The organism is Holdemanella porci, from assembly GCF_009696075.1.
GTDB lineage: Bacteria > Bacillota_I > Bacilli_A > Erysipelotrichales > Erysipelotrichaceae > Holdemanella > Holdemanella porci.
On the sequence record NZ_VUMR01000007.1, the window covers coordinates 1 to 52,177 of the forward strand.

The 52,177-nt window shown below is 34.3% G+C and carries 56 protein-coding genes, 2 pseudogenes and 1 riboswitch; of the genes and pseudogenes, 33 read left to right on the forward strand and 25 right to left on the reverse strand.

Translation table 11 applies throughout. The annotated features are described in order from the left end of the window. Nucleotides 1-224 precede the first annotated feature (224 nt). On the forward strand, nucleotides 225-1,256 hold the full coding sequence (locus FYJ55_RS02320; RefSeq protein ID WP_154555467.1) for a tyrosine-type recombinase/integrase: 1,032 nt from the start codon (nucleotides 225-227) through the stop codon (nucleotides 1,254-1,256). 230 nt (nucleotides 1,257-1,486) lie between these two features. On the opposite strand, the gene FYJ55_RS10950 is transcribed toward FYJ55_RS02320, so the two are convergent. From FYJ55_RS10950 to FYJ55_RS11450, 6 genes and pseudogenes are all read right to left on the reverse strand, one after another. Continuing rightward, a complete protein-coding gene (locus FYJ55_RS10950; RefSeq protein ID WP_229771042.1) occupies nucleotides 1,487-1,723 on the reverse strand; it encodes a hypothetical protein in 237 nt (78 codons plus the stop codon). 15 nt (nucleotides 1,724-1,738) lie between these two features. Then, a pseudogene (locus tag FYJ55_RS11395) lies at nucleotides 1,739-1,936 on the reverse strand (helix-turn-helix domain-containing protein); the annotation flags it as partial. Between the two features lie 244 nt (nucleotides 1,937-2,180). Continuing rightward, nucleotides 2,181-3,518: an ATP-binding protein gene (locus FYJ55_RS02335; protein WP_154555469.1), complete on the reverse strand. Its 1,338-nt coding sequence runs from the start codon at nucleotides 3,516-3,518 to the stop codon at nucleotides 2,181-2,183. Between the two features lie 346 nt (nucleotides 3,519-3,864). Beyond that, a complete protein-coding gene (locus tag FYJ55_RS10760) occupies nucleotides 3,865-4,788 on the reverse strand; it encodes a dockerin type I domain-containing protein (RefSeq protein WP_195836639.1) in 924 nt (307 codons plus the stop codon). 39 nt (nucleotides 4,789-4,827) lie between these two features. Then, nucleotides 4,828-5,430, reverse strand: a complete 603-nt coding sequence (locus tag FYJ55_RS02345; RefSeq protein WP_154555470.1) for a TetR/AcrR family transcriptional regulator — start codon at nucleotides 5,428-5,430, stop codon at nucleotides 4,828-4,830. A gap of 169 nt (nucleotides 5,431-5,599) precedes the next feature. Then, nucleotides 5,600-5,719 (reverse strand): annotated as a pseudogene (locus tag FYJ55_RS11450) (TnpV protein); the annotation flags it as partial. 493 nt (nucleotides 5,720-6,212) lie between these two features. Between FYJ55_RS11450 and FYJ55_RS02355 the strand changes: the two are divergent. From FYJ55_RS02355 to istB, 4 genes are all read left to right on the forward strand, one after another. Next, nucleotides 6,213-8,354, forward strand: a complete 2,142-nt coding sequence (locus tag FYJ55_RS02355) for a sensor domain-containing diguanylate cyclase (protein ID WP_154555471.1) — start codon at nucleotides 6,213-6,215, stop codon at nucleotides 8,352-8,354. An 805-nt stretch (nucleotides 8,355-9,159) separates the two neighbouring features. Beyond that, complete coding sequence (istA, locus tag FYJ55_RS02360; RefSeq protein ID WP_229771043.1) at nucleotides 9,160-10,239, forward strand: IS21 family transposase; 1,080 nt, start codon at nucleotides 9,160-9,162, stop codon at nucleotides 10,237-10,239. Then, a complete protein-coding gene (locus tag FYJ55_RS10960; protein ID WP_229771044.1) occupies nucleotides 10,236-10,610 on the forward strand; it encodes a Mu transposase domain-containing protein in 375 nt (124 codons plus the stop codon). Before istA ends, FYJ55_RS10960 begins: the two co-directional genes overlap by 4 nt. A gap of 119 nt (nucleotides 10,611-10,729) precedes the next feature. Further along, the gene (gene istB / locus FYJ55_RS02365; protein WP_154555472.1) at nucleotides 10,730-11,479 is read left to right on the forward strand and encodes an IS21-like element helper ATPase IstB; all 750 of its coding nucleotides are present in this window, start codon (nucleotides 10,730-10,732) and stop codon (nucleotides 11,477-11,479) included. A 361-nt stretch (nucleotides 11,480-11,840) separates the two neighbouring features. On the opposite strand, the gene cytX is transcribed toward istB, so the two are convergent. From cytX to FYJ55_RS02405, 8 genes are all read right to left on the reverse strand, one after another. Beyond that, nucleotides 11,841-13,004, reverse strand: coding sequence for a putative hydroxymethylpyrimidine transporter CytX (cytX, locus tag FYJ55_RS02370; RefSeq protein WP_154555473.1), 1,164 nt, complete (start codon nucleotides 13,002-13,004; stop codon nucleotides 11,841-11,843). After that, the gene (gene thiD, locus FYJ55_RS02375) at nucleotides 13,001-13,810 is read right to left on the reverse strand and encodes a bifunctional hydroxymethylpyrimidine kinase/phosphomethylpyrimidine kinase (protein WP_154555474.1); all 810 of its coding nucleotides are present in this window, start codon (nucleotides 13,808-13,810) and stop codon (nucleotides 13,001-13,003) included. The genes cytX and thiD overlap by 4 nt, the downstream gene beginning before the upstream one ends. Nucleotides 13,811-13,926: 116 nt before the next feature. After that, nucleotides 13,927-14,026, reverse strand: a riboswitch (TPP riboswitch). A gap of 147 nt (nucleotides 14,027-14,173) precedes the next feature. Then, nucleotides 14,174-14,422 (reverse strand): hypothetical protein, encoded by a 249-nt coding sequence (locus FYJ55_RS02380; RefSeq protein ID WP_154555475.1) that lies wholly within the window; start codon nucleotides 14,420-14,422, stop codon nucleotides 14,174-14,176. Nucleotides 14,423-14,488: 66 nt separating this feature from the next. Next, on the reverse strand, nucleotides 14,489-14,665 hold the full coding sequence (locus tag FYJ55_RS02385) for a hypothetical protein (protein ID WP_154555476.1): 177 nt from the start codon (nucleotides 14,663-14,665) through the stop codon (nucleotides 14,489-14,491). Then, the gene (locus tag FYJ55_RS02390) at nucleotides 14,628-15,263 is read right to left on the reverse strand and encodes an erythromycin esterase family protein (RefSeq protein ID WP_154555477.1); all 636 of its coding nucleotides are present in this window, start codon (nucleotides 15,261-15,263) and stop codon (nucleotides 14,628-14,630) included. Before FYJ55_RS02390 ends, FYJ55_RS02385 begins: the two co-directional genes overlap by 38 nt. Nucleotides 15,264-15,269: 6 nt before the next feature. Then, nucleotides 15,270-15,629, reverse strand: a complete 360-nt coding sequence (locus FYJ55_RS02395) for a helix-turn-helix domain-containing protein (RefSeq protein WP_154555512.1) — start codon at nucleotides 15,627-15,629, stop codon at nucleotides 15,270-15,272. Between the two features lie 103 nt (nucleotides 15,630-15,732). Beyond that, the gene (locus tag FYJ55_RS02400) at nucleotides 15,733-15,954 is read right to left on the reverse strand and encodes a helix-turn-helix domain-containing protein (protein WP_154555478.1); all 222 of its coding nucleotides are present in this window, start codon (nucleotides 15,952-15,954) and stop codon (nucleotides 15,733-15,735) included. Between the two features lie 2 nt (nucleotides 15,955-15,956). After that, complete coding sequence (locus FYJ55_RS02405; RefSeq protein WP_154555479.1) at nucleotides 15,957-16,553, reverse strand: hypothetical protein; 597 nt, start codon at nucleotides 16,551-16,553, stop codon at nucleotides 15,957-15,959. 158 nt (nucleotides 16,554-16,711) lie between these two features. On the opposite strand from FYJ55_RS02405, the gene FYJ55_RS02410 reads away from it, so the two are divergent. The 3 genes from FYJ55_RS02410 to FYJ55_RS02420 are packed head-to-tail and all read left to right on the forward strand — an operon-like array spanning nucleotide 16,712 to nucleotide 18,361. Next, a complete protein-coding gene (locus FYJ55_RS02410; RefSeq protein WP_229771045.1) occupies nucleotides 16,712-16,885 on the forward strand; it encodes a hypothetical protein in 174 nt (57 codons plus the stop codon). A gap of 20 nt (nucleotides 16,886-16,905) precedes the next feature. Further along, nucleotides 16,906-17,709 (forward strand): gluconate 5-dehydrogenase, encoded by an 804-nt coding sequence (locus tag FYJ55_RS02415; RefSeq protein WP_229771046.1) that lies wholly within the window; start codon nucleotides 16,906-16,908, stop codon nucleotides 17,707-17,709. 19 nt (nucleotides 17,710-17,728) lie between these two features. Further along, on the forward strand, nucleotides 17,729-18,361 hold the full coding sequence (locus FYJ55_RS02420; RefSeq protein WP_154555480.1) for an RpiB/LacA/LacB family sugar-phosphate isomerase: 633 nt from the start codon (nucleotides 17,729-17,731) through the stop codon (nucleotides 18,359-18,361). A gap of 125 nt (nucleotides 18,362-18,486) precedes the next feature. On the opposite strand, the gene FYJ55_RS02425 is transcribed toward FYJ55_RS02420, so the two are convergent. Next, the gene (locus tag FYJ55_RS02425) at nucleotides 18,487-19,218 is read right to left on the reverse strand and encodes a TMEM164 family acyltransferase (RefSeq protein ID WP_154555481.1); all 732 of its coding nucleotides are present in this window, start codon (nucleotides 19,216-19,218) and stop codon (nucleotides 18,487-18,489) included. A 178-nt stretch (nucleotides 19,219-19,396) separates the two neighbouring features. Between FYJ55_RS02425 and nudC the strand changes: the two genes are divergently transcribed. The 3 genes from nudC (at nucleotide 19,397) to FYJ55_RS02440 (ending at nucleotide 21,659) form a co-directional block, all read left to right on the forward strand. After that, a complete protein-coding gene (nudC, locus tag FYJ55_RS02430) occupies nucleotides 19,397-20,245 on the forward strand; it encodes an NAD(+) diphosphatase (protein WP_154555482.1) in 849 nt (282 codons plus the stop codon). A gap of 89 nt (nucleotides 20,246-20,334) precedes the next feature. Further along, on the forward strand, nucleotides 20,335-20,892 hold the full coding sequence (efp, locus tag FYJ55_RS02435; protein WP_003865385.1) for an elongation factor P: 558 nt from the start codon (nucleotides 20,335-20,337) through the stop codon (nucleotides 20,890-20,892). A gap of 20 nt (nucleotides 20,893-20,912) precedes the next feature. Beyond that, nucleotides 20,913-21,659: an SDR family NAD(P)-dependent oxidoreductase gene (locus FYJ55_RS02440; protein ID WP_154555483.1), complete on the forward strand. Its 747-nt coding sequence runs from the start codon at nucleotides 20,913-20,915 to the stop codon at nucleotides 21,657-21,659. A 162-nt stretch (nucleotides 21,660-21,821) separates the two neighbouring features. Here FYJ55_RS02440 and FYJ55_RS02450 read toward each other — a convergent pair whose 3' ends face one another. Next, the gene (locus tag FYJ55_RS02450) at nucleotides 21,822-23,075 is read right to left on the reverse strand and encodes a methionine gamma-lyase family protein (protein ID WP_154555485.1); all 1,254 of its coding nucleotides are present in this window, start codon (nucleotides 23,073-23,075) and stop codon (nucleotides 21,822-21,824) included. 88 nt (nucleotides 23,076-23,163) lie between these two features. On the opposite strand from FYJ55_RS02450, the gene FYJ55_RS02455 reads away from it, so the two are divergent. Further along, a complete protein-coding gene (locus tag FYJ55_RS02455) occupies nucleotides 23,164-24,108 on the forward strand; it encodes a type I phosphomannose isomerase catalytic subunit (protein WP_154555486.1) in 945 nt (314 codons plus the stop codon). Between the two features lie 19 nt (nucleotides 24,109-24,127). On the opposite strand, the gene FYJ55_RS02460 is transcribed toward FYJ55_RS02455, so the two are convergent. The 5 genes from FYJ55_RS02460 to FYJ55_RS02480 form a co-directional block, all read right to left on the reverse strand. Then, nucleotides 24,128-25,435 (reverse strand): ATP-binding protein, encoded by a 1,308-nt coding sequence (locus tag FYJ55_RS02460; RefSeq protein WP_154555487.1) that lies wholly within the window; start codon nucleotides 25,433-25,435, stop codon nucleotides 24,128-24,130. Between the two features lie 212 nt (nucleotides 25,436-25,647). Beyond that, entirely contained in the window at nucleotides 25,648-27,696 is a 2,049-nt protein-coding gene (locus FYJ55_RS02465; RefSeq protein WP_154555488.1) for a sensor histidine kinase, read from the reverse strand. Continuing rightward, nucleotides 27,693-28,394, reverse strand: coding sequence for a response regulator transcription factor (locus FYJ55_RS02470; protein ID WP_117572863.1), 702 nt, complete (start codon nucleotides 28,392-28,394; stop codon nucleotides 27,693-27,695). The genes FYJ55_RS02465 and FYJ55_RS02470 overlap by 4 nt, the downstream gene beginning before the upstream one ends. Before the next feature lie 68 nt (nucleotides 28,395-28,462). Next, nucleotides 28,463-28,996, reverse strand: coding sequence for a VTT domain-containing protein (locus FYJ55_RS02475; protein WP_229771047.1), 534 nt, complete (start codon nucleotides 28,994-28,996; stop codon nucleotides 28,463-28,465). 248 nt (nucleotides 28,997-29,244) lie between these two features. Continuing rightward, nucleotides 29,245-30,570, reverse strand: coding sequence for an MATE family efflux transporter (locus tag FYJ55_RS02480; protein ID WP_154555490.1), 1,326 nt, complete (start codon nucleotides 30,568-30,570; stop codon nucleotides 29,245-29,247). Nucleotides 30,571-30,645: 75 nt separating this feature from the next. Between FYJ55_RS02480 and FYJ55_RS02485 the strand changes: the two genes are divergently transcribed. After that, complete coding sequence (locus tag FYJ55_RS02485; protein ID WP_154555491.1) at nucleotides 30,646-31,782, forward strand: ATP-binding protein; 1,137 nt, start codon at nucleotides 30,646-30,648, stop codon at nucleotides 31,780-31,782. A 97-nt stretch (nucleotides 31,783-31,879) separates the two neighbouring features. Beyond that, nucleotides 31,880-33,334: a S10 family peptidase gene (locus tag FYJ55_RS02490; protein ID WP_195836640.1), complete on the forward strand. Its 1,455-nt coding sequence runs from the start codon at nucleotides 31,880-31,882 to the stop codon at nucleotides 33,332-33,334. A 209-nt stretch (nucleotides 33,335-33,543) separates the two neighbouring features. On the opposite strand, the gene FYJ55_RS02495 is transcribed toward FYJ55_RS02490, so the two are convergent. After that, nucleotides 33,544-34,722, reverse strand: coding sequence for a pyridoxal phosphate-dependent aminotransferase (locus tag FYJ55_RS02495; protein ID WP_154555493.1), 1,179 nt, complete (start codon nucleotides 34,720-34,722; stop codon nucleotides 33,544-33,546). Between the two features lie 76 nt (nucleotides 34,723-34,798). Here FYJ55_RS02495 and FYJ55_RS02500 point away from each other — a divergent pair, with 76 nt between their 5' ends. After that, the gene (locus FYJ55_RS02500) at nucleotides 34,799-35,932 is read left to right on the forward strand and encodes a DUF362 domain-containing protein (RefSeq protein WP_154555494.1); all 1,134 of its coding nucleotides are present in this window, start codon (nucleotides 34,799-34,801) and stop codon (nucleotides 35,930-35,932) included. Between the two features lie 8 nt (nucleotides 35,933-35,940). On the opposite strand, the gene FYJ55_RS02505 is transcribed toward FYJ55_RS02500, so the two are convergent. Together FYJ55_RS02505 and FYJ55_RS02510 are read right to left on the reverse strand one after the other, a co-directional pair. Next, nucleotides 35,941-36,456 carry an ECF transporter S component gene (locus FYJ55_RS02505; protein ID WP_154555495.1) on the reverse strand — a complete coding sequence of 172 codons (516 nt, stop codon included), beginning with the start codon at nucleotides 36,454-36,456 and terminating at the stop codon, nucleotides 35,941-35,943. A 22-nt stretch (nucleotides 36,457-36,478) separates the two neighbouring features. Continuing rightward, nucleotides 36,479-37,663 (reverse strand): MalY/PatB family protein, encoded by a 1,185-nt coding sequence (locus tag FYJ55_RS02510; RefSeq protein ID WP_154555496.1) that lies wholly within the window; start codon nucleotides 37,661-37,663, stop codon nucleotides 36,479-36,481. Between the two features lie 39 nt (nucleotides 37,664-37,702). Here FYJ55_RS02510 and FYJ55_RS02515 point away from each other — a divergent pair, with 39 nt between their 5' ends. The 3 genes from FYJ55_RS02515 (at nucleotide 37,703) to FYJ55_RS02525 (ending at nucleotide 39,822) form a co-directional block, all read left to right on the forward strand. Continuing rightward, entirely contained in the window at nucleotides 37,703-38,161 is a 459-nt protein-coding gene (locus FYJ55_RS02515; RefSeq protein WP_229771048.1) for a hypothetical protein, read from the forward strand. A gap of 66 nt (nucleotides 38,162-38,227) precedes the next feature. Beyond that, the gene (locus FYJ55_RS02520; protein ID WP_154555497.1) at nucleotides 38,228-39,493 is read left to right on the forward strand and encodes an amidohydrolase; all 1,266 of its coding nucleotides are present in this window, start codon (nucleotides 38,228-38,230) and stop codon (nucleotides 39,491-39,493) included. Next, nucleotides 39,490-39,822, forward strand: coding sequence for an arsenate reductase family protein (locus FYJ55_RS02525; RefSeq protein WP_154555498.1), 333 nt, complete (start codon nucleotides 39,490-39,492; stop codon nucleotides 39,820-39,822). The genes FYJ55_RS02520 and FYJ55_RS02525 overlap by 4 nt, the downstream gene beginning before the upstream one ends. Here FYJ55_RS02525 and FYJ55_RS02530 read toward each other — a convergent pair. After that, nucleotides 39,819-40,358 carry a DNA-3-methyladenine glycosylase I gene (locus FYJ55_RS02530; RefSeq protein WP_154555499.1) on the reverse strand — a complete coding sequence of 180 codons (540 nt, stop codon included), beginning with the start codon at nucleotides 40,356-40,358 and terminating at the stop codon, nucleotides 39,819-39,821. The genes FYJ55_RS02525 and FYJ55_RS02530 overlap by 4 nt on opposite strands. Nucleotides 40,359-40,447: 89 nt before the next feature. Between FYJ55_RS02530 and moaA the strand changes: the two genes are divergently transcribed. The 15 genes from moaA to FYJ55_RS02600 are packed head-to-tail and all read left to right on the forward strand — an operon-like array spanning nucleotide 40,448 to nucleotide 52,035. Next, nucleotides 40,448-41,392 carry a GTP 3',8-cyclase MoaA gene (gene moaA / locus FYJ55_RS02535; protein ID WP_154555500.1) on the forward strand — a complete coding sequence of 315 codons (945 nt, stop codon included), beginning with the start codon at nucleotides 40,448-40,450 and terminating at the stop codon, nucleotides 41,390-41,392. Between the two features lies 1 nt (nucleotide 41,393). Continuing rightward, on the forward strand, nucleotides 41,394-41,870 hold the full coding sequence (moaC, locus tag FYJ55_RS02540; RefSeq protein ID WP_195836641.1) for a cyclic pyranopterin monophosphate synthase MoaC: 477 nt from the start codon (nucleotides 41,394-41,396) through the stop codon (nucleotides 41,868-41,870). Continuing rightward, nucleotides 41,858-42,793: an MOSC domain-containing protein gene (locus tag FYJ55_RS02545; protein WP_154555502.1), complete on the forward strand. Its 936-nt coding sequence runs from the start codon at nucleotides 41,858-41,860 to the stop codon at nucleotides 42,791-42,793. The genes moaC and FYJ55_RS02545 overlap by 13 nt, the downstream gene beginning before the upstream one ends. Beyond that, complete coding sequence (modB, locus tag FYJ55_RS02550; protein WP_279141831.1) at nucleotides 42,774-43,469, forward strand: molybdate ABC transporter permease subunit; 696 nt, start codon at nucleotides 42,774-42,776, stop codon at nucleotides 43,467-43,469. The genes FYJ55_RS02545 and modB overlap by 20 nt, the downstream gene beginning before the upstream one ends. Continuing rightward, nucleotides 43,470-44,102 (forward strand): sulfate/molybdate ABC transporter ATP-binding protein, encoded by a 633-nt coding sequence (locus tag FYJ55_RS02555; protein WP_154555503.1) that lies wholly within the window; start codon nucleotides 43,470-43,472, stop codon nucleotides 44,100-44,102. After that, on the forward strand, nucleotides 44,099-44,875 hold the full coding sequence (modA, locus tag FYJ55_RS02560) for a molybdate ABC transporter substrate-binding protein (protein WP_154555504.1): 777 nt from the start codon (nucleotides 44,099-44,101) through the stop codon (nucleotides 44,873-44,875). Before FYJ55_RS02555 ends, modA begins: the two co-directional genes overlap by 4 nt. Before the next feature lies 1 nt (nucleotide 44,876). After that, complete coding sequence (locus FYJ55_RS02565) at nucleotides 44,877-45,890, forward strand: molybdopterin-binding protein (RefSeq protein ID WP_154555505.1); 1,014 nt, start codon at nucleotides 44,877-44,879, stop codon at nucleotides 45,888-45,890. After that, nucleotides 45,887-46,219 (forward strand): winged helix-turn-helix domain-containing protein, encoded by a 333-nt coding sequence (locus FYJ55_RS02570; RefSeq protein ID WP_154555506.1) that lies wholly within the window; start codon nucleotides 45,887-45,889, stop codon nucleotides 46,217-46,219. The genes FYJ55_RS02565 and FYJ55_RS02570 overlap by 4 nt, the downstream gene beginning before the upstream one ends. Next, nucleotides 46,212-46,433, forward strand: a complete 222-nt coding sequence (locus FYJ55_RS02575) for a DUF3343 domain-containing protein (RefSeq protein WP_154555507.1) — start codon at nucleotides 46,212-46,214, stop codon at nucleotides 46,431-46,433. Before FYJ55_RS02570 ends, FYJ55_RS02575 begins: the two co-directional genes overlap by 8 nt. Next, complete coding sequence (gene selD, locus FYJ55_RS02580) at nucleotides 46,433-47,461, forward strand: selenide, water dikinase SelD (protein WP_154555508.1); 1,029 nt, start codon at nucleotides 46,433-46,435, stop codon at nucleotides 47,459-47,461. The genes FYJ55_RS02575 and selD overlap by 1 nt, the downstream gene beginning before the upstream one ends. Beyond that, complete coding sequence (yedF, locus tag FYJ55_RS02585) at nucleotides 47,458-48,051, forward strand: sulfurtransferase-like selenium metabolism protein YedF (protein WP_154555509.1); 594 nt, start codon at nucleotides 47,458-47,460, stop codon at nucleotides 48,049-48,051. Before selD ends, yedF begins: the two co-directional genes overlap by 4 nt. Nucleotides 48,052-48,056: 5 nt before the next feature. Continuing rightward, nucleotides 48,057-48,848, forward strand: coding sequence for a selenium-dependent molybdenum cofactor biosynthesis protein YqeB (gene yqeB / locus FYJ55_RS10765; RefSeq protein WP_195836642.1), 792 nt, complete (start codon nucleotides 48,057-48,059; stop codon nucleotides 48,846-48,848). After that, nucleotides 48,835-49,926, forward strand: a complete 1,092-nt coding sequence (locus FYJ55_RS10770; protein ID WP_195836643.1) for an aminotransferase class V-fold PLP-dependent enzyme — start codon at nucleotides 48,835-48,837, stop codon at nucleotides 49,924-49,926. The genes yqeB and FYJ55_RS10770 overlap by 14 nt, the downstream gene beginning before the upstream one ends. Beyond that, complete coding sequence (gene yqeC / locus FYJ55_RS02595; protein WP_154555510.1) at nucleotides 49,916-51,283, forward strand: selenium cofactor biosynthesis protein YqeC; 1,368 nt, start codon at nucleotides 49,916-49,918, stop codon at nucleotides 51,281-51,283. Before FYJ55_RS10770 ends, yqeC begins: the two co-directional genes overlap by 11 nt. 2 nt (nucleotides 51,284-51,285) lie before the next feature. Next, nucleotides 51,286-52,035 carry a M15 family metallopeptidase gene (locus tag FYJ55_RS02600; RefSeq protein WP_154555511.1) on the forward strand — a complete coding sequence of 250 codons (750 nt, stop codon included), beginning with the start codon at nucleotides 51,286-51,288 and terminating at the stop codon, nucleotides 52,033-52,035. Nucleotides 52,036-52,177: the final 142 nt, after the last annotated feature.

Consider the following 52,177-nt stretch of genomic DNA (forward strand, 5'->3'; position numbering starts at 1 on the left):
TATAATACAACACGAATTCACTCACATTGTGAATATGAATCTCCACAAAATTTTGAAAAACAATATTTGAAACATAAACATTAAAAAAACAGATATTTAAGTTGTCTTAAATCTTGACATAGTACCAAAACTGCATATTATATCCATTTATTACCCGATAGATTAAAAAATTCAAAAGCTATTGATTGGGAAAAGATGGAATCGATTATTCCAGAGGTATCGCAATGAAAAAGAAAGAACTAAAATATTTTAAAACAATTCGAGATTACTTTGAAATTTTTTTGCCGAATCAAAAAGGAGCAAGCTACCATACTATCAAGAATTATAAGATTTGTATGAATCAATTCTTAGATTTCGCTAAAGATTATTTGGGTATCAAACTCAGAGACTTTGATTTTAATGATACGACTATTGAACTTGTTGAATCATTTCTTGAATATGGAGAAAACGAATATCACTGGTCAGCTCAAACAAGAAATTTAAAATTAGCTGCAATAAGATCATTCTACAAGTATTCAGCTAATCACGATATAACGTTAATTGATATTTACCTAAAACTTATGACAATTCCAATAAAATCAGTAACTAAAGGAACTGTTATTGATTTCTTCAGTGAGAAAGAATTAGAACTTCTTCTTAACCAACCTAACCAATCAAATATTAAAGATAGAAGAAACCTCGCAATGATGATTACTTTATACGACACAGGAGCTCGAATACAGGAATTATTAAACATAAGAATAAAAGATATCTCGTTAGAATCATCTCCACATATTGCTATCTACGGAAAAGGAAAAAAAATGCGCATAGTTCCAATAATGGATAAAACCGTCAAACATCTTAAAAGATATTTGGACGATTATGATTTAAATAGCGACGATTATGTCTTTTTTACACTTCATCATGGAGAACGAACAAAAATGAATCCTGATACAGTCCAAAAATTAATCGATCGATATTGTATCATGGCCAATAATGTTGATTCAAAATTTCCAAGGCATATATATTGCCATATGTTTCGCCATTCTAGAGCCATGCATCTTTATCGTAATGGTATGCCTCTTCCTTTGGTATCTGAATGGTTAGGTCATGCACAAATTAATACCACTAGAGAATTTTATGCCAACGCTGATACCGAAATGAAGCGGAAGGCTATCAATGCAGCTTTACCTGTGATTAATATCATAGATAGTAGCACTAATAATTATGACTTTGATGATGAAGAACTTTTAAAGAAACTATACTCACTTAAATAAAAAATTATCCCGAATTTTACTTGATTTTCTATAGTGAAAACCTGTTTTTCGGGATAATACATAATTCGGGATAAGTTCAACGGGAGGGGCAATAATCTTTGTATTATTCCTCTACCCTATTAAAGGCTATTGATTGATTATGATATAGCTGTAAAACATTGAATGGCTACTAAAATTATTTTTTAGTTGGATAATTAATTGTTCACTCAATATATTCATCGTTGCTAATCTTACCACTTTTTAGATTGGCTTTTTTGTATCCATGCTTCTAAAAAATCATCAAAAAGATTTGTGTTCAAATCAATTAAATAATGCTTTTCATTATCTATTGTTTCTTTTTTTATAATGAAATCGGTTGTTCTGTGCCAATCGAGTAATGTAAAAACAAAATCAAGTGCTCCGGTATGATCGTCCATACTTAAATACATAGAATTGATATGTAGCGCCTTACTTATTTTTTCTAACATGGCTTTACGTGGAACTCTGGTTCCGTTCTCATATTGCGAAATACGAATTCTTCCATTTTCATCTGCTGAAAGCCCGGATTTTTCGGCTAGTTCGGTTTGTGTTAAACCTCGAAATTGACGGACAAATCTTATTCTCTTTCTGTCAAGATATTGACCTTCTTCGTTTGTTAAATAGTCTAATGTTAGGGCTTCTGGTGCATATGACTTTGGAATCGTTTTTAATAAAGTTAGTAGTGTTCTTTAATAGATAGATTAAATTTCCTTCATATTCTTTATCATCGAGTGCATCATCAAAAATAGAACCTTTTTCTAAACCATTCCATCTAGTGCAAAATATGCGGGAATTGTACACTATATGTTGATCGGCCATGCACTTTTACCCGCACCTTTTTTGATTCCACATGAACAGGCATCAATTGGTTTTATTTTTAAGTGTTCTTTTTGATTCGTTTTTCACTTAGCTTATTTTAGTTAGATATTTCTTTAAAAGAAAAGCACAGAAATAAGGAAAAGTATATATGTTATTAGATAATCCAATATTACCCGATATGAATTTAATACCAAATTGAATGTCAGGATAGTGATTACTGGCAATCAAAGTACGTAAAGATCTTGCAGTTCCATTTGTTGCTTTTACTTCTACTGGAATTAGATTCTCTTTGTTTCGAACAAAAAAATCTTGTTCCAAAGTTGAATTGTCTTTTTTATAGTAGTACAGATCATACCCTGCTTTCACTAGGGCTTCTCCCACTACGTTTTCATAAAGAGCACCTTTATATACACCTAAATTTTTGTTTACTCGTAGGTTTTCTTGGGCTTCATCATCTAACATAGAGACTAATAAACCGGAGTCTGCAAAGTATATCTTATACTTTGATTCGTCGTAGTTTCCTTTTAGAGGAAGTTCCGGGAATTGCATACAGTAACAAATATTTATGATACCGGCATCTTTTAACCACTCAATACATCCACGATAATCTCTAAATCTAGCATTGGATGCAACTTTTGTGATTTGGAATTTTTTATTGTCTTTTGCTAATTGGACAGGAATATGATTAAATACATTTGTGATTCGTGTTTGGTCCATTCCAACAGCATATTTTCTTATATCTTCTTTATAATCGGCAACAAGTTGTTTCTGAATGTCAATAGAGCCCTCAAATGTTCCTTTTTCGATATATTCTCGAACAACTGCTGGCATACCACCTAAGATACAGAAGTCCAAAAACAACGAAGAATAGATAGACATTTCAATTTCATTAAATGATTTTAATTGAACCATATGCTCTAACATTTCCTGAATAGTCGATTCATCGTAACCTTTAGCCCATAGAAATTCTTCAAAATCCAAAGAAAACATTTCGTAATCTGTTTTATATCCAACACTATTGCTTTCGATACTTTGGTAGTTAATACCTAAAAGAGAGCCACTACATATTACATCAAAACGTCCATCTATTTTGAAAAATTTGAGTGATGTAGCAATATCTGGAAAATCTTGCAACTCATCAAAAATAATAAGTGTATCATTTTCGATAAATTGTTTAGATGGATCAATCCTAGATATATTTTTAATGATATCTTGCGCTTTATAGCCGTCTGTAGTAATCATTTTATAATTTGGTTCTTCTACAAAGTTGATATAAATAATACTTTTATAATTTAAATGACCAAATCGTGTGATGGATTCTGTCTTGCCAACTTGTCTTGAGCCTTTAATAATCAATGGTTTCTTATTTGGATCTGTTTTCCAATTTAACAAATAATTATCTATTTTTCGTTTCAAATATGTCATCGTATATCAGCTCCTTTACTTATAAGTATAAATAAAATTAATGAGTCAAACAACAGAAAATCACAAAAAAATAGGATGTTTATAAATTGTTTGCACATTTTAATAGGATGTTTATCAGGGGTTATCACAAAACAAGTAGTATTGTAGATAGATGATATGTTAATAAAGAATTATCTGACTTATTCGAAATGATACTAATAAATAGGAAAACAAAATAAATTCTAGTTTGTCTATTTAATCCTCAATAAATCCTGTATTTTCAAGGCTTTTCGCCTGTGTAATTCTCAAACCTTATGTATTTTCCCTTGTTTTTTCCCTTATGAGCGAAAACAAGGGAAACTTTTTGCTATTCGCCGCCGTCATAGGTGACGGTGTACTGCGACTGCTCCATCGGCGTGACGAGTTCGCAGTATATCTGGAGCTGAATCGGCACACCGTTGCTGGTTGCAATTATACAAGATTCCGGCGTCATGCCGTTCACGGTGACAGCCGGCGCTGTATTCAGACCTTTGTTGTCCAGATCCATCGTGAACTGATAGACTGTGTCAGCCTCGAACGTTTCGGTTTCACTTATTTCCTCCCTTTCGGTGCCCCCTTCTTCATTATCAAATATTTTTCCCCATTTAACAGACAGAATATCGTCTGCGCTGAAATCGACGTCCGGGATTGTGGATTCGAAGGTGTAGGTGCAGTTGTCTGGCGTTTTGCCCACCTCGAAGCCGTCGACCGTGATGGCGAGGCTGCCCGTTTCGCTGGCGGATAAAGGCTTATACGTTGCAGCCACATTTACCGGGTCTTTAGACATGGTAAATGTGGTCGTTGCACTGTTTGCGTCTGCAAGGGTAACATTGCTGCCACTCCCTACAATCCACTTATCAAATACCATTGCGTCAGGAGGCGAATCTGCGGTCAGGGTAACCCTTGTACCCTCTGCTGCTTCGCTGATTTCAGTGCCGCATGCGGTTGCTTTACCATTTGTTACGGTGATGGCGCTTGCTAGTAATTCAAGATAGCTTTGAAGATTTGCCAAATCGCTGTAGTTTACCACGCCGTCTCCATTAAAATCTGCGACAACGAGTTGTTTATCGGTGAAACTTTCAAGACCTTCAAGATAATTTTGAAGGTAGATGGCGTCTTTTTTCGTAACTGTTCCGTCTAAGTTTATATCGCCTATGATGGTATCGGGCGGCACATCCGCAAAAGCCGTCACCGGGCAGAGTGCCAGCACCATGCACAGGCACAGCAGAATACTGAAAATCATTTTTTTCATAATTTTTTCCTCCTTAGAGTGAATTAAAAATTTGATTTATTATGTAAAAGTACCCGACCTTGCTTTCAGGTTGTATTTCATTATAAAAAGTTCAAGGGCTTCCTTTAGCACGGCTATCTGTGATTTCAAGTAGAATTCATCCTCAAACAGTGCGTAGTGTACACAGGCTCTTATCAGAATGAAAATCAGCGGTGTCAGCTTTTCGTGGGGAATCCCCAGCTTTGGCTCTAAGCTCTTTGCGTATTCCGTATATCGTTCATCGACACCCTTAAAGAACTTCTGACCGTATTCCCTGTATTTGGGATGAGTGTAGATTTGATACATCAGCCTGTATTTCTTGCCGTGCTTTTTTGCTGTCCAATACGGTATCTCGTCTATAAACCGCCAAAGGTCATCTACGTCGGTGGGGGCTTTCGCCATAAAATCATCTTCCACCTTGCTCATACAGTATTCGGTGGACTTAACGATAAGGTCGTCGAGATTGTCAAAATACTGATACAGTGTCGCAACACTGCAATCGCAGGTCTTTGCAATCGTTTTTACACCGACAGAGGTGAATCCGTTTTCCGCATAGCAGTCAAAGCACGCTTCCATAATCTCGATTTCCTTTGCTCTGCGGGCTTCTTCATTCACAGTGCGCATACTCTTTCCCTCCCTTCCGCCGAAGTCTATTTTTGTAACTTTATCATAACCTCATTCACCGCATCCGTATATCTGCCCTGTGCAACCCGTTTGTTGCGGCAGGAAAGCAGAGCATTTAAAATATACTTCCGTTCTTCAGCTGTGAGGTAAAGGTAATATTTCTGCTTTCTCATACGAAGATTACCTCCGTATTTACAGTTTCTGTAACCGTTGACCACAGTGCGTTCATTCTGCCGACCCATTCCATTTGGTTTTCAGCTTTCGGTGTTTCGGTAATCCCCTCATGCTCCGCCCGTTGCTTCTATCATGGCGAGAGATTCTTTATTAGAACCTTTTAAATCTGAAATTACTTCAGGAAGGGGGCGCCTGTGGTTTGTGAAATATCAAATACAATTGTTGTCTTAAAACACTATTTATCGCATTATTTTATAAAATATGATCCGTTAACTTTTTAATCCTGGAAGAAAACTAACGGATTTTTTGTGCTTTTTGACGTACAAATGATGGTGTACCCTTTTAAATAACATAACGTGTACTACTTCGTTATTTAACAGGGTAGATGTCAATTGCACAATGAATATAAGAATTTACTGGTAGGAAGTTTTAATTTGCTTATTATTCATATATACTTTATTCAGAAAGATAAGTCGGAAGTTGCAGAATTGATAAATTTACCTTTCGAAGAAAAAACAGTAACCTTGTATAAGAATAAAAAAACAAGCATTATCCATCAATTCAAATATAAGGTAAAAAAGAGTATCAACCGACGAGGAGAAAAATAGATGAATATTACAAGTCTTGAAATTGCACAGGCAACAATGGATATGTTCTTTTGTTTGTTCTGTCTAATAATCTTTGTTTCAATTAAAGCAAATAATCCAAAACAGAAGAGTATGAGCATGTTCGTTCGATTATTTCTTATTGCTACAGTTCTGTTTTTTGGAGAGACTTTGGCCTATATTTTTAGAGGTAACCTGGGTCCTTTTAATATTTTAGTAACTAGAATTGCGAATCTTATGGTATTTGCTATGAACATAGCAATGGCAAATACCTATGTTAGGTATGTTAGTTCTGTTTTTGTTGAAAAAGGTGCTGAAGTAAGTGGCAATAGTGTTAAATGTGCCAATATCTTTTCGTGCATTAATATTATCATTGTTGTGGTTAATTTGTTTTATCCATGGATGTATTATTTCGATGAGGCAAATTATTATCACAGGAATAATTTCTGGTATGTATATACACTAATATCACTTGTCGTCATATTTATAGGAGCAGGTATAGCGTTTAAGTATAGAAAGTATTTGGAAAAACGAAGCTTCATTTCAATGATGCTGTTTTCGTTTATTCCAATAATTGCAACAGTTATACAGTCCTTTATTTATGGATTTTCTATAACCAATTTAGGACTGGGAATAGGTTCATTCGTAATGTTTGCTGCATATATGTATGATTGGTCTCATAATGGGGATGAACATACGAATATGATTAATAACAGCAGATTTGATGCTGTTATTATGCTTATCATAATGCTACTTAGTATGAGTGTTTCCATCATAGCATGTGTGAATGTGATTCAACAGGTAACTAAGGAAAACTCTGAAATACAGAGCAGGACAATTGCACAGATGGTTTCAGCAAAGATTGAGAAAGAATTTATTAAGCCAATTACTGTTTCTCAGACGATTAGCAGTGATATTGATATAAGAACCTACCTAGAGGGGAAAACCAGAGAAGAGGCGGAGAGTGTCAAAGACGATATGACTAATCGTTTGGTATCCATTGGTAATGAATTTGATTATAAAATGGTATTTGTTGTTTCGGATAAAACAAGAGCATATTATACATATAATGGAATAAGTAGATATCTTGATGTTGAAAATGACAGCCATGATATATGGTATAAGGATTACTTGGATTCAGGGAAAAGATATATAGTTAATGTTGATACTGATGAAGATAATAACGGGAGTCTTACGGTGTTTATTAATTACGGTATTTTTGACACGAATGGAGACATTTTGGGGGTATGTGGTGTCGGAGTTGATATGAATGACCTTGTAGACATACTTGCCAGGTTCGAGGAAGAATACAATATCAAAGTAGATTTAGTTAATCATGATGGACTTATACAGGTTGATACGGATGTAAGTTCTATAGAAACAAGCTACTTGGATAATTCATATTTTGGCAATATATCAGATGATGATTTTTATTATCGGTTATCGGAGAATGGCTGTTATATGACCAAGTATCTCGAAGGATTTGATGGGTACATAGTAATAAGAGATAAGAATCCTGTTAAATTGGATGTAAATAAAATTATACTTCCAATTGTTTTAATCTTTGTTGCAGGCGTATTAATAATGGCAACTTCATTTGTTATTATTAGTATGAGAGAGAAGAAGGCAAAGGATGCATACAACAGAAGATATGAAGCATCTATAAAGGACAATCTTACAGGCTTATATAATAGACGAGGGTTTGAAGATGACTGTGAAATAATCAAGAAAAATAATAACTTAATAGAATACGTTCTTATTATGATGGATTTGAATGGTTTAAAAGAAGTTAATGATAATATTGGTCATGAAGCAGGGGATGAGTTAATTATTGGCGCTTCGAAGTGTATGGATAATGCATTCTCAGGTCTTGGTAGGACGTATCGTGTAGGTGGCGATGAGTTTGTTGCATTACTGAGAGGAACGAGAGAAGAAGCACAGGATGCAGTTAAGACATTTGATTATTTAACTGAAAACTTCCAGGGAAATCTTATTTCTGAACTTAGTGTGTCTAAGGGAGTAGTTGTTTGTTCAGAACATATAGAACTTAATTTTGAAGAAATTAAGGCAATGGCTGATAAGTTGATGTATGCAGATAAGGATGAATATTATAGGCGAACAGGAAAAGATAGAAGACGAGTTTGATTTATAAATTTGAATTTGTGGAGGAACAAACATGACAAAGAATACGATGATTTTCATTTTTTAAACATGATATACCTACTTATTTGGTATGCAACAAACAAAATAAGAAACACTAAAGTTGATAAAGAACTAGACAATGGGTTTGAATTTTACAATAGTTTAAACACTATTGATAAAGAAAATTATTGGAAAGAAGATACTATAATTTTAAATCTTTTCTTTGTACTTTTCATAATATCGATGGATATTTCCGTTATTCTTCTTTTAAATGAAAATAATCTTTGGATATTTTCATTAGTTGCAGGATTAATTATTTCATCAGTTGTTGCAATAATATTGAGTATTAATCTTAAGAAGAAATACAAATAAGTGAATAAATTATAATTTATACATTGGAATATAATGGACTATTAAGAGCGTTCATGTTTATGTGGGCGCTTTTTTCAATGCCTGGAATGATTAAATAATACATAAATTTAATATTCTAACATGAAGAGTGTTGAATAAAGGTATAGGTTATTGGTGAAAGGACTATATATTGATAGCGCCGGAATGTTTAAGGCAATTTGCCTTAATGATCTGGGGTAGGGGAGGATGAAATCATGGATCAAAAGATGTTGGATAAGTTTAAGAGCAGTAAACTGGATCAAATTAACAAACAGATTGAATATAACGGATGGGCAAGCCCATCCAATACGGTAAAATAAGTCCAGTTGATACGGTGACGAAGTCCATTGAATCCGTTGTATAAGTCCACACCTATATTGTAGATATAAACTATCATCCTCCTGTTGCAAGATAAAAAATGGTAAGTAAGTATACTTATCTAGTCTTGCGATTAGGAGGTGTTTTTTATGCGAGATTTAAAAAAGTTTTGGAAATGAGATCACAAAACTATAGTCAGCGACAGATTTCTGTATCTCTTAAAATTTCAAGAGATACAATAAGAAAAATTTTTAATGTAGCTGATGACAAAAAAGTGTGTTGGTCATCTGTTAAAGATCTCAGTGAATCAGATGTCCAAAATTTATTATTTGAACAGGAGATGAAAATCAATTTATCCATTAAGCAACCTGATTTTGATTACATTCATAAGGAACTGTTAAAGCCAGGAACCACAATCAAACTGCTATGGGAAGAATATGTTGATGATTGTCGGTCAATCAAGAGTCCATTTTACCAGTATAGCTACTTTTGCGAACGATATCGTGATTACGTTAAAAAGCATAATCTTACGATGCATATCAACCATAAACCGGGTGATAAAATGATGGTTGATTGGAATGGCACCCGTATGTATGTGTATGATCGTTACACAGGAGAAGCAATCTCTGCATATTTATTCGAGGCAACATTACCATTTAGTATGTACAGTTATGTTCAAGCATGCCCAAGCATGAAAATCAATGATTGGGTCGATTGCCATATCCAGGCTTACCGTTATTTTGGCGGAGTTGCAAGGCTTCTGATTCCAGACATTCTAAAAGTAGGAATTATCCAAAACAAGAAATATGAGTATCCAATATTAAACAAATCATATCAGGAAATGGCAGACTATTATGATACAACTATTATTCCAACAAGAGTGCGTAAGCCTAAAGATAAGGCAGCTATTGAAGGCGTGGTTGGAGATTGTACAGTAGCCATTGTCGGTAAACTTAGAAACAGGAAATTCTTTTCGCTTGAGGACCTAAACAAAGCAATTGTCAAAGAATTGGACAATTTCAATAACAGACCTTTTCAGAAAAAGGAAGGTTCCAGAAAAAGCGTATATTTAGACGAAGAATTTCCGCTTATGAAAGCTCTGCCTGAACAGCCATTTGAGTTGAGTGTATGGAAACGAGCTAAAGTTCAATTAAATTATCATATTTCGATAGAAAAATGAATTATTCTGTGCCATATGAATACGTTGGAAATTATGTAGATGTAAAAGTCACAAAAAGAACTGTAACTGTATATTATAAAATGAATCAAATTTGTACCCATGATCGATTATATGGTCGTATCAATCAATACTCAACAAATAAAAGTCATATGCCGGAGAATCACCAAAAATTTCAATGGAACAAAGACCGTTTTATGAAGTGGGCTGCCTCTATTGGAGACAATACTTCGATTTTAGTTTCCAAACTGTTTGATCGTTATAAAGTTGAAGAACAAGCTTATAAAGGTTGTATGTCATTGTTAAATATGGAAAACCAGACTGGAAAATGCGTGTCAATTGGCGTTGGATCACATCAGTCAGCCTGGCTATAAAAATATTAAGATGATATTACTGTCAAATCAAGATTTGAAAGATAAAAATGATAATGTACAAAGTGAATGTGATATGTATGCCTTTGTGCGAGGAAAAGACTATTACGGAGGCAAGAACAATGGATAAGAGTGAATTGATAGAAAAATTGAAGAAAATGAGATTACCAGTTATTACAGAACAATATGAATTACAAAGTGCAAACCCAGAATACAGTCAATTATCATTCGATGAACGGTTCAGCGAATTAATTGATATGGAATATGATAGTCGAGTAAATCATACAATAGAAAGATTTATCAAGAATGCACATTTTTATGATTCTACAGCAAGTATGGAATCAATTAATTATAATCCAGACAGAAAACTCGATCGCTCGCAAATGGAGGAATTGTCTACAAACAATTATATAAACAACGGTTTGAATGTAATTTTTGTAGGAGCATCCGGTTGTGGTAAAACATGGCTATCAAACGCTTTGGGGATCCATGCCTGTAGAGATAGAAAAACAGTTTTATATATTCGGTTACCAGAACTATTCTCAAAATTTATAGAAATGAGGATTCAAGGAAAATATAATGAATATCTAAAAAAACTAGGAAAGTATGATTTAATGATACTAGATGAATTCTTATTAAAATCGACAAGTGAATCAGAAAGAAATGACCTACTTGAATTGATGGAAATAAGGTGTAATAAGAAATCAACAATATTCTGTAGTCAATATTCATTTGATGGTTGGCATCAATTACTAAATGGAGGACCCATAGCGGATGCGATATTAGATAGGACAATTAATTCATCTTATTTGATTACATTACATGGAAAATCATTTAGAGAAACATACTCTAAATTAAAAGACAAGAAATAACCAAAAAACACGGTTGATTTAATTTAACCGTGTTTTTTAGTGGACTTGTGTTACGTATTAAGATTTAAAAAAGATGGACTTCTGTAGCGTATAGCATGGACTTCAGATAGTGGAATACTCATACTTACTATATTTCAGCACACAAGCTCAGAAGTGATTTACTGATTTTGTATCACTATCCGCTTTCACCAAATGTCGGACTCCCTTATTAGTTTCTTAGCAAAACAACGCTTTTCGTTATTGCCTTTGATACTTCAACTATACTGAAGCAAATATGTACCGTCAATATAAAAAGGATCAAATAAAGTCCATTTTCAAGAATTCCATTCCATCCTTTTTCATTTTTTTATAAATCTATATTTTAATTGTTCTTTTTGATAATCTTGTGAATTACAACACTTAACAGAATTGTAATGATCATACATGGAATTGTATTTCCAACAGGCGTATCAATCTGCATAAAACAGCGATACACAACAAATCCGACAAGCCATAATACAAGATTCAGTACATCAAATTCTACGTTTCTTTTATCATTCTTTAGAATAAAGAAATCACTAATCTGGATTGCAATCATAGGAGCAAATACAGAACCAATCAAATACAGGAAATCAGTAATATTATCCATTGGATATACAATTGCCGCAATTGTACCAACAACAGTTACAAACATTGCTACGTGTTTTCCATTCCACTTTGGCACGATAGATTCATTAGAAATACCTGCAGAATAAGCATCCAGGAATGTTGTTGTAACTGTAGAGAATACAATGATCAATAATCCCGCAATACCCAAACCTGCTTTCAACATGATCTGTGCAATATCATATTCTCCTGTAAATAAAGCCGCACCTAAACCAATCAAATACATCCAGCAGCTAACGATTCCATACACTATACTACTAACTAAACTAGCCTTCACAGGATCTTCCGCTTCACGTGTATAGTCACTGATCAAAGGCAGCCAGCTCAAAGGCATCGCAATGGCAAGTTCAACACCTGCACCAAACGTCATTGCTTCTGTACATACAACTGCACTGTTTCCATCAAAGAAGATAAATTTGCTAAGCATTAAAGTCAAAACAAATAAAGCAACCATCGCAACTGTATTGATTTTTCCAAGGTTTGTAATACCAACACCAATCCATACAAGAATCAAGATACCAATAATCAAACACCAGATCCATGCACCTGTATGCATAATACCATCTGCCGCAAGTGCACCATCATAAATCATGATTGCTGTCCATCCAACAAGCTGCAGTACATTTAATGCCGCAAACAAAAGACAACCTTTCTGTCCAAAGCTCATCTTTGTAGAATCCATCGCACTTAAGCGCATTTTCCCACCAATAACACCAGCCAGAAACAATAAGATACAGCCAATGACATGTCCAGCCACAATGGCTAAAATACCATTTTTCAATCCTAAAGGTGCAAGATATGTACCTGTCAGTATTTCTGCAATAGAAACACCTGCGCCAAACCAGATCAATGCATTTTCAAACAAAGAAGTTTTCTTCATTGAATATTCTCCTTTGCATATTCATTATCAATTGCGAATGAATGATCCATTGGTCCAGATCCCTTACCAAGATTAAGCATTGCATTCAATGCTCCAGAAATATAATCCTTTGCACGTTTTACGGATGTATCCAAATCATATCCCTTTGCAAGATTGGATGCGATAGCACTGGATAATGTGCATCCTGTTCCATGTGTATTAGAGTTGTTAATACGTTTTCCATGAAACCATGTATATGCGTCATCTCTATACAACAGATCATTTGCATCATTGATTTGATGACCACCCTTTACCAGAATTGCACATCCAAATTTCTTGGAAATTTTTTTAGCAGCGATAATCATTTCTTCTTCATTTGCAATCTTCATATCCGCTAGAACTTCTGCTTCTGGAACATTTGGTGTAATGACTGTTGCTAAAGGCAACAATTCCTTTTTCAATGTTTCAATTGCATCATCACTAATAAGTTTTGAGCCGCTTGTTGCGACCATCACCGGATCCACAACAATATTGGCTGCCTTATATTCCTGCAGTTTTGAAGCAATCATACGAATCAGATCAGAACTAGAAACCATTCCAATCTTCACAGCATCTGGATAAATATCTGTAAAGACTGCATCCAGCTGCTCTCCAAGAAATTCTGGTGTTACTTCCATAATTCCTGTAACACCTAATGTATTCTGTGCCGTTAGTGCTGTAATTGCACTCGTCGCAAATACGTGATTTGCGCACATTGTTTTGATATCCGCCTGGATACCAGCGCCTCCGCTGGAATCACTTCCAGCGATTGTTAATGCTGTTTTCATTTTCTATCTCCTTCCTGCATTACTTTTTTAATGCGACATAAGGTGGTGCCCCCAATTTGCCGCCATATTCTGATCAAAAAACAAAAAGCTGCAGAAAAACCTAATCTGCAGCTAACATACAATAAAGATATCATCCCTACGTTGGCATTATCCAAATCAGGTTTCAGGGTCAAGGTCGAACCTACTCTCAGCCACTCAGCTCCCCATTTTTCAACATGTTTATTATAGTTCCTTTGTAACATGTAAATCAATAATCTTTGTTGGTGATGCATTTGAGACATAAATCATACTGTCATAAAGCGTTGTGGGTGGCTGAAACATGCGATAGCTAGGAGGCAGGAAGCGATTCATGATAGAGTAGCTTTATCCTAGCGTTCCCATATAGGTATATGCATCTACATGCCTTTTAATTTCTGTACCTTCTTCAAGAGAAGAAAAATTAATCCAGCACATTTTAAAGCCGGCTAATTTCGCTGTTTTTGCAAGTGGATCATGAGAATAAAATGTCTGCATGGTACGTTTATGATTTCCTTCAGGTAATTTGCATCTTGTCTTATAGAAGTTTGTTCCAATCACATAATATCTATATTGATTTGATAACAGTTTCCCCATAGAGTCATAACTTCCCCATTTTGCAACATGTTCATTATGCCCACTGATGAAAATACAATCATTTCCTCATTGCTGCTCCTTTTGCAAAATCCAAGAAACATTTTCAGCCATATACTGATCTCTTAATAAGCTTCCATCAGTATCTTTTCTATGTAAAACTTCAACATTCTGTAATAACACATCTACAAAATGAATCAAATCACCATTAAACTCTTTCAATTCTAATGTCTTTTTTAATTTCATCAGTAAATCTTTTTTTCTCTTCATAACTATAATTTTGATTCCATTGACCATCTATGATGAAAGTATCCAAAAATGATAAATTAACTCCTTCAGCAATACATTCTTTTTTCAACGCATTAAAAGAATATCTAATTCTCTGCATATCAAAACCATAAAAATTCAGCTGTTCTTCTTCAGCATCATCATTATATCCCCACATATATTCAATCAATTGCATCATTTCTTCTGTTTTGTAGATTTGAAAACCAATCTTTTGAACAATTTCTTTCAGTGTTCCTTCTCCACCATGAATATATTGATTCACTTCTTCACACCCGCCAAAATCACCTTCTAAAGCAAAACTGTGAACACGATGCTCGTCTACAAGTTTTTTGAATACTTCTAACTTTAACTGTTGAAATTTTTTGTTTCCATGTGTTGCTTCACCTAAAGCAATGATGTTGTATTCTTGTGGAGTAGAGATTTCATCAACACTTTTTGCATACGCTTTAAATTCATTTACATCTAATGATTTACTCGTAGTAAATCCACCAAAATAAGTAAACACATATATAGTCACGATCACAACAGCACTGATTAGCAAAACCTTCTTCTTCATTATTCGTTATAACACCTCTTTCAATAATTCTTCCGGTGTAATGTGAAACAGCTTCACTATCACAATTAAATTAGATGTACTTGGATCTGAAGTTCCATTTTCCCACTTAGATACTGCCTGACGACTGACACCGATTGCTTCCGCAACAAATTCTTGTGTCATTTTACATTCTTCTCGATGTTGCTTAATAACTTCCCCAAGACTCTTTTTAATTGTTGCTTTTTCTTCTCTGACTTCTTTTGTATTTAAGTATTTCTTTAATGCTTTGATGCCAAAAAACAATAAAGTAATAAAACCAGCAATCACAGCTAATCCAATCAGCAAAACAATTCCCCAAATAATAACCCCAACAAAACTATACTTCATATAGTTAGCTTTCATTTATAGTATAGGAACATTTTAATAAAATAACAATAAATGTAGTAACAGTGTGTATACATCTAATTCTTAAATATAAAAAGAGCTAGTTTTAGCTCTTTTTATCGTCCTTTACATACTCCAATATATCACCAGGTTGACAATTTAACACTTCGCAAATAGCTTCTAAAGTAGAGAAGCGAATCGCAGAAATTTTACCCGTTTTCATCTTTGACAAGTTGACATTGCTGACGCCAACTTTTTCAGACAACTCTTTTAAACTCATTTTTCGATCGGCCATAACGCGATCTAAACGTAATATGATCTTACCCATAATTACAATGTCTCATCACTCAATTGTTGTAGTTCTTGTCCATATCTAAATATATAAGATAACAAATAGATTAGAGTTGCAAAAACGAGGAAGCTTAAGTGAAGACGAATATCAAAATTGATTTGTGTAACATATTTTGGATTGAAGAGTAAATCAAAGTTGATGATTTGTTTAAAGTACATAACACGACATATTTCAAGAACATTAAAGACAATACCACCTGCAAGAATATACTTGGCAAGGTTTTTGATGTGATTAGAAACGCTTAAATCAAATGGAGTATGATCCATTGTGATCATACAAATAGATTCAATAGCTTGTACAGATTTGTAGATGATGAATATAAGAATTGCAGTCAATAAGAAAAGGATTGGTAACCACATGGACATGGTATCTTTTTGTAAAGCAGTATCATCTTTAAACATCAATTGAAGAAAGTCAATTCTTATACTTCCAAATAGCGTATTATATACATCCTTGTTGAAGGCAAAAAATAAGCTAAGTCCAATTAACAACGCAACAGAGATTAAACAAGCCCCTCGAACAATTTCTAAAACGAAACACATTTTCTTTAATAAAGCTTTAGACTTATCATTCATGATATTACCTCCTAACATTAAATAATTAATGTTTATCGTTAATTTAATTATATATTACATAAATGATAAGTCAATATATGTTTCACATTGATTAGAAACTTTAGCTCAAAGTGCGGGAGCTGAGGTTGTAAAAAAAGCAGCACTACTAGCTGAGGGTAATGAGTGGATTGATTGCGGCAAGCCTAGAAGGGTATGATGCACAATCAACCATTGAATTTGCGGTAGCCGCAAGTTGTTTAAAACACTCTGTCGAAGGTGATTTCAACATGGTAAGCATGGATGAAGTGTTGAAATTAGCAGGTGGAGATGGTTCAGGCCGCGTTCAAAGATAAATAGAAAGAAGAGTAAGAATATGTTTGAAATGAAAGATTTCTCATTAGAGGGGAAAGTTGCCTTAATTACTGGGGCAAGTTATGGTATTGGCTTTGCGATTGCGACAGCTTACGCAAAAGCAGGAGCTACAATTGTATTTAATGATATTAAACAAGAATTAGTAGATAAAGGTTTAGCTGCTTATCAAGAAGCAGGTATCAAAGCTCATGGATACGTTTGTGATGTTACAGATGAAGATGCAGTCAATGCGTTTGTGGCAAAAGTAGAAGAAGAAGTAGGAACAATTGATATTTTGGTTAACAACGCAGGAATTATTAAACGTATTCCTATGTTGGAAATGAGCGCAAAAGATTTCCGTCAAGTCATTGACATTGATTTAAATGGACCATTTATCGTAAGTAAGGCTGTTATTCCTGGAATGATCAAAAAAGGTCACGGAAAGATCATCAACATTTGTTCAATGATGTCTGAACTTGGTCGTGAAACAGTGAGTGCTTATGCAGCAGCTAAAGGTGGATTAAAGATGTTAACTCGTAACATTTGTAGTGAATATGGAGAATACAATATCCAATGTAACGGTATTGGTCCAGGATATATCGCAACACCTCAAACAGCTCCATTACGTGAAAAACAACCAGATGGTTCAAGACATCCATTTGATCAATTTATCGTAAGTAAAACTCCGGCTGCTCGTTGGGGAGAACCACAAGATTTAATGGGTCCAGCTGTATTCTTGGCAAGTGATGCAAGTAACTTTGTCAATGGTCACGTATTGTATGTAGATGGTGGTATCTTAGCTTATATTGGAAAACAACCAGAATAGAAAAGAAAGGGTCGAATATATGAAAATCGCATTAATTAACGAAAACTCTCAAGCTACAAAAAATGCACAAATCTATGAAGTATTAAATGAAGAAGCTCAAAAAGCAGGACACATTGTATTCAACTACGGTATGTATTCTGCAGAAGATGATGTTCAATTAACATATGTAAAAAATGGTTTATTAGCATCTATCTTATTAACTACGAAAGCTGTTGACTTTGTTGTAACAGGATGTGGAACAGGACAAGGAGCCATGCTTGCTTGTAACTCATTCCCTAACGTATTGTGTGGACACATCACAGATGCTGTTGATGCTTACTTGTTTGGACAAGTAAATGATGGAAACTGTATCGCTATGCCTTTTGCACAAGGATTTGGATGGGGTGCAGAAATTAATCTTCACTATACTTTTGAAAAATTGTTCTCAGAAACATTTGGTGGTGGATACCCTAAAGAACGTCGTGAACCAGAACAACGTAATAAAAAGATCTTAGATCAAGTTAAAACTGTGACTCACCGTCCATTAATTGAAATCTTAAAAGAAATTGATCAAGACTTCTTGAAAGAAACGATTGCTGGTGATCACTTCGCAGAATATTTCTATCCAAACTGCCAAGATGATGAAATCGCAAACTATTTAAAATCACTATAATAATTAAAAGTAAATTCTCTCCTTTAAGCAAATGAGTTTGACGGGAACTTATTCGTGTCATTGATTCATAATATAGGCCTCCTACATAAAATGGAGGCTTTTCTTGGTATAAGAAAAGCTGTGGACTAAGCGATGTTAAAATCACTTTCTGTCTCACAGCTTTTTCTTTCTTTTACTATGAATGGTAAATGGAATAGGCCAAGTCCAATCACTCCAAGCATGATGACTCTAAATAAATAGATATAGTATCCATGATTTAGATTAAGGAATGGAAGTCCTTCTAATGGTGGTCTTACAATAAACATAAAGTTTGTATCATAGACTGCCAAAATAGAATTCATATATAGGTTAAAAATCAATAACGCAAATAATACGACTAAATTGTCTTTAAATGCCTGCATACCTAGGTTTGCATGTTTGAAACGAATCAAATATAAAGAAAACCAGGTTAATGCTGCATGATACATGAAGCATTGATATACATTGGCTACATTAAATTCAACGCCATACGTTGGAATCAAGATTGCCGCGATTCCTCCGCAAGTACCGACAACCGCAAAGAAGTTGATCATTTTTTGTTTTAGTGGACCATTCTTTCCAAAAGTAATGTAAACCGCAATAAACAATAAGATACTGCAGATATGGAATGGAAGGGATTGCGGATTTAAGTGCATTCCTCCATGTGTACTTGGAATCATATCTGACATCATTTTTGTGGTTTCGCTAAGTAAACATATAAACATAAAGAAGTAACAAGCGTTTTGTAGCGTGAAATCTTCTTTTTTCGCATAGTGATTCATAATTAGGATAAATAGAATACATATTCCTATCCATATAAAGTGTTTTGTAGTAAACATATGCCCTCTCCTTGTAGCCAACAGATTATATCATTCAAAACACTAGTAAACAATGACAAAATCCTTAAACTAATCTAAAATATTCTTAAATTACATGATATACTTTTTTTCTAGATGATAAAAAGGATGTTGAATCCTGGTAATCGTATAAATCCATATTTAAAAGGGGGTATAAAAAATGGTACAAGATATTTATCCACATAAATTACACAATGAATTTGATCCTAATGTACAGGCAACTCAAGAGGATGTATTGCTGTGTATTGTGAATGGAAGGATCTTAATTCATTTAAACTGCTTTGAAAATAAGGAAGTTGTTTTTCCTAAAGTGAGTGACATACAAGTTGAAAATGTAGAGTATCGCTATTTGTTTTCAATTGATAATACGAAATATTTCTTATGTGATATGCAATTAGGAGAGGATCAGATTCCATCTGGATATGGTTATGTTGAAGAAAGAAGTTTGCGTATTGAAGGAATTGGTCCAAAAGACAATTTATTTGCGGCTATTACCGGAAAGCATTTGGCGGATTGGTATCGAGATACTAAATTCTGCGGAAGATGTGGACATAAGATGGTGCATTCAACAAAGGAAAGAGCTATGGTTTGTCCAGAATGTCATAACACAGTGTATCCAAGAATTATGCCAGCTGTCATTGTGGGTGTAATCAATGGAGATAAGTTATTGTTGACAAAATATCGTACGGGATTTAAATATAATGCGTTGATTGCGGGCTTTACTGAAATTGGAGAAACGGTTGAAGAAACGGTAAAACGTGAAGTTATGGAAGAGGCCGGAATCAAAGTCAACAATATTCGTTACTATAAGTCACAGCCTTGGGGAAGTGCCAATGATATTTTGTTGGGGTTCTTTTGCGATGTAAAGGGCAATGATGAAATATCTATGGATACCAATGAATTGAAATATGCGGATTGGGTTCAAAGAGATGAAATCATTCTTCAACCGGGAGAATTTAGTTTAACGAATGAAATGATGAAATTGTTTAAGGAAAATAAAGTGAAGTGAAAGTATCACACTCATTCTTCTAAAAATGAAGAGGATATGGTACAATAAAGCGTGTAAAAAATATTTATAGAAAATAGGAGTGAAAAATTATGGCAATTTCTGCAGGTGATTTTAAAACAGGATTAACTTTAATCGTTGATGGTGATCCTTGGGTAGTATTAGATTTCCAACATGTTAAACCTGGTAAAGGTGCAGCTATCTTAAAAACTAAGATGAAAAACTTAAAAACAGGGAATACACAAGAAAGAAACTTCAATGCTTCAACTAAATTTGAACAAGCTAACATTTCTAAAAAAGCAGCTCAATTCTCATATGAAGCAGATTCTACATATTACTTCATGGATTTAGAAACATACGATACTTATGAATTAACAGCTGACCAAGTTGATTTCAACAAATACTTTATTGTTGAAGGTGCTGAAGTATCTTTGATGTTCTTCGAAGGAGAATTATTATCTGTTTCTGTCCCAGAAAAAGTTGAATTGACAGTAGCTGAAACAGATCCAGCCATCAAAGGTGCACCATCTAACCAAACTAAAGATGCAACTACAGATACTGGATTAACATTAAGAGTTCCACAGTTCATCGAACCAGGTGAAAAAATCGTTGTATTCTCAACAGATGGAAAATATGCAGGAAGAGCTTAATCGCTCTTCTTTTTTTAACTATGAATAAAGTCGTCTTAATTACAGGTGGTGCTCGTGGTATTGGAAGTGCAATCGCATTGGAACTCGCAAAACATGGTTATGATATTGTCATTAACTATTTAACTTCTAAACAGCCTGCCAAAGAATTAAAAGAAAAAATTGAATCTCACTATCATGTTCGTTGTCTTACCATTTGTGCAGACGTATCCGATGTAGATCAAGTCAATATTATGGTTAGTGAAATTGAAGAGAAGATGGGTGGCGTAGATATACTAATTAATAATGCGGCTGTGGATCTTTCCAATCTATTTCACTTAAAAAATGCCGAAGAATTTAAAAGAACATTAGATGTAAATGTTGTAGGTGCTTTTAATTGTAGTAAAAGAGTGTATAAACACATGTTGGATCAAGAATATGGAAGAATCATCAATATATCAAGTACCAACGGAATTAACACATATTATCCAATGTGTATCGATTATGATGCTTCAAAAGCAGCCTTGATTTCAATGACACACAATCTTGCGGCTGAATTTGGACCATATATCAATGTGAATTGTGTTGCGCCTGGATTTATTGGAACCGATAATGAACTAGATGGCTATGACGAAGAGTTCTTAAAGGAAGAAACAGAAAAAATCATGGTGAAACGTTATGGAAAACCAGAAGAAGTGGCCTATCTTGTTCGTTTCTTAATTAGTGATGAAGCTAACTTCATCAACAATTCCATTATTCGTATCGATGGTGGACAGATGGGTAGCTGTTAAAAAAGTGGTTAAATCCCTATATTTAAAGTGGATTGACCACTTTTATTCTTTATTGATTGAAGTATCGTTTGAATCGATATGCAACGATTCGCTTATCATCGTTGCACAAAATAATGCAACGATTCGACAATCGTTTGAAACAAAAAAGATGCACTAGGCATCTTAGTTGTTTTTCATATTTGTTAGGGCAAGAAGAATAGAAAGTTTTCCATATTCTAATGTTAATCCACCTTGCATATATAAAGTATATGGTTCAACGACTGGAGCATCTGCACTTAATTCGATTGTACTTCCTTGTGTAAAGCTTCCAGCAGCCATAACTTCATCAAATGGATAGCCAGGCATTGGAGCAGCCATAACACGAACAAATGAATCAATAGGACTAGTGGATTGAATGCCTTGTGTAAAGCTAACAAGATTTTCTTTGGATCCAAGTTCTAAAGTTTGAATGATATCCGTTCTTTCATCATTATAAGCAGGAGATACATTCTTGTATCCTAATTTTTCTAACATGTAAGCTGTGAAAACGGCTGTCTTTAAAGCACTCTTTACAGCATTTGGTGCCATGAAGATACCTTTAAAGAAAGAGTTGTTTAAGTTAAAGTTTGCACCCAAATCCTTACCAATTCCAGGAGCTGTTAAGCGTTCAGCTACCATGTTGATCAAGTCTTTATTACCAGCTACATATCCTCCAGTAGAGGCAATTCCTCCACCTAAGTTTTTCATTAAAGATCCGACCACAACATCGGCACCAATGTGTCCTGGCTCTAATTTTTCAACAAGTTCACCATAACAGTTATCTACCATGATAATAACATCTTTGTTTACTTCACGAATCTTTTTGATGATACGCTCAAGCTTTGAAATGGTTAATGATAAACGGTGAGCATATCCTCTAGATCTTTGGATTTCCACTAATTTTACATTGTTTTCTTTTAAACGAGAAATAATCTTATCATCATCAAAATCATCATTCACTAAATCAATTTGTTCATACTTTACACCATTGGCTTTTAAGGATTGTGTAGAATCCCCACATAAACCAATCATTTCCTGCAAAGAATCATATGGAGCACCAGAAATGGAAATCATTGTATCTCCATGTTTTAATAGGGCAGATAAAGTTAAATATAAAGCATTTGTGCCACTCATGATTTGAGGGCGTACTAAAGCATCTTCACATCCGAGTACTGTCGCAAAAATACGTTCGATTTTATCACGACCTTCATCGTAGTTACCGTATCCGTTGATATCCGCAAAGTCAGAATAAGAAACGTGGTTCTCAATAAATGCAGCTAAGATACGATCTGAATTGTATAAACATACATCATCAATTTTTTTATAAATATCTTTTAAAATGACATCCGATTCTTCTGCCATTTTCAATAAGTCTTTATCAATTTGTTCTAAAATCATAAATAACCTCCAAAAGTCCACTTATTCTATTATACACGATTTAAATATTTGTGGTATGCTCAAGTCAAGATATGAAGGGAAGTAAAAAATGGAAAAAGTATTATTTTTAGATTCACCCATGAAAGAAAAGCTGTATGGTTCAAGGCGCATCCAAGAAAAGTTTGGCTTCGGTCCTATGGACAAAAAGATAGGAGAATACTGGGCTATTAGTGCACATGATAATGGCTTAAGTAAGATCAAAAATGGAAAATATAAAGGGGAAACTTTAAAAGATGTATATTTAAATCACAGAGAATTATTTGCGAATGATCCTCATGATAAATTTCCACTATTAGTTAAAATTAATGAGATTCAAGAACCATGTTCTGTGCAGGTACATCCAGATGATGCATATGCTAGAAAACATGAAAATGATTATGGTAAGGCTGAATTTTGTCTGTGGCTAGATGTGGAAGAAGGAACAAAAATCATTCGTGGACATAGTGCCAAGACAAAGGAAGAATTTCGAAAGGCCATAGAAGAAAAAGCTTGGGATACTTTATTCGTTCGTAAGCCAGTGCACGCAAATGAATTTGTTTATACACCTGCAGGAACGATTCATGGTATTGAAGGAAAGTTAATGATGGCTGAAGTGCAACAATCCAGCGATGTTACATATCGTATATATGATTATGATCGAAAAGATGCCGATGGGAATATGCGAAAACTACATATTGATCAGGCTATTGAAGTCACAAATATACCGCATATTGAACCAGATGTGCATCCAGCAGTTACGATGTTAGAAGGAAATGAAGTCATTGAATATGTGAATGAAAAATATTTTAATGTGACTCAATATAAGATACAAAATGAAATTCATATCAACAATCCTTCTTATTCACTTTGTTTACCATTAAGTGGAAATGGAATCTTACATATTGATGGAAAAGATTATGATATTCAAGCAGGCATTGGCTTTATCGTTACAAGTCTAGCAAAAAGATACTCCATCCAAGGCAATATCGATTTGTTGGTAAGTGTGCCAAAATAAAAGATCCGATTGGATCTTATTATTTGATGAAATTCAATAAAAATTCACTGGCACCAATAGTTATAAAACCTTCTTCATCCATCATGGCTTTATAAGGTCGATTTACTACCAATATTTTTTGAATTTGATCATTTAATTTAATGAAAGGACGAATTTCTCGGCTTCGAGTTTCAGAATTTGAGATATCTGTTGAAATTTGAATGTAATATTTACGTTCATTTTTTTGTGCAAAAAAATCAATTTCATTTGTTTTTCGAACGGATTTACCTTCTTTATTTTTCTCAACTGTATCGAAAGTTCCGACATTAACGGCATACCCATTATATATGAGTTCGTTGTACACAATATTTTCTAACAATTGTCCCTCATCGGGATACGCAAAATTTAATCGTGCATTTCTTAAACCTGTATCTACAAAATAGTATTTTCTTAAAGCACCAATTTCTTTCTTTCCACGAATGTCATAGCGATTCGCTTCTTGGAGAATGAAGGCATCCTTAAAATATTGAATATATTTTTCAATTGTTTGTGCATCAATGTTTTCATGTTTAACACTTTTAAATGTATTTGATAATTTCTTAGAATTCAACAATTCGCCTGTCAAATCACTAAGAATGGTACAGAGTTCATCTAAGTTTTCTGTTTTCTTTAGCTTATTATGTTCAACAATATCTTTGAAATAGGTTGTTTCAAATAATCCTTTTAAATATTGTTTCTTTGAATTTTCATCTGATAATACTGCAAGTGGCATGCCACCATACTGCATATATTCATATAAGGCATCTGTTTTAGAACCTTGTCTATAACTGTAAAACTCTTCAAAAGATAATGGATGCATATGGATTTGGCTAGCCTTGTCTCTAAATTCTGTCACAATGTCGGTTGACAACATTTTTGAATTGGATCCAGTAATATAAAGGTCTATGTTTTTTTCATGAGAAAGTCCTAATACAACATCAACAAAAGAGATGGTTTCTGTATCTTTCGCTTTGGCTAATTTGATTTTTCCACCTGTTAATGCAGGATTAACAATGGTAAAAACACGTTGAATCTCATCTAAAATGACGTAACAGTCACTCTTATCTTTAGTGATAGAACGTACATACTTTCCTAGCTCAATGGGATTTCTTAAATGGGCATTCTTATCATCATCAAGTTCAATAAGAATTATATTTTCTTCAGGTATATTATTTTCTATAAGATAATCGGTGAATATTTCATGCAACAAATAGGATTTACCAGTTCTTCTGGGTCCAGTTATGACTTTTGGAAACCCGTTGTTCTTTAATGCGATAAGTTGATTTAAGTATTTAGTTCTTTTTATCATTTTGATCACCTTTTTTGTAGAATTCTACACTTTTTCTGATTATATTTTAAAATGATTTAAAGAATAATTCAATTTATAATCATTTTTTTTGTAGAATTCTACATATTTTCTGACTATAAATTAATGATACACAGATAAAAAGTGGCCTGTATCCTTTACTTTAGGATTTTTGACCACTTTATTTTATCTACAATCATTTTTTCTGTAGAATTCTACATATTTTGGGATTTATGAAAACTTAGAATTGATTTGAAGAGATCCCCATCTGTTTCAATCATAAATGTACCATTCTGTACTTCGGTAAAACTCTTAACAATCGCAAGACCTAGACCGCTGCCAGCTTCATGCCTTGATTTATCGCCACGCACAAAACGTTCGGTAATATCACTATCAAAATCAAGCGGTTCTTTCGAAGTGTTTTTCATTATAATCACAACTGAATTACCAATGTCTTTCACATCCAAGAATACACGCGTGTTTTCTAATGCATACTTAGAAATATTGGTAAATAAGTTTTCAAAAATACGATACGTCTTATTTCCATCCAAACATACATGAATTTCTTTTTCTGGAAGATTTGTCACAAGCTGAAGGTTTTTAGCTTGTAGAAGCTCTTCATTTTCTGCGCATACCTGCTCTATGAATTCAATGATGTTAATATCAGAATATTCTAAATCAATATTACCACTATTGGCTTTGGATACTTCAAACAAATCTGTGATTAGAATGCTTAAACGATCGGTGTATTGATTCAATCGTTCTAAATAACTCTTTTTATCTTCCTCGCTAATACTAGGATCATTTAATAACTCTACATAATTTTTAATACCCGTTAATGGCGTTTTTAAATCATGTGATACATTTGAAATCAATTCCGTCTTGAGATTTTGTGATTGTACTTGTTCTTTTACAGCTTGTTCAAAACCATCCTTAATTTGATAGATATTATTGTTTAAAGATTGGAATAAACCAGAATCTGCAGGCTTAATATTCTCAAAATTACCACTCGATAGATCTTCAGTCATATGTAATATGTCTTGGTATTGACTTTGCACATTTTTGATTTTCTTATAGCCCACAATGCCGATGCCAATTAATGATATAACGACGATAAAGAAAGAGAAGAATGGAATGTTAAGCAATGATATAAACGCAAGAATCAAAATCAGACATATTGAGAAAATAATATACTTTTTAAGGATTTCATCCGATAAATCGGTTGAAATGATTTGTTCCGCTTTATTTGAGAAATAAAGAATGAATTTCCCAATCCATGTTTTATGAAAGAACCAGTCTTTAACCGATGTTGTAAATTGACATTTTAACCAATATACGGATAAACCAATAAAGAATAAGGTGATAGACCACGCAAGAATGTTCACTCCATATACGATAGGCTGACTCAATTCAATGTGATAACGATTTAGAATGTGTAAGAATGTACCTTCAATCGAATAGGTAGTTAATATGCATGTACCACTAGCTAGTAAGGCATCAATTGTTAGAAAAAAGATAAATGCAGGTTCAAATAACCAGTGATTCACATTTCTAAAGATATAGACTTCCTTTTCATACGCATATTTATTAAGGAAGACATATAGAGCGATAATGGCACTACAAATCAAGAAGGCTGTCATAAAGAAATAGGCGTATTGATCGGCATCTAAATCTAAGAGGTCAATTAGACTTGTATTATCATAATTTAAAACAGCTGGAATATAGAATGTTAATACGACATCACTTGGCATATGAAGTGTATAGCCTGGAAAGGGCTCTCCATCACAATAATATGTGCCTTCACAGTATTCATAATACTTTTCACTGTTATAGTTAATAAGATTCACAATATTATCCGTTACATTTAGTGTGTTGGAATCTAATGTTTCATAATATCTTGTATCTTTTTTCTTTATATCCATATTAAATTGTTTTGAAGTTATTTTATTGTTTACATCACATGTATAAAAGAAGTTTGGATCATTTTCAAAAATGTTTTTTGCACTAGATAAAGATGAGTCTAACCCTTTTTTTATATCCTTTTGAATATCTTCCGGTGTATCTTTCTCAAAAGTAATATATTCATACTTTGGATCTTGTTCCAATTTTTTAGCAAGAATAAAAGCTGTAAGATTCTGCTCTAAAGTTTCAGGAAGCTTCGTTGGAGTAGCGGTAGAAACATTTGGATAAAAGCTTGTCACTATACAAGAACCAATGATGCATAAAGCACATAGTATTGTTAAAAAAATATTTTTCTTTTTCATTGTATATTCTCCATTTTATAGCCCTGCCCCCATACAACCTTAATATAAATAGGCTTTTTAGGGTTGGTCTCGATTTTTTCACGTAATTTACGAATATGAACCATAATCGTTTCCGTGTTGATAGCTTCTTCTTTCCATACCAATTCATAGATTTGTTGGCTAGAAAAGACTTGTCCAGGGTGTGAAATCAATAGTTTTAAAATATCAAACTCTTTTGGCGTTAATTTAATATCTCTTGAATTTAACGTCACTCTTTTTGTCGTATTATTTAACACAAGATCACCAATCATATACTCATCTTCGTTCTTTGTCTCATTTTTTAGATTTAAGATTTGTTCATATCTTCTTAAATGCGAACGCACTCTTGCGACTAGCTCCATACTTTGAAATGGCTTGGTGATATAGTCATCGGCACCAATATTTAAACCTGTGATTTTATCGATATCTTCACTTTTTGCACTTAAAAATAGAATTGGAAAGTCATGATGTTTTCTGGCTTCCATGACCATAGAAATGCCATCCATAACAGGCATCATAATATCTACGATGGCTAAATGAATATCGTTTGTTTCAATCTTTTCTAAGCCTTCTTTTCCATTTGCGGCAAGAATCACATTGTATCCTTGATTCTTCATATAAATTCCGATAGCTTCACGAATTCCTTGTTCGTCTTCTACCACTAATATTGTATGTTCCATAAAGTTCTCCTTTTAGTAATGTAAATAAAATCCAATGCATGCACATAATATTCCAATATATAACATAATTATAACCACCTTTCGATAATTTGAAACAATTGCGTAAGACCATAAGAATAGGCAATCAAAGATAATGGTTTACCCAAAAGAATGATCCAGACAAATTTTTTGAGTGACATATGTGTCAGTCCTGCAAGCATACACAAGAGATCATCTGGTGCACAAGGTAAGAAAATAGCTAACATAAAGAAGGTATCAAATTTATTTTGATCATATGTATACTTCATATATTTGTCGTAATCTTTCTTTTTACATACTTTTAGAATGAATCTATGACCATATTTACGAACAAGTAAAAAGATACATATGGATCCGATACAAATACCTATATAGTTATATATAAATCCATTGACTGCTCCAAAAGCTGTAATACCCAAGGCGCTCGATGCACCACCGGGAACAATAGGAATAATCACTTGAATGATTTGTAGAAAAATAAAAAGTAGGGGTGCTAAAATTCCGGCTTTCGACAGTGTAGCCTGTAGAAGCTGTGGATTTGTGAAGTATCCTTGTGAAAAGAAATAAACGCAAATAAGAATCATAAGGATCAATCCAAAGTTTGTTATGTTTTGTATGTTTTTATTTGTCATAAATTATCACCATGATTAATATAACGAATAATTATTAAGGTTCTTTAGTGATAAATCTTAAAGTTTTCTAAATAATTGAATTAAAAAGTTGGAAAAGTGGATAAAATACAAAAATATGGGTTGGAAAAATAGTGTAAATTGTAATAAATGCTTTATATAAAATGAAAACAAAAAAAACTTGTGTCAATTATACACAAGTCTTATTCATAAGCTTTGTATGTACGAATAAGCAATGGAAGTTCAGCCATCAACATACCAATCCATCCAGCTAGATATGAGTATGGTAAAGCCTCGATGCCTAGATGCAAGCTAAAAACAAGTGGGGCAGCTACAATAACTCGAACTGTCATATTCACTAGACTTGAAATGAGCGTAATTTTTAAATCGCCAATCCCTCTAAAGAAGCCTTGGATTCCATTGGTGAAGGCAGGAAGAATATACATGATGGAAATTAAATGTAGATAAGTCACTCCATGCATAATAACTTCTTCATCTTGTACAAATAGACACATCAATGGTTTTGCGAAGATAAAACATACTAGAAAGATAAATATACCGTAGATGGATTCTAAAACCATTCCGCAACGAAATCCTTCCTGCATACGATTTTTCTTTCCTGCACCCTTATTTTGTGCCATTAAAGCCGTCATAGAGTGAGCAATGTTTTGTTCCGGGGTATACGCAAAGTCATCAATTCGATTGACGGCCGTAAAGGCAGCTACAACCGATACACCCATCGTGTTGACAATCATTTGAATACCAAGCTTTCCTAGTTGCACAGTCGCCTGCTGCATAGCACTTGCCCAGCCATACGCAATGGTGCGTTTTAATAATGAAATATCAAATACCAGCCACTTTTTACCCAGTTGTAGAAGTGGCACTTTCTTTTGTATATATAGAATACAGAATAGGCAACATAAAGCTTCGCTAATCACTGTAGAAATGGCACATCCTTTGCTTCCTGCATGTAAAACAACCACAAAGAATAAGTCTCCAAAGATATTTAAAATGGAACTGATAATTAAGAAATATAGGGGTGATTTACTGTCGCCTAAAGCGCGTAGTGTACTCGCAAAAAAGTTGTATAAAAAGGTAAAGACTAAACCGGCAAAGATGATTTGCAGATAGGTAGTAGTCATATTGAAAATGGATGAATCTACCTGCATAAATTTAAGAATTTGTGGTGAAAAAAATATGCAGATCAGTGTCAATACAAGTGAAAATACAAGTCCTGCAAGCATGGTTGTGCTCATTTGACGAGCGAGTTTTTCTTCATCTTTAGCCCCATAATACATGCCAATCAATATGCTTGCACCCATACAAAGTCCATTTAGAAATAGGATGAATAATGTCGTGATTGGATTACAAATTCCGACTGCGGCCAAAGCTTCTTTTCCAACAAAGTGCCCTACAATAATACTGTCAACGGCATTATATGTTAATTGGAATAGATTTCCCAATACTAAGGGAATGGTAAAGTGAACTAACATAGGCATGATTTTACCTTGTGTCATATCTTGTGTCATAATCAAACTTCCTTTTTTTTGTCCATATTTTGCGCTTTTTCATCCAAAAATTCAATATTATGTTAGAATAGTCTCATGAAAATTTCAGTAGAACAATTAAAACAATTAAATAAAGAAGAATATATCTTAATTGATATTCGTGATGCCGAAGAAGCCTTTAAAAATCCAATCGAGAACAGTATTGTATTAAGTGGAGAAAGTGCTTTGGAAACAGAATTTGATTCAACTAAGAAGATCATTGTCGTTTGCGCTCAAGGCTATGTCAGTGATATTGTTGCACAAAAATTGCAGGAAAAATATGAAGCGTATAGTGTAGATGGTGGGTATGTTTCAATCGTTATGGATAAGATGAACACAAATGTGTCGGATGATTTTTGCGCACAAGTCGAAAGAAGTATTATTAAAACGTATCGAAGAAAGATTTGGTCAAAATTTACCAAAGCCATCCGTGATTATGAGCTTGTCAAAGAAGGCGATTGCATTGCGGTATGTATTTCGGGCGGAAAAGATTCGATGTTGATGGCAAAGTGTTTTCAAGAACTGCATAAACATTCACCGGTTCCTTTTGATGTGAAATATATTGTGATGGATCCAGGCTATTCAAAAGAGAATCGCGAGGTTATTGATAGGAATGCCGATAAACTAAATATTCCAATTGAAATCTTTGAGAGTGATATTTTTGACAATGTTTTTAATATTGAAAAGAATCCATGTTATATATGTGCAAGAATGCGAAGAGGTCATTTGTATAACTATGCCAAGAATTTAGGGTGTAACAAAATAGCTTTGGGACACCATTATGATGATGTGATTGAAACCATTTTAATGTCTATGCTTTATGGGGGACAAATTCAAACTATGATGCCAAAGTTACATTCGAACAACTTTAAGGGTATGGAAGTCATTCGACCACTATACTTGATTCATGAAGATGATATTAAGACTTGGGCAAAACGCAACAATCTGTATTTCATTCAGTGTGCATGCAAATTCACTCAGGCTTGTGCCAATGAAACATGTTTAACACAATCCAAGTCAAAGCGTTTAGAAATGAAAAACTTAATCAAGGAATTGAAGAAAGTCAATCCGTTTGTAGAGCAGAATATTTTTAAGAGTGTAGAAAATGTAAGTCTTAAAACCGTGATTGCCTATAAGGATGATCATGCAAGACATCACTTTTTAGATACATATGATGAAGAGGGAAATGAATAGTTTCTCTATTTTCATTTTTATTTACAAAAATGTAATAATTTACATTGACTATTTTTCACTACGTTCTATAATGGAATTATTGTGGAGGAAACGAATTATGTATAAAACTGAAAGCTTTAAACCAGATACTTTTAAACCCGCTCGTTTTGAGTCGGATGGAAAAATTACATTGTCAGGAAAAGAAATTCCATATCATACAATTTGCGAAGACAATGTCATCTATGGACCAGATGGAAATCCAGTCGCATCGATTTTTACGTATGCCTATTTTAGAAGCGATGTAGAAGATACAGCTAATCGTCCTGTTGTCTTTGCGTATAATGGAGGTCCTGGATCAAGTTGTATGTATGTTCATGCAGGTTTTCTAGGAACGCGTCGTATGCAGTATGATGAGGTGGATCGTGAAAGTGCTTTTGGACCTTATAAAGTCATTGATAATCCAGATTGTTTAATTGATATTGCGGATATCGTATTGATTGATCCTGTTGGAACCGGATATGGTGTATTGATTGATGAAAGTAAGAAGAAAGATTTCTTTGGCATTGAACAAGATGCAGAAGCCCTATTGACAGTTCTTGAAGCTTGGGTTCGTCGTTATAATCGTGGTTTGTCACCAAAATATTTATGTGGCGAAAGTTATGGATGTACTCGTAGTGCAGTCGCTGCAGGAATTGCTGCCACAATGGGAAGAGAAAGAGGCTATGGTATTGCCTTTGATGGTATTGTGTTTATTGGAAATACGGTTACTGTAGGTAAATACTTTGGTGAAGGCTTACCTGTTGAAACAAGTGTATTGGGTTTCCCAACATATGCAGGGGTAAATTGGTATCATAATCATCCAACCGATCAAAGTGTAGAAGACTTTGTGAAAGAAGCCAAAGCTTTCGCAGATCATGATTATGTACTTGCACTTTATAAAGGAGAAGCCATTTCGGAAGAAGAAAAAGAACATATCTTAGAAAAAGTAAGTTATTATACAGGTGTTTCTAGAGAATACTTGATTCGTCATGGCTTAAAAATCGATGATGATGACTATCGTCAAGAAGTATTAAAGACAAAAGGAAAAGCTGTATCTCGTTATGATGGTCGTGTGACTCGTCCCTTATTAGAGCCTGAACAAGATGAAATCAAAAAGGCATTGTGGGATGATGCGACAGCCGATCGTTACGATACATTCTTCTATGCTGCATTTACAGGAGATCTACTTCCAAAATTAAATGTAAAATTAGACCGTAACTTTATTCCAGGAACTGATTATTATATGCATTGGGATAAAGAAGAAAAGAAAGGTACAACCGCAGAAGAATTGCGTTATGCAATGACACGTCGTCCAGGAATGCGAGCATTCTTTGCGAATGGATGGTTTGATCTATGTACTGAATTTGGATATGCATGGCACACAATGGATCATGCAGGACTACCAAAAGATCGTGTATTCTGGAAAGGATACCAAAGTGGACATATGATTTATCTTGGTGAAGATAATGTTCATGAATTATGTTCAGATATTCGTGATTTTATTCTTGGTAAGAATCCTAAATCTCAATTTTAATAATGGCTCACTTCGGTGAGTCTTTTTTTCTTGTGATGATAAATAAAGGAAAAATAGTGAACTTTTAATGGAAGAAATTGGCTTTTTGAAAGTCACAACGGAATCACCGAAATGTTTTAATGAAACATTTCTCATTTTCGTTAAATATGTGTGTTGAATATTTTTAAAATTCGTGAGTAATTGTGATAAAAGACAAAACCGTTGGATTACTACCCAACGGTTTTCTTATAAGGCATTTTTGCACGCATATCTTTTAATCGATTTAATGCGGCAAGTAAGGTTTCATCTTTTTTCGCAAAGTGGAAACGAATATAGCGATTTTCCTTCTCTTTAAAGAAACTAGATCCAGGAACGGCTGCCACACCGACGTTTTTAATCAGGTCTACACAGAAGTCTAAATCAGAATCATAGCCAAACTCACTGATATCGACCATGACATAGTAAGCTCCTTGAGGTTCTGTATGCGGAATGTTCAATTCTTTTAAGCCATTGATGAATAAATCTTTCTTATGTGTATATGACTTTTGTAGTTCATCATAATAAGCATCACTAAATTCAAGCCCTACTACAGCTGCTTCTTGAAGTGGAGCTGCCGCACCAACGGTTAAAAAGTCATGTACTTTCTTGATTTGTTCGATGATATTTTCTGGGGCAATACAATAGCCTAAACGCCATCCTGTAATGGAATACGTTTTAGATAGGGAGCTACAAGAAATGGTTCTTTCAAACATACCAGGTAAAGAGGCAAAATATGTGTGTTTGTATGGTGCATATACAATGTGTTCATAAACTTCATCCGTAATCACATACGTATCATATTTTACGGCAAGACTAGCGATATATTCCAATTCTTCTTTTGAGAAGACTTTTCCACAAGGATTGCTTGGATTGCACAAAATCAAAGCTTTCGGATGTTGTTTAAACGCATTTTCTAATTCTTCTTTATCAAAATTGAATACAGGTGGATGTAAAGGAACATAAATTGGATCAGCACCACAAAGGATGGTATCTGCTCCATAGTTTTCATAGAATGGAGAGAAGACAATCACTTTATCGTTTGGATCACAAACACTCATCATGGCTGCCATCATAGCTTCGGTACTTCCACAAGTGACAACGATGTTCTTGTTTGAATCTAAATCTAGATTCATATATTTTGATTGTTTCTTAGCTAAGGCATCTCTAAAGTTTTGAGCACCCCAAGTAATCGCATATTGATTATAATCTTCATGAGCAACTTGTTCTAGTCGATTCAATATTCCTTTTGGTGGATCAAAATCAGGGAATCCCTGCGATAGATTGATCGCACCATATTCATTTGCGATTCTTGTCATTCGACGAATCACAGAATCCGTAAATGTCTTGGTTCTTTTTGATAATTTTTTCATAATCACACTTCCTTTTTCATTTTTTGCATTGTATCATTTTTTGTGGAAATGTAAAATATAATTGAGGTGATGTTCGATGGAAAAATCTAAAGTATACTATACGGATTTTCATACCCGTAAATTAGGTGAGGGCCTACCTACAAAACTGCAATTGTTGGTTAAGAAAGCTGGAATTGCCAATTTGGATTTAGATGGAAAGTTTGTCGCAATCAAAATGCATTTTGGAGAATTAGGAAACATTGCATATTTACGTCCAAATTATGCACGTGCCATTGTGGATGTGGTAAAAGAATTAGGGGGAAAACCATTCTTAACCGATTGTAATACAATGTATCCAGGATCAAGAAAAAATGCTTTGGAACACTTGGAGTGTGCTTGGCAAAATGGCTTTACACCATTAACTGTGGGATGTCCCATTTTGATAGGAGATGGACTAAAAGGAACGGATGATATTGAAGTGCCAGTCGTTGGTGGAGAATATTGTCAAACAGCTAAAATAGGTCGTGCAATTATGGATGCCGATGTCTTTATTTCTTTGACACACTTTAAAGGACATGAATCAACAGGCTTTGGTGGGACCATAAAAAATATTGGTATGGGATGTGGTTCGCGTGCAGGTAAAAAAGAACAACACTGTTCAGGCACTCCTCATGTTGATGAAAAGCTATGTCGTGGTTGCAAACAATGCTTTAAAGAATGTGCGAATAATGGATTGGAATATGATGAAACAACACATAAGATGCATATTAATGAAACAAACTGTGTTGGATGTGGACGTTGTTTAGGGGCATGTAACTTTGATGCGATCTCCTTCAATAACTATAATGCGAATGAATTGTTGAATAAGCGTATGGCTGAATACACAAAAGCCGTTGTGGATGGACGTCCTAACTTCCATATTTCTTTAATTGTGGATGTTTCACCAAACTGTGATTGTCATGCCGAAAATGATTTACCAATTTTACCAAATATAGGAATGTTGGCATCTTTTGATCCACTTGCCCTAGATCAAGCCTGTGTAGATTTATGTATGAAGGCAAAACCAATGCCAGGATCACAATTAGATAAACATCTACATGATCCAAATTTCTGTGATCATCATGACCACTTCACAAATTCTACGCCTGAATCGGAATGGAAATCTTGTCTAGAACATGCTCAAAAGATTGGTTTGGGAAATCGAGAATATGAGTTGATTGAAATGAAATAAACAGTAGCCTAGGCTACTGTTTTATTTAGGATACGAACTAAAATTGGAACGATGATCAATTGAATGATGATTCCAGGAAGGCAAGTGATAAAGCTTGCCGTCATAAATACAGATAGTGTATAGCCTTGTGTACTTAGTACAAATGTGTTGACTAAGCCATTCACAATTCTTCCTGCAAGCATCGCAATAATTAAACTTATGTATAATTTGGGCATTTCGTTTTTGAAATTGATGTTTTTTTCACACAAACCAGTAACTAAACCATATACAGCTAGTTCAATCATCATTTGGGGCAAAATCATAGCTGGAGGCATTCCTGTTGTCATACTTGAAAGAAATGGTGTAATAATTCCGCATGCTAAACCATAGGGAGCTCCACAAAATAATCCACAAATCAATACAGGAATGTGCATTGGTAAAAATACACTACCTCCATTTGGAATTACGTGAAAGGCCATTGGAAGTAATACGCCTATCGCAATGCATAGAGCACTTGATACTAATTTTTTTGTTGTACTTTTCATAATCAGATTCCTCTTTCTTTCATTAAAAAACAAATTTCTTTAAGCGAGAAAATGCTTCTTCTACTAAAATTGTTGGTAAAGCTAAATTCATTCGAATCGTATTTGGATTCATAAATGGACGCCCATCTTGCCAACATACACCATAGTGAACCCCTTTCTTTAAAAGTTCATCCATCGTGATATCATGTGTATCTAAATACTTTGTGCAATCTAGATACAACATATACGTTCCTTCCGGCTTAATGACTTCAATACCTTTGAAATTGTTGTGGATAAAATCAAGTGCATAATCTATATTATTCGAAATGACTTCATTTAATTCATTGACCCAATCCAATCCCTCTTTACAATAAGCACCCATAAGAGCATGAACACTTAATATGTTAGGTGAATTGTAGTGAGATAAAGAGGCTTGTTTATTTAATCGATCACGAAGATATTTGTCGTAAACAATATGGTATGAACCGACTAAACCTGCAAGATTGAATGTTTTACTAGGGGCATAGGCCGCAATCGTTCTTTTCTTGGCATCTTCACTTATGGATTGCGTAGGAATATGTGTGTTTTCTTTACGTACTAGATCGGACCAGATTTCATCGCTAAAGACTAAAACATCATGTTTTTTACAGATATCCATAAATCTCTGGATTTCTTCTTTTTTCCATACTCTTCCCGTTGGATTGTGTGGGGAACAGAAAATCGCAAAATGGATATTATGTTTGATAATCTTCTTTTCAATATCTTCATAATCCATAGCCCAGTTATCTTCTTTTTTTAGCGGGCTATCAATAATTTTTCTTCCCAAATTATTCAACGTGTGAATAAACCCAATATAACATGGTGACTGCACTAAAATGGGTTCGCCACTAGCACTAAAAGCCTCAAGTGCACTGGATAAAATACCAAGAACACCATTTTCATATCCGATAGCCTCTTTTTCCACATCTATGCCATGTGTTTCTTTCTGCCAGAATTGAATGGCTTTATAGTAATCTTCTGGCATTTCAAAATATCCAAAGTGAGGCTCTTTGATTCTTTCAAACATTTGTTTTTGAATATTTTCAAAAACAGGATAGTTCATATCTGCAACCCACATAGGGATTGTAGAAAAGTTTGGGTCTACCTCTACATCTTTAATAGGTAGAACATCAAGGGCAAGGGCATCGTGTCCTTTTCGATTTAAAAGAGTTGTAAAATCGTATTTCATAATAAAAAATTCTCCTTAACACAATAATAGTATAATTTTTTGGAATTTGAAATATCGAACGATATCATGTATAATGCTCGCATGACAGATAGTACTTCAACTTTAAAAAAGATTGTCGACTTATTGATTGACATCATCTATAAGACACATACCTATTTCTTGAGTATGAATGACTCATTTGAAGCACAATTATCTGATAAGCAACTTCACTTCTTGATTATTGGCTTGTTGGGTATCGGAATGCTTCTTGTGATTTATCCACTATTTAAGTGGATGGCAAAAAAGAACTTAACTGTTTTAATTAGTTGGTTCTACGTATTTACTGTACTTGTAGTCATCACATTTGCGATTGAAATAGGCCAATGGTATTCGCATACAGGCGAAATGGACTTCAATGATATTTTGGCAGGTTTGGTCGGCTATTTTGCGATGTCCTTCATATTCCTGCTTGTGGTTGCGATTATCGAATTAATAAAATCGATTTTTAAGAAGAAATAATCAAAAGTTATTTCTTTTTTTTTGATTCCATTTGTGGGATGATTAAATCAGAAAGAAGGAATGCCTATGCGTACTCGTTTTTATAATGCACGTATACTGACAATGAAGGATTTTGATGTTTTTTCAGGGGAAATCTGGATAGAAGATAATAAGATTATATATGTAGGAAAACAGAAAGCTTCTACTTTTTGTTTTGACCGAGAAATAGATGTACACCAGAATCTAATTATGCCAGGATTTATTAATGCGCATACTCATTCTGGAATGACTTTTTTAAGATCAATGGCCGATGATATGCCTTTGCAGCAATGGCTAAATGAAAAGGTATTTCCGATTGAGGAAAAACTAACCCAAGAAGACATTTATTTCTTTTCAAAACTTGCGATATTAGAATATCTAACGAGTGGAATCACTACAAATTTTGACATGTATTTAAATCCTGAAGCAATTGTACATACAAGTCTTGATATGAATTATCGAACGGTATTATGTGGTGCAGTTAATGATTTTTGTCTATCTGTAGAAGATGTAGAACGTTGCTTCAATGCATACAATCAAAAAAATAGTTTGATTTCTTATATACTAGGTTTTAGTCATGAATATACCAATTCAAAAGAAAAAATTCAACAAGTTGCAGCATTATCTCATAAATATAAAGCGCCAGTTTATACACATTTAAGTGAAACAGAATATGAAGTTAATACATGTAAAGAAAAGACGGGACGCAGTCCTGTTGAATACTTATGTGATCTAGGTGTATATGATTATGGTGGTGGAGCCTTTCATTGCGTACATATGAGCGCGCATGATTTAGATTTATTCGCCAAAAAACATTTGAATGTCATCACAAATCCAGCATCCAATCTAAAACTAGCTAGTGGTATAGCTCCAATCCAATCGATGCTTCAACGAAATATCAACGTATGTTTAGGAACGGATGGGCCAGCCAGTAATAATTGTCTAGATATGTTTAGAGAGATGTTTTTAGTGACAGGACTAGCTAAATATAAAGAGAAGGATGCTTCTGCAGTCGATGCTTATGAAGTGTTGAAAATGGCAACGGTGAATGCGGCGAAAGCTTTACATTTAAATTGTGGTGTCTTAGAAGCTGGAAAGTTGGCAGATTTAATCATTTTAGATCTACATCAACCGAATATGCAGCCAATTAACAATGTCGCAAAAAATATTGTATACAGTGGATCTAAATCCAATGTAAAATGTACTATGGTCAATGGTAAAATTCTATATGAAGATGGACACTTTCATGTGGGATTTGAGATTGAGGCACTATATGATGAAGTACAAAAAAGGGTAGAGAGGTTAATGCGATGAATATACAGATTTTTGGGAAGAACAAATGCTTTGATACAAAGAAAGCACAACGCTATTTTAAAGAAAGAAATATTAAGTTTCAGTTTATTAATTTAGACGAAAAAGAAATGAGTAAGAAAGAATTTGAGAGTGTGCTTAGACAAGTTGGCATCGATTCCATGATCGATCCAAAGGCTAAGGATAAAGAATTATTGACAATGTTGAATTACTTGTCGAATAAAGAAGATAAAGTGTATCTCAATCAGCACATACTAAAAACGCCAATCGTGCGTAACGGCAAATTGGCGACAGTAGGCTACGAACCAAATGTTTGGAAAACATGGGATTAGTCTTTGTATAAGAAACAATCTTTTTCGTGAGAATAAATCACACCGATGGCTTGAAGAAAGGAGTATATAATGGTACTTCCTACAAACTTCATGCCTCTTTTTTTTAAATCATTTGATATGGAATCTGAAAGAGTCGATGTAGTTTTTCCTGTTTCATAAATAATCTTTCCATGTGTAAAAGTACATAAATAATTATAAAAAGTTTGATACTCTTCTTGAATGGATTTAAAAATCTTCGCATTTGAAATACTCGCTTTGATCTTTAATTTGTTACGAATGATATTAGGATTGTTTCTTAATTGTTTTATTTTTTCTTCATCAAATTCAATCACTTTATCAATGTCAAAATCTTCATAAGCCTCTTTAAAAGCTTCTCTTTTATTTAGAACACACTGCCAACTAAGACCTGCCTGAAAAGATTCAAGTATCAACATTTCAAATAGATATTTTTCATCTGTATTCAGTTTTCCCCATTCATAATCATGATATTCAATATATTTTGGATTGTTTAGATTACACCACGTACATCGTTTCATAATGTCATTTTAAAGTAGATAAAATGTGAATTCAATGATAAACTTGAATCAGTTGGTTATTCTCACTTGAGAATAACGGAAAGGATTTTATGCAAGATTCATTTGGTCGAAATATAAATTATATGCGAATCTCATTAACTGACAGATGTAACTATGCTTGTTACTACTGCAAGCCAGACATTTCAAAACATCTTTGTCATTCAGATATATTGACGTATGAACAACTTTTAGATATTTGTAGATGTGCCATTACTTTAGGAATCACTCGATTTAAAATCACGGGTGGAGAACCCACACTTCGTAAAGGCTATATTGACTTCATTCGTAGGTTAAAAGAATTGGATGGAGTTGAACAAGTAACTCTCACAACCAATGGAAGTTTATTTTCTTTTACAGATTTAGATGAACTAAAAAAAATAGGGCTTGATTGTATTAACTTTTCAATTGACACACTCGATGAATCTGAATATTTAAAGATATGTAAAAAGAACAATTTGAAGAAGGTTCTTTCAAATCTAGAATATGCATATCAGATTGGGATCTTTGTGAAAGTGAATTGTGTTGTGGACAATCTATTTACGTTTTCTCGGTTTGAATCTATGCTAGAACTCATCAAAGATAAAAAGATTGCGTTGCGATACATTGAATTGATGCCACTAAAATATAGTGATCGAAACACTAAAATGAATGAACTGATTGAATGTGTACAAAAGAATTATACATTAAATGCATATAATAATAAGCTTGGCAATGGACCAGCCCATTATTATACAATACCAGAGTTTAAGGGATATATTGGTTTTATTGAAGCGTTACATAATAAATTTTGTGGCGACTGTAATCGTATACGCTTAAGTAGTGTAGGACGATTGAAATTATGTTTATTCCATAGTGATGGAGTGGATTTAAAACCTTATCTAAATGATTTGGAAGAACTAGAAAAAGTGATGAAAGAGTGGATATTCAAGAAGCCTAAGGAACATCATTTTGAAGAAGAACATTCGTCGACGGTGATGAATGAAATTGGAGGTTAAAATGGAATTAACACATTTTGATGAACATGGAAATGCACGCATGGTGGATGTAAGTGAAAAGAATGTTACTTCAAGAAGTGCTTGTGCGGTTGGAAGTATATTGGTAAATAAAGAAATTCTACATAAAATTGAGCAGAGTGACATGAAAAAAGGAGATGTATTAGGTGTAGCTCGTATTGCCGGAATTATGGGTGTAAAAAAGACGAGTGAGTTAATTCCTTTATGTCATCCTTTAATGATTAATAAGGTGAATATTGATTTTGATGTTGATAGAGCAAATTGTTTGATCTATGCCTACTGTACCGTGAAGTGTAATGGGAAAACGGGTGTAGAAATGGAAGCTTTGACAGGTGTAAATGTTTGTCTTCTGACAATTTATGACATGTGTAAAGCTGTAAGTAAAGATATGGAAATCAAAAATGTACATTTGGTTTCTAAATCAGGTGGAAAAAGTGGAGATTTTGTATGGAAGGAATAATTAAAGCTATTTGTATTAGTGAACAAAAAGGAACAGAAAAACATCCGGTTCAAGATATTGATATTATTGAGAATCATGGATTAGAAAATGATGCGCATGCGGGTAAATGGCATCGCCAAGTTTCTTTATTATCTTATGAAAAGCGTGAAGAATTTAAAGCTAAAGGAGCTGATGTGGAGGATGGTGCCTTTGGCGAGAACTTACTTGTATCAGGTATTGAATTCACAAGTTATCCAGTAGGGACACAATTTAAGATTGGGAATGTATTACTAGAACTGACGCAAATAGGCAAAAGCTGCCATTCGCATTGTGCAATCTATCATCAAGTTGGTCAATGTATTATGCCTCATCTAGGTGTATTTACGCGTGTAATACATGGTGGACATATTTGCGTTGGAGATACCGTTGAAGTCATTGAAAATAAAGATTCTAGAATGCGTGTAGCCGTATTGACATTAAGTGATAAGGCAAGTACTGGACAAAGAAAAGATGAGAGTGGTCCATTAATTGAAAAGATCATGACTGAACATGGATACAATGTGACAAGTGTGACAGTGATTGCGGATGATGAAAATGAAATTGTTTCGCAACTCATCAATTTAAGTGATCGTTGCCAAAATGATTTGATTCTTACAACCGGAGGTACCGGACTTAGTATTCGTGATGTGACGCCAGAAGCCACAATGAAAGTTATGACAAGAAATGTTCCAGGTATTAGTGAAGCATTGCGCTATGAATCGATGAAATATACAAATAAGGCTATGTTGTCTCGTGGTGCAAGTGTATTAAGAAATCAGACTTTGATTATTAACTTGCCAGGAAGTCCTAAGGCAGTAAAGGAAAGTCTAGATATTATTTTAGGACCATTAAAACATGGTTTAGAAATTATGAAGGGTGAAGCGAGTGAGTGCGCAAGGAAATAATTTAGATTTAACTCCAATCTGGATATCTTTAAAAACGGCAAGTATCACAATAGTAATCATATTTATTCTTGGTTTACTGGCGGCATGGTGGATTTATTCAAGAAAGAGCGAAGCTTTGAAAATGGTCTTTGATGGAATCTTTACTTTGCCTATGGTTTTACCACCTACAGTAGCTGGATTTTTCTTGTTGATGATCTTTGGCGTAAATCAACCTATAGGAAAATTTTTTATGAGTGCATTTGGCATTCGCATCGCATTTAGCTTTAGTGCGACTGTGATTGCAGCAGTGGTCATTTCATTTCCACTCATGTATCGAAATGCCAGGGGCGCCTTTGATCAAGTGGATACGGATTTAGTGTATGCCGCAAGAACTTTAGGAATGAGCGAATGGAACATCTTCTTGAAAGTATTGATTCCCAATGCTTTACCAGGAATTATTAGTGGTGGTGTCCTTGCGTTTGCGCGTGGCTTAGGTGAGTTTGGAGCAACGGCGATGCTTGCAGGAAACATCATTGGAAAGACAAGAACACTTCCTGTAGCTGTATATAGTGAAGTGATGAGTGGAGATATGGAATCAGCTGCCTTTTATGTGTGGGTGATCATTGGCATTTGTTTTATAGCTGTGATTTTGTTGAATCTATATCAATTATATGTTCGAAAGAAAAGGAGTTTCTAAATGTTGGAAGTACAAATATATAAGAAGCTTGCAGAATTTGATTTAGACGTTTCCTTTCAAGTGAACGACAATATTTTAGGGCTTATGGGAGCTTCAGGATCCGGTAAAAGTATGACATTAAAATGTATAGCTGGAATTGAAATGCCAGATCAAGGACGGATTGTATTAAATGGTCGTGTTTTATTTGATTCAGAAAAGAAAATAAATGTACCGATTCAAAAACGAAATGTGGGCTATATGTTTCAAAGCTATGCTCTATTTCCCAATATGAATGTATATGAAAATATTAGTGTGGGATTAAGGGCTAGAATGGTAAAAGATGTGGATATTGTGGCTCAAAAAGTGATGAAACAATTTCAAATTAGTGAACTTGCCTCAAGATATCCCAAACAATTATCGGGTGGACAAAGACAAAGGGTGGCATTGGCTCGTTTGATGGCTTATGAACCAGATGTTCTTTTATTGGATGAACCATTTAGTGCTTTAGATGAAGATTTAAAGGAGGATTTATTAAGGGAACTTAAAAGTGAGCTTCAAATTTCAAAACCGGTTATTTTTGTATCACACAATAAGGAGGAAGTAAATGAGTTGTGTGATTTTAAATATAAAATTAAACAAGGAGAGATCGTATGAAAAACGGTTTAAGTGTTTTATTGGCTGGAGTCATGGTCACAAGTTTATTTGGGTGTAGTTCAAATGAACCAAAAGAACAAGTAAAACTTACAATTGCGGCAGCCGCAAGTTTGGAAAACGCATTTGAAGATGAATTGATTCCAATGTTTGAAAAAGAGTATCCAAATGTAACGATTGAAGGTGTTTATGATAGTAGTGGAAAATTACAGTTTCAAATTGAAAAAGGATTAGATGCTGATGTCTTCTTTAGTGCAGCTACAACACAGATGAACGCTTTAAAAGATGAAAATTTAGTGGATGCAGATTCAATTTTAAATGTATTAGAGAATAAATTGGTATTGATCAAAGGAAAAGACAGCACTACAACAATCACTAGATTTGATAATATTAAAGAAGTTTCAATTATTGCGATTGGAAATCCAGAAGTAGTTCCTGCAGGAAGCTACGCAAAGGAAGCTTTGACAAATTTAGGTGTATGGGATTCCATTCAAGATCGTTTAAGCTTAGCGGGAAATGTAACGGAAGTATTGTCTCAAGTTGAAACACAAAATGCAGAAATTGGTTTAGTTTACGCGACAGATGCTGCAAGTAGTGATAAAGTAGAGGTAGTGGCAGAGTGCGATAATTCATTATTAGCTACACCAGTACTATATCCAGTTGGTCGTGTATCGAGTACAAAGCATAAAGATGAAGCCAATTCATTGATTGAATTCTTAAAGAGCGATAAAGCTTTAAAAGTATTCAAAAAATACGGATTTAAAAAAGGAGAGTAAGATGAAATTAATCAAGACACAGGATGCCGTAGGGCATGTACTTTGTCATGATATAACGCAAATCATTAAGGGTGTCACGAAAGATGCCCTTTTTCGTAAGGGTCATATTGTGACAGAAGAAGATATTCCTTTATTGTTGTCAGTTGGAAAAGAACATTTATATGTTTGGGAAAATGACGAGAGCATGATGCATGAAAATGATGCAGCTATGGTTTTACTAGATATGTGTAAAAATGAATACATGTCTTATGGTGAAATCAAAGAAGGAAAAATCGAATTAAAAAGTGAGATTCACGGGTTGTTGAAAGTAGATCGTAAGGCTTTGTTTACAGTAAATTCATTTGGACAGATGATGATCGCAACAAGACATGGAAACACAGTAGTAAATCCGGGTGATAAACTTGCGGGTATGCGTATTATTCCCTTGGTGATTGAAAAGGAGAAGATGGATAAAGTTAGATCATTTATCACATCTCCTATTCTTGAAATTAAGCCGTTTGTATTAAAGAAAGCGGCTGTAATCACAACAGGAAGTGAAGTGTATAAAGGAAGAATTCAAGATACATTTACACCAGTTATTCAAGCTAAATTGGCTGAGTTCGGTTGTGAAATGGTGTATCATGCGATTTGTGATGATGACGATAAAATGGTGACAGAAAAAATCAATGAAGCATTGACACAAGGGGTAGATATTGTACTTTGTACAGGTGGAATGAGTGTGGATCCAGATGATCGAACGCCACTCGCAATCAAGAACACAGGCGCCAATATAATTAGCTATGGTTCTCCAATTCTTCCTGGTGCTATGTTTTTGCTTTCTTATAAAGGAGAAGTCCCAATTGTTGGTCTTCCCGGATGTGTTATGTATGCCAAAAGAACGGTATTTGATTTAGTACTTTGTCGTTTACTTGCCAAGGATGTAGTGACATACGAAGAATTGTGTGATTTAGGTGAAGGTGGATTGTGCTTAGGATGTGATATTTGCACATATCCAAATTGTGGATTTGGAAAATGAGATATAAACTAAAAATTCAAATTGGTAATAATGAACCAAATTTTGGCAAGGGTGTTGTAGAACTATTGGAATTATGCGATAAGTATGGTTCTCTATCAAAGGCTTATAAAGAAATGGGAATGTCAAATTCAAAGGCTTGGAAAATCATCAAAAGAGCTCAAGAAGATTTGGGTTATGAACTGGTTCATACGACGAGTGGTGGTAGTCTTGGTGGAGGCTCGCAATTGACTTTAGAAGGAAAAGAATTGGTACGTAAATATAAATTGTTCCAAGAAAAAATAGAAATGTATTCCGAACAAGTGTTTAAGGAAGTATTTGAAAATGAATAAAGAGGAAGTATTGATTATTACTTTTAAAAGTATTCAAGATGTTCTAGATTTGGAGTCTAAGACAAAAAACGGGCGTATGATACCTGTTCCAAGTTGTGTTAAGGCAGGATGTGGCATGTGTTTTATGTCGAAGGATCTAGATGAGAAAAAGTGGAAACTCTTTTTAGAAGAACAAGATGTTTTGTATGAGGATATAGTAAGGATGAAATTTTGATGAATGAAAAAATATATTGTAAGAGTGGTGGATGTAGTGCTAAATTGGGCGCAAAGAAATTGAGTCATATTCTAGAAATAATTGATTCTTATAAAGACAGTCATGTTTTGGTTGGATTTGATTCAAGGGATGATGCGGCAGTTTATCAAATCGATGAGAATCATGCGTTTATATCTACTTTGGATTTCTTTCCACCTATGGTAGAAGATCCATATTTGTATGGTCAGATTGCAGCAACAAATGCACTCAGTGATATTTATGCGATGAATGGTACGCCAAAAACAGCTTTAAATATTGTGTGTTTTCCAGACAATGAGGATTTGAATATTTTAGGTAAAATCATTGAAGGAGGAAATTCTAAGCTAGTTGAAGCTGAGTGTGCACTAGCTGGAGGGCATTCCATTCGTGATGATTCAATTAAATATGGCTTGAGTGTAACTGGTTTGGTAAATCCAAAAGACGTAAAGAAAAATAATGGCACCCAATGTGGGGATGTCTTGATTTTGACGAAGCCTTTAGGTGTCGGTTTGACTTTAAATGCGTTGCGTATGGATGATTGTTCTAAAGAAATGCAGGAAAGAGTCTTTAAAAGTATGACTACATTAAACAAGTATGCTTGTGATGTTTTAAAAAAATATGATGTGCATGCTCTAACCGATGTAACGGGTTTTGGCTTGTTGGTGCATTTAAATGAGATGCTAGACGAAAAAAATAGTGCAGTGATTTATAAGGATTCGATTCCATATTTTGATGACTGTCAAAAGTATGTCGAAGAATTTTATTTAAGTGGGGCTGCCCAGACCAATCGCAATAGTGTAGAGGGTAAGATTCGTTTTGATTGTGATTTCTTTACAGAAGAAATCTTGTTTGACCCACAAACGAGTGGTGGCTTATTAGCTAGTGTATCTAAAGCGGATTTAGAAATGCTAGAGAAAGATTTCAAGGAAAATAATCTTGAATTGTATGTTGTGGGTGAAGTCATTGAGAAAAATGAATATAATGTATATGTAAGAGGTAGGAAGATATGAAAACTTTAGATTGTAGAGGATTAGAGTGTCCACTTCCTGTTGTAAAGACAAAGGAAGCTTTAAAAGAAGAAAATGTAGTTTCAACAATTGTGGATAATGAGATTGCGGTTGAAAACTTAACGAAGTTTGCGAAAGTAAAAAATTATACGGTAAATTCTAAAAAAGAGGGTAAGGATTATATTGTTGAAATTTCAAAGGGTGATGAAGAAGCAGATTTTGAAGTGGAATACACATATGCGGACTGCAGCTTGGCTAAGCCTAAAACGGTTGTTGTGTGCGCAAGTAATGTGATGGGTTCAGATCCGGATTTAGGTGCGATTTTAATGAAATCATTTATTTTCTCTTTGACAAAACAAGATGTTTTGCCAGATGAAATGATTTTCTATAATGAGGGTGTAAAAATCACAACGACAAAGAGTGAAACTTTAGAAGATTTAAAATATTTAGCGGATAATGGAGTAGAAATTGTAAGTTGTGGAACTTGCTTGGATTTCTTCCATTTAAAAGAAGAACTTCAGGTGGGTTCAGTCACAAATATGTATGATATTGTAGAAAGAATGGAGAAGGCTGATAAAATTATCAAGCCATAAGGATTATGAATAAATGTGTTATTGTGCGTGGTGGAGGAGACATAGCGACAGGGACAATATATAAACTTGTAAAAAGTGGATTTCAAGTATTGGTGATAGAAGCTGAAAAACCAAGCGCAATACGAAGAAATGTTGCCTTTTGTCAGGCTGTGTATGAAGGAAAATTTACGGTTGAAGATATGACGTGTGTTTTAGTTTCAACGATAGAAGAAGCTAAAGCAGTGATGGCTAAAAATCAAGTCGCGATGATGGTAGATCCAAATGGTGAAATGATTTCTAAAATAGAACATATTGCCTTGGTGGATGCGATTCTTGCCAAGAAGAATTTAGGTACGACAATAGATATGGCACCTATCACAATTGGTTTAGGTCCTGGTTTTTGTGCAGGCAAAGATGTGCATGTGGTTGTGGAAACAATGCGTGGACATAATCTAGGAAGACTGATCTACCAGGGACATGCTTTGCCAAATACGGGTGTTCCTGGAAATATTAAGGGATATTCTAAAGAAAGAGTGATTCATTCTCCTTGTGCAGGTGTTTGTCACAATGTCAAAAAGATTACAGATATCGTTGAAAAAGGAGAAATTATTGCGTATATCGATAAAACACCAGTGTATGCGAGCATGTCAGGCTTACTTAGAGGATTGATTCAGGATGGGTACAATGTAACATCTGGATTTAAAATGGCAGATATTGATCCTAGAGTGGATGAATATCAGAATTGTTTTACAATTTCTGACAAGGCACGTTGTATTGGTGGAGGTGTTTTGGAGGCGATACTGCATGGTTTATCTTGATCAGGCTGCGACTAGCTTTCCAAAACTAGATGTAGTCAAACAAGCGGTCATAGATGCATTAGATGTGGCAGGCAATGCGAATCGTAGTTCAAATATGGATTCTTCACGTTTGATTTTTGCAGCAAGAAGAAATATTGCACAGTTTTTTGGACTCTCTGATTTTCACCGTGTTATTTTAAATGGTGGAAATACCGAGAGTTTAAATACTTGCATTAAAGGAATCTTAAAAGAAAATGATCATGTGATCACTACGTATGCGGAGCACAATAGTGTGCTTCGTCCTTTATATGAGTTAGAAGAAAAGGGAATAATCACATTAACGATATGTGCTCCTTATTTAGAGGATATTAAGTGCCATATTCAAAAAAATACTCGAATGGTTATCGTGACACACAGTTCAAATGTGACAGGTGAAATTTTTGATGTGGATTCCATTGGAAAGTATTGTAAAGAATGTGGCATTCTTTTTATGGTGGATGCGGCTCAAAGTGCAGGTCATATACCAGTATCTATGGAAAATATAGATGTTTTATGTTTTAGTGGCCATAAAGCTCTATTAGGGATTGGTGGTATTGGTGGTTTTTGCGTAAAGGACATTGAAGTAAAACCATTGATTTCTGGTGGAACGGGCATCGATTCTTTTAATCCACAAATGCCAGAGGCGTATCCAGAACATTTAGAGGCGGGAACACAGAATCTTGCAGGAATTGCAGCTTTAAATGCAGGGGTTCAATATGTTTTATCACATCAAAAAGCGATTGTGGAAAAGGAACACTTTTTACTTCAAAAATTATATGAAGGTTTAACGGGGGATGTAGAGTTTTATTCATCTTTAGAAAATTCTACGCCTATTGTGGCTTTGAATATCCCAGGTAAAGATAGTGCTTATGTGAGCGACTTATTGAATTATAAGTATGGTATTGTGACGCGTTGTGGAGCGCATTGTGCTCCATTAATGCATAAACATTTAAAAACAGAAGAACAGGGAATTGTACGTTTATCTGTATCTTTTCAAAATACAATAGAAGATGTGGATTTTGTGGTACGTGCAATTCAGGAGATTTCAAATGATCATTAGTGTAATTGGTTCAGGTGGAAAAACAACGTATATCCGTGAGTTAAAAGATAAATATGTTTCTATGAATAAAACCGTTTTAATGTGTACAACGACGCATATGTTGATTGAAGAAGATACATTGGTAGATCCTGGTTATGATGAAATAATGCAAAGAATTGAAACATATGGATATTGTCATGCGGGAAATCGGTGTGGTGACATGAAAATTGAGGCGTTAGATGAAGAGTTATTTAATCAATTAAAACAAGTGGTGGATGTGATACTGATTGAGGCAGATGGTTCTAAGCATTTACCTTTAAAATATCCAAATGTGAATGAACCTGTTCTTGATTCAGATACGGATGAAGTTGTGTTGATTTCAAATCTAAATGGATTAAATCAACCAGTAAAAGATGTGGTACATCGTTATGAACTGGCAAATTTAGATCCGAATGAACTTGTAACACCTAGAATTATGCAAGATTTAATACGTGCTTATTTAAAGAAACTAAATAAACCTGTAAAGATTCATGTGAACGGGGCTATGGATTTGTATACGCGTTGTGTAAGAGTTTTATTAGAAGAAAATGTCGATGTGAATATCATCCAAAAGGAATGGTTTAATATGCAGCCTAAGCTTGTGATTTTAGGCTGTGGACATGTCAGTCAATATTTAGCTAAAATGGCTAGTATATTAGAGTTGTATACGATTGTGATTGACAATCGTAAAGAATTTGCGAATCGGGAATGTTTTCCAACCGCAAATGAAATTCATTGTATCGATTATGATCAAATGGATTCTGTATTGCCAGATGAAGAGAATGCTTGTTATGTGATAGTGACAAGAGGACATAAAGATGATCGTCTTTGTCTAGAAAAGATGATTCGTAAACCTCATTTATATTTGGGTATGATTGGAAGCAAGGGAAAAGTAAAAAAGACCTTTGATGCTTTGATTGAAGAAGGATATTCTAAGGAAGAAGTATCCAATGTACATGCTCCCATTGGTTTAGATATTAAGGCGCAGACGCCTGCTGAGATATCGATTAGTATTTTAGCTGAACTTATTGAAATTAAAAACGCAAAGTTTAGTTCAAGTGTTTCTAAAGAATTGTTAGAATCCAATGTTCATGGAACTTTATGTATTATTATTGATAAAAAAGGATCTGCACCAAGAGGGGTTGGCAGTATGATGTTAGTGCATACAGATGGAGTCATTGATACCATTGGTGGAGGAAGAGTCGAGTATCAGGCTATTCTAGATGCCAAAGAATGTAAAGAAATTATGATCAAGGAATATGATTTATCCAATGCAGAAAGTGCTACATTAGGCATGATTTGTGGTGGATATAATAAAGTCTTGTTTGTACCGGTGTAGCGATGAAAACTATCATTTATATTTTAGTATCATTGATTTTAAATGGATTCATACTAAGTTATATATTAGATATAAGATTGATCGATCATGATTTAATTCCTATTAAGGAACAGCCTATAATGCAAGAGGAAACATCAAAATTACCTGAAGTAGAGAAGATAGATCAAAATGGTGCCCCATATGAGAATACAGTAAAAGTTTCGGATTTAGATTCAATTTGTATGCTTGTGAATAAGTATTCAGGATTACCAGAAGATTATGAACCAAGTGATTTAGTTCAGGTACCTTCGAGTGGTGAAAATGAGAATGTGCGCATGCGAAAAGAGGCGGCTGAAGCCTTTGAAAAGTTGATTGAGGCAGCATCAAATGAGGGATTTATTTTGAATGCTTGTTCAGCTTATCGTTCTTATGCTTATCAAATGGGTTTGTTTAACAAAGGAGCTGCAAGCTGTGGCGAAGAATATGCGGATCGCTATTGGACAAGACCAGGATATAGTGAGCACCAATCTGGATTAGCTGTTGATATTCGTATGGACAATGATTGTAGTGATTTAGATGCCGTTCGGTATAATTCACATTATAATTGGTTGTTAGAAAATATGCATACATATGGCTTTATTTTGCGTTATCCTGATGATAAGGAAGACAAAACAAAAATTGCTCCAGAAAGCTGGCACTTGCGTTATGTGGGTGTGGATTTGGCAACGTATTTGTATGAGAATAACTTAACTTTAGATGAATATTATTGTTAAAGGCGCTGATTTTATGGTAATCCGCAATTAGATAGGGTCGACTAAAAGTTGGCTTCAAAAATTGTAGGGCCGAAAACCCTATGTGTGTTTAAAGGATTATTAACTAGGGAGCAGAGATTTCAATATCTCTGCTCTTTTATAA

What these genes read in the sequence shown, in the direction of transcription:
- FYJ55_RS10960 (WP_229771044.1), top strand. Translation starts at nt 10,236, where the DNA reads ATGAATTATTCTGTGCCATATGAATACGTTGGAAATTATGTAGATGTA.
- FYJ55_RS02530 (WP_154555499.1), bottom strand. Translation starts at nt 40,358, where the DNA reads ATGAAACGATGTACGTGGTGTAATCTAAACAATCCAAAATATATTGAA.
- FYJ55_RS02405 (WP_154555479.1), bottom strand. Translation starts at nt 16,553, where the DNA reads ATGAATGATAAGTCTAAAGCTTTATTAAAGAAAATGTGTTTCGTTTTA.
- FYJ55_RS02565 (WP_154555505.1), top strand. Translation starts at nt 44,877, where the DNA reads ATGAAATTAATCAAGACACAGGATGCCGTAGGGCATGTACTTTGTCAT.
- istB (WP_154555472.1), top strand. Translation starts at nt 10,730, where the DNA reads ATGGATAAGAGTGAATTGATAGAAAAATTGAAGAAAATGAGATTACCA.
- FYJ55_RS02345 (WP_154555470.1), bottom strand. Translation starts at nt 5,430, where the DNA reads ATGCGCACTGTGAATGAAGAAGCCCGCAGAGCAAAGGAAATCGAGATT.
- FYJ55_RS02460 (WP_154555487.1), bottom strand. Translation starts at nt 25,435, where the DNA reads ATGATAAAAAGAACTAAATACTTAAATCAACTTATCGCATTAAAGAAC.
- FYJ55_RS02485 (WP_154555491.1), top strand. Translation starts at nt 30,646, where the DNA reads ATGAAAATTTCAGTAGAACAATTAAAACAATTAAATAAAGAAGAATAT.
- FYJ55_RS02555 (WP_154555503.1), top strand. Translation starts at nt 43,470, where the DNA reads ATGTTGGAAGTACAAATATATAAGAAGCTTGCAGAATTTGATTTAGAC.
- yqeC (WP_154555510.1), top strand. Translation starts at nt 49,916, where the DNA reads ATGATCATTAGTGTAATTGGTTCAGGTGGAAAAACAACGTATATCCGT.
- thiD (WP_154555474.1), bottom strand. Translation starts at nt 13,810, where the DNA reads ATGAAAACAGCATTAACAATCGCTGGAAGTGATTCCAGCGGAGGCGCT.
- FYJ55_RS02385 (WP_154555476.1), bottom strand. Translation starts at nt 14,665, where the DNA reads ATGAAATTAAAAAAGACATTAGAATTGAAAGAGTTTAATGGTGATTTG.
- FYJ55_RS02410 (WP_229771045.1), top strand. Translation starts at nt 16,712, where the DNA reads ATGAGTGGATTGATTGCGGCAAGCCTAGAAGGGTATGATGCACAATCA.
- FYJ55_RS02505 (WP_154555495.1), bottom strand. Translation starts at nt 36,456, where the DNA reads ATGAAAAGTACAACAAAAAAATTAGTATCAAGTGCTCTATGCATTGCG.
- efp (WP_003865385.1), top strand. Translation starts at nt 20,335, where the DNA reads ATGGCAATTTCTGCAGGTGATTTTAAAACAGGATTAACTTTAATCGTT.
- FYJ55_RS02480 (WP_154555490.1), bottom strand. Translation starts at nt 30,570, where the DNA reads ATGACACAAGATATGACACAAGGTAAAATCATGCCTATGTTAGTTCAC.
- FYJ55_RS02525 (WP_154555498.1), top strand. Translation starts at nt 39,490, where the DNA reads ATGAATATACAGATTTTTGGGAAGAACAAATGCTTTGATACAAAGAAA.
- yedF (WP_154555509.1), top strand. Translation starts at nt 47,458, where the DNA reads ATGAAAACTTTAGATTGTAGAGGATTAGAGTGTCCACTTCCTGTTGTA.
- FYJ55_RS02510 (WP_154555496.1), bottom strand. Translation starts at nt 37,663, where the DNA reads ATGAAATACGATTTTACAACTCTTTTAAATCGAAAAGGACACGATGCC.
- FYJ55_RS02400 (WP_154555478.1), bottom strand. Translation starts at nt 15,954, where the DNA reads ATGGGTAAGATCATATTACGTTTAGATCGCGTTATGGCCGATCGAAAA.
- FYJ55_RS02470 (WP_117572863.1), bottom strand. Translation starts at nt 28,394, where the DNA reads ATGGAACATACAATATTAGTGGTAGAAGACGAACAAGGAATTCGTGAA.
- moaC (WP_195836641.1), top strand. Translation starts at nt 41,394, where the DNA reads ATGGAATTAACACATTTTGATGAACATGGAAATGCACGCATGGTGGAT.
- istA (WP_229771043.1), top strand. Translation starts at nt 9,160, where the DNA reads ATGGTAAGTAAGTATACTTATCTAGTCTTGCGATTAGGAGGTGTTTTT.
- FYJ55_RS02570 (WP_154555506.1), top strand. Translation starts at nt 45,887, where the DNA reads ATGAGATATAAACTAAAAATTCAAATTGGTAATAATGAACCAAATTTT.
- yqeB (WP_195836642.1), top strand. Translation starts at nt 48,057, where the DNA reads ATGAATAAATGTGTTATTGTGCGTGGTGGAGGAGACATAGCGACAGGG.
- FYJ55_RS02440 (WP_154555483.1), top strand. Translation starts at nt 20,913, where the DNA reads ATGAATAAAGTCGTCTTAATTACAGGTGGTGCTCGTGGTATTGGAAGT.
- nudC (WP_154555482.1), top strand. Translation starts at nt 19,397, where the DNA reads ATGGTACAAGATATTTATCCACATAAATTACACAATGAATTTGATCCT.
- FYJ55_RS10770 (WP_195836643.1), top strand. Translation starts at nt 48,835, where the DNA reads ATGGTTTATCTTGATCAGGCTGCGACTAGCTTTCCAAAACTAGATGTA.
- FYJ55_RS02600 (WP_154555511.1), top strand. Translation starts at nt 51,286, where the DNA reads ATGAAAACTATCATTTATATTTTAGTATCATTGATTTTAAATGGATTC.
- moaA (WP_154555500.1), top strand. Translation starts at nt 40,448, where the DNA reads ATGCAAGATTCATTTGGTCGAAATATAAATTATATGCGAATCTCATTA.
- cytX (WP_154555473.1), bottom strand. Translation starts at nt 13,004, where the DNA reads ATGAAGAAAACTTCTTTGTTTGAAAATGCATTGATCTGGTTTGGCGCA.
- FYJ55_RS02395 (WP_154555512.1), bottom strand. Translation starts at nt 15,629, where the DNA reads ATGAAGTATAGTTTTGTTGGGGTTATTATTTGGGGAATTGTTTTGCTG.
- modA (WP_154555504.1), top strand. Translation starts at nt 44,099, where the DNA reads ATGAAAAACGGTTTAAGTGTTTTATTGGCTGGAGTCATGGTCACAAGT.
- FYJ55_RS02450 (WP_154555485.1), bottom strand. Translation starts at nt 23,075, where the DNA reads ATGATTTTAGAACAAATTGATAAAGACTTATTGAAAATGGCAGAAGAA.
- FYJ55_RS02475 (WP_229771047.1), bottom strand. Translation starts at nt 28,996, where the DNA reads ATGATTCTTATTTGCGTTTATTTCTTTTCACAAGGATACTTCACAAAT.
- FYJ55_RS02355 (WP_154555471.1), top strand. Translation starts at nt 6,213, where the DNA reads ATGAATATTACAAGTCTTGAAATTGCACAGGCAACAATGGATATGTTC.
- FYJ55_RS02465 (WP_154555488.1), bottom strand. Translation starts at nt 27,696, where the DNA reads ATGAAAAAGAAAAATATTTTTTTAACAATACTATGTGCTTTATGCATC.
- FYJ55_RS02415 (WP_229771046.1), top strand. Translation starts at nt 16,906, where the DNA reads ATGTTTGAAATGAAAGATTTCTCATTAGAGGGGAAAGTTGCCTTAATT.
- FYJ55_RS02575 (WP_154555507.1), top strand. Translation starts at nt 46,212, where the DNA reads ATGAATAAAGAGGAAGTATTGATTATTACTTTTAAAAGTATTCAAGAT.
- FYJ55_RS02495 (WP_154555493.1), bottom strand. Translation starts at nt 34,722, where the DNA reads ATGAAAAAATTATCAAAAAGAACCAAGACATTTACGGATTCTGTGATT.
- FYJ55_RS10950 (WP_229771042.1), bottom strand. Translation starts at nt 1,723, where the DNA reads ATGTTAGAAAAAATAAGTAAGGCGCTACATATCAATTCTATGTATTTA.
- FYJ55_RS02520 (WP_154555497.1), top strand. Translation starts at nt 38,228, where the DNA reads ATGCGTACTCGTTTTTATAATGCACGTATACTGACAATGAAGGATTTT.
- FYJ55_RS02420 (WP_154555480.1), top strand. Translation starts at nt 17,729, where the DNA reads ATGAAAATCGCATTAATTAACGAAAACTCTCAAGCTACAAAAAATGCA.
- FYJ55_RS02320 (WP_154555467.1), top strand. Translation starts at nt 225, where the DNA reads ATGAAAAAGAAAGAACTAAAATATTTTAAAACAATTCGAGATTACTTT.
- FYJ55_RS02380 (WP_154555475.1), bottom strand. Translation starts at nt 14,422, where the DNA reads ATGGGGAAACTGTTATCAAATCAATATAGATATTATGTGATTGGAACA.
- FYJ55_RS02500 (WP_154555494.1), top strand. Translation starts at nt 34,799, where the DNA reads ATGGAAAAATCTAAAGTATACTATACGGATTTTCATACCCGTAAATTA.
- FYJ55_RS10760 (WP_195836639.1), bottom strand. Translation starts at nt 4,788, where the DNA reads ATGAAAAAAATGATTTTCAGTATTCTGCTGTGCCTGTGCATGGTGCTG.
- selD (WP_154555508.1), top strand. Translation starts at nt 46,433, where the DNA reads ATGAATGAAAAAATATATTGTAAGAGTGGTGGATGTAGTGCTAAATTG.
- FYJ55_RS02545 (WP_154555502.1), top strand. Translation starts at nt 41,858, where the DNA reads ATGGAAGGAATAATTAAAGCTATTTGTATTAGTGAACAAAAAGGAACA.
- FYJ55_RS02335 (WP_154555469.1), bottom strand. Translation starts at nt 3,518, where the DNA reads ATGACATATTTGAAACGAAAAATAGATAATTATTTGTTAAATTGGAAA.
- FYJ55_RS02455 (WP_154555486.1), top strand. Translation starts at nt 23,164, where the DNA reads ATGGAAAAAGTATTATTTTTAGATTCACCCATGAAAGAAAAGCTGTAT.
- FYJ55_RS02425 (WP_154555481.1), bottom strand. Translation starts at nt 19,218, where the DNA reads ATGTTTACTACAAAACACTTTATATGGATAGGAATATGTATTCTATTT.
- FYJ55_RS02490 (WP_195836640.1), top strand. Translation starts at nt 31,880, where the DNA reads ATGTATAAAACTGAAAGCTTTAAACCAGATACTTTTAAACCCGCTCGT.
- FYJ55_RS02390 (WP_154555477.1), bottom strand. Translation starts at nt 15,263, where the DNA reads ATGAAGAAGAAGGTTTTGCTAATCAGTGCTGTTGTGATCGTGACTATA.